The sequence below is a fragment of the Streptomyces sp. NBC_01171 genome, from assembly GCF_045039805.1.
Taxonomy (GTDB): Bacteria; Actinomycetota; Actinomycetes; order Streptomycetales; family Streptomycetaceae; genus Streptomyces.
The window spans coordinates 1248000-1305670 of sequence record NZ_CP108609.1 but is presented as its reverse complement, the minus strand read 5'-3'; the positions used below and the strand labels follow the sequence as shown (position 1 = coordinate 1305670).

Below are 57671 nucleotides of genomic sequence, written 5' to 3'. Positions count from 1 at the left end.
GCAAGGGCCCCTTCGCGCGCCTGGACACCGACCTCATGCGCCGCACCACCCGCGAGGAACTGCTGCGCATGGGCATCGACCTGCGCGACGTCGACCAGCCCATCGGCACCCTCTCCGGCGGCGAGCGCCAGTGCGTGGCCATCGCGCGTGCCGTGCACTTCGGCGCCAAGGTGCTCGTCCTGGACGAGCCCACCGCCGCGCTGGGCGTCAAGCAGTCCGGTGTGGTCCTCAAATATGTGGCCGCGGCACGTGATGCGGGCCTGGGTGTCGTGCTGATCACCCACAACCCGCACCACGCACATCTCGTCGGTGACCGCTTCGTGCTGCTGCGGCGCGGCGCCATGGTGGGCAACCACACACGCGACGAGATCACCCTGGACGAACTGACCAAGCAGATGGCGGGCGGAGCGGACCTGGACGCTCTGCACCACGAGCTGAAGCGCGGCTGACGGGCGTGGAGCCGCGGGGATTCGCGGCTCCGTCCCCGACAGCGCCGCGCTCGGCGTGAGCGTGAGGCACAATCGAGCCCGATGAGCACCTACCGCGACCTCGCCGCCCCCATCGGCTCCCGCCGCGCCCCCGTCCTGCGCACGGTGGGCACCCGGGAACGCCGCTCCCACCTGACCGCGCCCCGGGTGCCCACGGTCGGCATCGACATCGGCGGCACCAAGGTCATGGCGGGCGTCGTGGACGCCGACGGCAACATCCTGGAGAAGCTCCGCGCGGAGACCCCGGACAAGTCCAAGAGCCCCCAGGTCGTCGAGGACACCATCGTCGAGCTGGTGCTCGACCTCTCCGACCGGCACGACGTGCACGCCGTCGGCATCGGGGCCGCCGGCTGGGTCGACGCCGACCGCAACCGCGTCCTGTTCGCCCCCCACCTGTCCTGGCGCAACGAGCCGCTGCGCGACCGGCTCTCCGGCCGGCTGTCCGTGCCCGTCCTGGTGGACAACGACGCCAACACCGCGGCCTGGGCCGAGTGGCGCTTCGGCGCCGGGCGCGGCGAGGACCACCTCGTCATGATCACCCTCGGCACCGGCATCGGGGGCGCCATCCTGGAGGACGGCCAGGTCAAGCGGGGCAAGTTCGGCGTCGCGGGCGAGTTCGGCCATATGCAGGTGGTGCCCGGCGGGCACCGGTGCCCGTGCGGCAACCGCGGCTGCTGGGAGCAGTACAGCTCCGGCAACGCCCTGGTCCGGGAGGCGCGGGAGCTGGCCGCCGCCGACTCCCCGGTCGCCTACGGGATCATCGAGCACGTCAAGGGCAACATCGGCGACATCACCGGCCCGATGATCACCGAGCTGGCGCGCGAGGGCGACGCCATGTGCATCGAGCTGCTCCAGGACATCGGCCAGTGGCTCGGCGTCGGCATCGCCAACCTCGCCGCCGCCCTCGACCCGTCCTGCTTCGTCATCGGTGGCGGCGTCAGCGCGGCCGACGACCTGCTCATCGGCCCCGCGCGGGACGCCTTCAAGCGCCATCTCACCGGCCGCGGCTACCGCCCCGAGGCCCGCATCACCCGCGCCCAGCTCGGCCCCGAGGCCGGCATGGTCGGCGCCGCGGACCTGGCCCGGCTGGTCGCCCGCCGCTTCCGCCGCGCCAAGCGCCGCCGCGTGGAGCGCTACGAACGCTTCGAGCGGTACACCCAGGGCCGCCGGGACCGGGACACCGCATGACCACCTCGCTTCCCCACCAGGCAGCCGCCCCCACCACGCCGCACCCGGCGGGCGAGGACCCGCGCCACCGCGTCAAGCGCCGCGCCCTCACCCTGCTGATCATCGTGCTGCTCATCGGCGTACCGGCCGGCTACCTGGTGATCTCCGCCAACCAGAGCCGGGACAGCGGCAAGGACAAGGAAGCGAAGTACTCCGCCACCGGCCTCACCTCCGGCTGGCCCTCCAAGGTGCAGCGCCGCCTCTACCAGGTGCCCGTACCGCACCCCGCCGACCGGCTCGCCTACTACGAGACCAACAACTGGAAGACCAGCCGCCTGTACGTCCAGTTCCGCACCAACGGCGCGGGTCTGGACAGCTTCCTCGGCACCCTCGGCATCCGCCGCGACCAACTGAAGCAGGGCGCCGACGCCATCGGTGCCCGCGACCGCCAGATCTCCGGCTGGGACCTCACCGGCCCCGGCCCCTGGTCCGGCTACACCCACAAACAGAAGAACCCCGCCCCCACCCAGGACGTGGTCGTGAACATGTCCGACCCGGTGTATCCGACGGTGTACGTGGTCAGCCGCACGGTGCCCTGAGCCCGCCGCGGAACCCGTTGTCAGACCCCACCCGTACAGTCGGACACGGCTCATCCGACAGGGACGGGAGGTGACAGGACACATGAGTGACGGCACGGCCACGGTGACAGCCCGCGCGCGGGCCGAGGACACGGTCCCGGCACGTCTCGCCTGCGTGTTCCTGCCCGCGCCCCTTCCGCGCGAGGCCCGCGTCGCGTTCTGGGACCCCGAGGGCGAGCCCCTCCCGGACGCCACCGACGAGCTGACCGTCGTACGGCCGCACGGCACGGGCGTACGACGCCGTCAGGTGCCCGCGCTCACCCTGCCCCTAGCCGACGCCCTGCCGCTGCTGGTCCGCTCCCGGCACGATCCGGCCGCGCATCCGGCCACCGCCTGCTGGGGGGCCGCCGCGCTGCACGCGCTGCGGCTGACCGCGCGGGGGCGGCTGCTGCCCGGGCTCACCCCGAGCGGGCACGACGCCTGGCGTGCCGGGCCGCTGGAGCCCGGCGACATCGCGCACCTGCGCGCGGTGGCCGCCGCCCTGCCCCCCGAGGGCCACGCCGTGCCGCTGCCCGGCCCCGGACCGCTGACCCTCCCCGAGCCCGAAGCCCTGGTCCGCTCCTTCCTGGACGCCGTCGCGGACACCCTGCCCCGCACCCCCGCCGCCCCGCACACCAGCGGACGCCCCTTCGCCGCCCGCGAGCCCCAGCCGCTGCCCGGCGCCCACGACTGGGCGGCCGAGGTCGCCGCGGGCATGGACGCGGGCGTACGCGTCTCGCTGCGCCTGGACCTGTCCGGGTACAGCGTCTTCGACACCGCTGACGACGAGCGGGCGCGGGCGGCCGGTGCCGCCGTCGTGCAGGTCCACAGCCTGGCCGACCCCACGCTGGTGGCCGACGCGGCGGCCGTGTGGGCCGGGGACGCGGACGCCTTCGGGCCCCGCGCGCACGTGGACGCCGCCCTCGCCGTCCGGCGCGCCGCGCGCGTGTGGGCGCCGCTGGACCGGCTCGCCGAGCAGGACGTGCCCGACGTGCTCGCCCTGTCCGAGGAGGAGGTCACCGACCTGCTCGGCGTCGCCGCGAGCCGGCTCGCCGCCGCCGGGGTCGCCGTGCACTGGCCCCGCGACCTCGCCAGTGACCTCGCCGCCACCGCCGAGGTCCGCACCGCCCCCGGCTCCGCGACCGACGGCACCGGGTTCTTCGAGAGCGAGGAACTGCTCAGCTTCCGCTGGCAACTCGCGCTCGGCGGCGACCCGCTCACCGAGGCCGAGATGGACGCCCTGGCCGAGGCCCACCGCCCGGTCGTCCGGCTCCGCGACCGCTGGGTCCTGGTCGACCCCGCCCTGGTCCGCAAGGCCCGCAAGCGCGAGCTGGGCCTGCTCGACCCCGTCGACGCGCTCGCCGTCGCCCTCACCGGCACCGCCGAGGTCGACGGCGAGACCGTGGAGGCCGTCCCGACCGGCGCCCTCGCGGCCCTGCGTGACCGGCTCACCGCGGGCATCGCCCCGGCCGAGCCGCCCGCCGGGCTCGACGCCACCCTGCGCGACTACCAGTTGCGCGGCCTCGCCTGGCTCGACCTGATGACCTCCCTCGGGCTCGGCGGCTGCCTCGCCGACGACATGGGCCTCGGCAAGACGATCACCCTCATCGCCCTCCACCTCAAGCGCGCCCGCACCGAGCCGACCCTCGTGGTCTGCCCCGCCTCCCTGCTGGGCAACTGGCAGCGCGAGATCAACCGCTTCGCGCCCGGCGTCCCCGTCCGCCGCTTCCACGGCGCCGACCGCACCCTCGACGGCCTCACCGGCGGCTTCGTCCTCACCACCTACGGCACCATGCGCTCCGCCGCCGCCCAGCTCGCCGAGCACCCCTGGGGCATGGTCGTGGCGGACGAGGCCCAGCACGTGAAGAACCCGTACTCCGCCACCGCGAAGGCGCTGCGCACCATCAGGACCCCCGCGCGCGTGGCGCTCACCGGCACCCCGGTGGAGAACAACCTGTCCGAGCTGTGGGCCCTGCTCGACTGGACCACGCCCGGCCTGCTCGGCCCCCTGAAGTCCTTCCGCGCCCGGCACGCGCGGGCCGTGGAGAACGGCGAGGACGCCGAGGCGGTGGAGCGGCTGGCGAGGCTCGTCCGGCCCTTCATGCTGCGCCGCAAGAAGTCCGACCCCGGCATCGTCCCCGAACTCCCGCCCAAGACCGAGACCGACCACCCGGTGCCGCTCAGCCGCGAACAGGCCGCGCTGTACGAGGCCGTGGTGCGCGAGTCGATGCTCGCCATCGAGGACGCGAACGGCATCGCCCGCCGGGGCCTCGTCCTCAAGCTGCTCGGCGCCCTCAAGCAGATCTGCGACCACCCGGCGCTCTACCTCAAGGAGGAGCCCGCCCACCCCGACCGGCTCTCCGCCCGCTCCGGCAAACTCGCCCTGCTGGACGAGCTGCTGGACACGGTGCTCGCCGAGGACGGCTCGGTACTGGTCTTCACCCAGTACGTCGGCATGGCCCGGCTCATCACCGCCCACCTGGCCGACCGCGCGGTCCCCGTCGACCTCCTGCACGGGGGCACCCCGGTGCCCGAGCGGGAGCGGATGGTGGACCGGTTCCAGGCCGGCGAGATCCCGGTCCTGGTGCTCTCCCTCAAGGCGGCGGGCACCGGGCTGAACCTCACCCGCGCGGGACACGTCGTCCACTTCGACCGCTGGTGGAACCCCGCCGTCGAGGAACAGGCCACCGACCGCGCCTACCGCATCGGGCAGACCCAGCCCGTCCAGGTCCACCGCCTCGTCACCGAGGGCACCGTCGAGGACCGCATCGCCGACATGCTCACCGCCAAGCGCGCCCTCGCCGACGCCATCCTCGGCTCCGGCGAGGCGGCCCTCACCGAGCTGACCGACCGCGAACTGACCGACCTCGTGTCCTTGCGGAGGCCGGCGTGAATTCCGAGGAGAGGACCCCGGCGGAGGAGGCCCGCGAGGCGCTGCGCGCGGCTCGGGCGGGTGCCTCCGGGGAGCCCACCGAGGGAGATGCCGGGTCGGCGGACGGCCTGGATCAGGGGGCGGCGCCCGGGACCGAGGCCCGGCCCGGTGAGGTCGCCCGGGCCGCGCTGCGGGCTGCTGTGGCGGCTCGGCGTGAGGGGGCCGAGGGGGAGCCGGTCTCAGAGGCTGGTGACGATTACGGCGAACTGGCCGCGCCCGCCGACCCCCAGCCGAACCCGAGCAGCCCCCGTCCGGGCGACGTTGCCCGTGAGGCACTCCGCGCCGCGCGGCGGGAGGCCGAGCGGCGTCCCCGTCGGGCCACCCCCCGCCCCGCACCCACTGAGGGTTCCGGCCGGTCCGCTCAGGCCCAAGTCGCTCGTGACATGCGGAACTTCCTCAGCACCGCCTTCCGCATGCCCGACTGGGCCGACGATCCCGAGGCCGCCGGACCCCAGCCGCGCGACGACCACCCCGAGGCCGCCGCCCCCCCCGAGCACGGCGGCACGGCCACCCTCCTGAAGGCCCCCACCCCGGAGCCTCCTGCCGAGCACGCCCCGACCCCACCCCCGCCCAGCAGGGCCCCGTCCCGCACGCCGGACCACCCAGCCCCTCCCCACCACCCCACCTCCATGGCCACCCCCCACCGCGACAACGAACTCCGGCGTACCTTCCCCCCGTTCGCCCCCCGCCCCGAGCCGCAGGACTTCGCCACCACCTGGTGGGGACAGGCCTGGGTCGACGCCTCGGAGCACACCGCGCTGGACGTCAACCGGCTGAACCGAGGGCGCGGTTACGCCGACGCCGGCCATGTCGACGCGATCACGGTGACACCGGGACTGGTGCTGGCGTACGTGCGGGGCAGCCGCCCGCGGCCGTACCGGGTGCAGTTGCGGCTCCGGACGCTGAGCGACGAGGACTGGGAGCGCCTCCTGGAGGCGGCGGTGGACAGCCCGGCCGACATCGCGGCGCTGCTCGACAAGGAGCTGCCGCACACCCTGGCCGACCGTGGCGTCCCCCTGCTGCCCGGCCCCGGCGACCTGACCCCGCAGTGCAGTTGCCCCGATTCCGGCCGCCCCTGCAAGCACGCGGCCGCGCTCTGCTACCAGACGGCCCGGCTGCTGGACGCCGACCCGTTCGTCCTGCTCCTGCTGCGGGGCCGGGGCGAGCGGGAGCTGCTGGACGAGCTGTCCCGGCGCAGCGCGGCGAGCGCGGCCCGTGCCGCACGGGAGCGGGGCCCGGCCGCGCTGCCCGGCGTGCGCGCGTCGGAGGCGCTCGACGGGCGTCCGCTGCCCCCGCTCCCGGCCGCACTGCCCGCGCCCGCACACCCCGAGGCGCCCCCTGCGTACCCGGCGGCGCCCGGCGGACCCGACCCGTTCGCGCTGGACCAGTTGGCCACCGACGCCGCCGCCCGCGCGCACGCGCTGCTCACCACCGGCCGCGACCCGGTGGGCGGGCTGACGCTGTGGCAGGACGCGGTACGCCTCGCCGCCGCCCGCCCCGGCTCCGGCCTGACCGCCGCCACCCGCAGCCTGTACGCCACCCTGGCCGCCGCCGTGGACCGCACCCCCGGCGAGCTGGCCCGCGCGGTCGCCGCCTGGCGGCAGGGCGGCCTCGCGGGGCTGACCGTGCTGGAGGAGCCCTGGGACCCGCCGGCGGGCCGCTTCGACCGGGCCCGCCCGTTGCTGCTCGCCGCCGACCTGCCCGCGTTCCGTCCCTGGCGCAACCACCTCACCCACCCGGCGGGCCACGCCCAACTCCGCCTGGGCCGGGAGGGCTTGTGGTACGCGTACGAGTCGGAGCCCGGTCACGACGACTGGTGGCCCCGGGGAGCGCCCGACCTCGACCCGGTATCCGCCCTCACCACCCTGGACATACCGGACGCCCTCTGAGCGCCGTACACCCGCCGTGAAGACCGTGTGAGAGTTCGCCGCGCTTTCCGGGGAGCCCCCCGCCCCGCACCGGGCCCCCCGGCCCGGCGAGGGCGTCCGGGCGGTTAGCGTGGTGCGGTGAGTGAGAAGAAGACCCCCACCCTTCAGTACCGGTTCGACGGCCCGGAAGACGCCCCCGTGCTCATCCTGGGGCCCTCCCTCGGCACGACCTGGCACATGTTCGACCGCCAGGTGCCGGAACTGGTCAAGCAGTGGCGGGTCCTGCGCTTCGATCTGCCGGGCCACGGCGGCGCCCCCGCCCACCCGGCCGGTTCGGTCGCGGAGCTGGCCACGCGCCTGCTGGCCACCCTGGACAGCCTCGGCGTGCAGCGCTTCGGCTACGCCGGCTGCGCCCTCGGCGGCGCCGTCGGCATCGAGCTGGCCCTGCGCCACCCCGAGCGGCTCGCCTCGCTCGCCCTGGTCGCCGCGTCGCCCCGGTTCGGCACGCCGGACGAGTTCCGTCAGCGTGGCGTGATCGTACGCACGAACGGGCTCGACCCGATCGCGCGAAGCGCGCCCGACCGCTGGTTCACCGGGGGCTTCGCCGCCGCGCAGCCCGCGATCACCGAGTGGGCGGTGCAGATGGTCCGCACCACCGACCCCGGCTGCTACATCGCCGCCTGCGAGGCGCTCGCCGCCTTCGACGTGCGCCCGGAGCTGGGCCGTATCGGCGTGCCCACGCTGGTGCTGGTCGGCTCCGAGGACCAGGTCACCGGCCCCGCCGAGGCCCGCACGCTGGTCGCCGGCATCCACGACGCCCGGCTCGCGGTCGTACCCGGCGCCTCCCACCTGGTGCCGGTCGAGCAGCCCGCCGCCGTCACCGACCTCCTGGTCCGGCACTTCTCCACCGCCTGGCAGCAGCCCTTCGACACCGGCCAGACCGCCCTCCCGGCCGCCGCCGCGCCCGTCACCCGGGCCCCGGGCGCCCCGGCGCCGGTGGCCATGCCCACCCCGGCGCCCGTCGCCGCCCCCACGCCACCCCCGCGCACCGCGCCGGTCGCCGAGATCACGGCCGCCGCCGAGCCGCCGCAGCCGGTCGCCCCGCCGGACCGGTACGAGACGGGCCTCAAGATCCGCCGCGAGGTACTCGGCGACGCGCACGTCGAGGGCGTGCTCGCGCGGGCCGACGAGTTCTCCGGCGACTTCGAGGAACTGGTCACCCGCTACGCCTGGGGCGAGGTCTGGGACCGGCCGGGCCTGGACCGCAAGTCCCGTAGCTGCGTCACGCTCACCGCGCTGGTCGCGGGCGGCCACCTGGAGGACCTGGCGGTCCACACCCGAGCCGCGCTCCGGAACGGCCTCACTCCGCAGGAGATCAAGGAGGTGCTGCTCCAGGCCGCCGTCTACTGCGGTGTCCCGGCGGCGAACAGCGCCTTCCGGGTGGCCCAGCAGGTCATCCGCGAGGAGACCACGCCCGCCGAGTGAGGCTCCCGGCCGTCCGAGGCGGCACGATGGAGACGGAAGCGGTCCGACGACCAGGACGGGAAGTCATGAAGTTCATCAAGAAGTCCCACTCCTGCGTCCGCCTGGAGAAGGACGGCCGGACGCTCGTCATCGACCCCGGCAACTTCAGCGAGCCGGACGCGGCGGTCGGCGCCGACGCCGTCCTCGTCACCCACGAGCACCCGGACCACTTCGACGAGGGCCGGCTGCGCACCGCGCTGGAGGCGAACCCGGAAGCCGGGATCTGGACCCTGAAGTCGGTCGCGGACCAGCTCACGGCCGCCTTTCCCGGCCGGGTGCACACCGTCGGCCACGGCGACACCTTCACCGCCGCCGGCTTCGACGTACAGGTCCACGGCGAGCTGCACGCCGTGATCCACCCGGACATCCCGCGCATCACCAACGTCGGCTACCTGATCGACGGCGGCAAGGTCTTCCACCCCGGCGACGCCCTCACCGTCCCCGACCAGGCCGTGGAGACCCTGATGCTCCCGGTGATGGCGCCGTGGAACAAGATCTCCGAGGTGATCGAGTACGTCCGCGAGGTCAAGCCCCGCCGGGCCTACGACATCCACGACGCCCTCCTCACCGACCTGGCCCGCCCGATCTACGACCGCCAGATCGGCGGCCTGGCCGACGCCGAGCACCTGCGCCTGGCACCGGGGACCTCCGCCGAGCTGTGAGCCCGGTTGTCACACCCGGCGGGTAGGTTGAGGGACATGCGTATCGCCACCTGGAACGTGAACTCGATCACCGCCCGTCTCCCGAGGCTGCTGGCCTGGCTGGAGAGCAGCGGCACCGACGTGCTCTGCCTCCAGGAGGCCAAGGTCGCCGAGGAGCAGTTCCCGGTCGAGGCCCTGCGCGAGCTGGGTTACGAGTCGGCGGTCCACGCCACCGGCCGGTGGAACGGCGTGGCGGTGCTCTCCCGCGTCGGCCTGGAGGACGTGGTCAAGGGCCTGCCCGGCGACCCCGGCTACGAGGGCGCCCAGGAGCCCCGCGCCGTGTCGGCCACCTGCGGCCCGGTCCGCGTGTGGTCGGTGTACGTGCCCAACGGCCGCGAGGTCGACCACCCGCACTACGCGTACAAGCTCCAGTGGCTCGAGGCCCTGAGGACCGCCGTCGCCGGGGACGCGGCGGGCGGGCGCCCCTTCGCCGTGCTCGGTGACTACAACATCGCCCCGGCCGACGACGACGTGTACGACCGCGCCGCCTTCGAGGGCGCCACCCATGTCACCCCCGCCGAGCGCGCCGCCCTGGCCGCGCTGCGCGAGACCGGCCTGAGCGACGTGGTGCCCCGCCCGCTGAAGTACGACCACCCCTTCACGTACTGGGACTACCGCCAGCTCTGCTTCCCCAAGAACCGCGGCATGCGCATCGACCTGGTGTACGGCAACGGCCCGTTCGCCGGCGCGGTCAAGGACGCCTACGTCGACCGCGAGGAGCGCAAGGGCAAGGGCGCGTCCGATCACGCGCCGGTGGTGGTCGACCTCGACGTCTGATGCCACGCTGGGGTCCATGAACATCCCGTTCCTGGGCCCCCGGCGCGGCAAGAGCGGTGACGCGGCGCTCCCGGCCGACCCCGAGGCCATCGCCGCGCTGCTCTCCGAGTGCGAACTGCTGCGCTCCCAGGCGGACCGGGCGGGTGTCCGCCTGGACGACACCCCGGCCTCCCTGGAGGCACTGGACCAGCTCGTCCCGCTGTGGCGCGACGACCCCGAGACGCTGCCCTGGCTGGGCAACGACGCCGGGCTCTACCTCGGCACCGTGGTCGTGCGCACCGTACCCGGCGCGGTCTGGCGCATCAGACGGGACGGAGAGCCGGTTCTGCGGCTTGCCTCCGGCCGGGAGTTCGAGGTCACGGAGCCCGGCCGTCAGTGGGCCACCAGCGGCCTTCCCGAACTGTCCCAGTTCTACGCGGAGATCGCCGAACCGTGAGCCCGGCGGCTGTCGGCGTCGCGCAACTGGGGCTTAAATACGGCTAATGCCCCAGGGTGCGTGTCGTCCGCCTGGTCCGGCACGGTCTGGATAGTTTCGGCCACTACGACTCGGCGAGAGTGAGTAGGGCTGCGGATGGCCGTCGATCCGTTGATCGAACTGCGTGACGTCAACAAACACTTCGGGGAGCTGCATGTCCTCCAGGACATCGACCTGACCGTCGGCAAGGGGGAGGTGGTCGTGGTCATCGGCCCCTCCGGATCGGGCAAGTCGACGTTGTGCCGGGCCATCAACCGGCTGGAGACCATCGAGTCCGGCACCATCACGCTCGACGGGCAGCCGTTGCCGGAGGAGGGCCGGGCGCTGGCCCGGCTCCGGGCCGAAGTGGGCATGGTCTTCCAGTCGTTCAACCTCTTCGCCCACAAGACGGTCCTGGAGAACGTCTCCCTCGCGCAGACCAAGGTGCGCGGCCGCAAGAAGGCCGACGCCGACCGCCGCTCCCGTGAACTCCTCGACCGGGTCGGGCTGTCGGCCCAGGCGGACAAGTACCCGGCCCAGCTCTCCGGCGGCCAGCAGCAGCGCGTGGCCATCGCCCGCGCCCTCGCCATGGACCCCAAGGCCCTCCTCTTCGACGAGCCCACCTCCGCGCTCGACCCCGAGATGATCAACGAGGTGCTGGAGGTCATGCAGCAGCTCGCCCGCGAGGGCATGACCATGATCGTCGTCACCCATGAGATGGGCTTCGCCCGCTCCGCCGCCAACCGCGTCGTCTTCATGGCCGACGGCCGGATCGTGGAGGACCGCAGCCCCGAGGAGTTCTTCACCGCCCCGCGCAGCGAGCGCGCCAAGGACTTCCTCTCCAAGATCCTCAAGCACTGACCGGGGGAGTGCGACCCATGTCCCGCCACACCCGCGCGCCCCGCGCCATCGCCCTGCTCCTCGCCCCGCTCGCCCTGCTGGCCGCCTGCGGCAAGGACGGCAGCCCGCCCGCCAAGGGCCCCGCCCCCGACCAGCTCCCGCACTACTCGGTGGCCCGCGACTACAGCCTGCCCGGCTCCCCGACCTGGGCCCGCGCCAAGAAGCGCGGCCACTTCGTCGTCGGCGCGAAGGAGGACCAGCCCTACCTCGGCGAGAAGGACCCGGCGACCGGCCGGTACTCCGGCTTCGACATCGAGATCGCCAAGATGCTCTCCGCCTCCCTCGGCTTCCCCGGCGACAGCGTCCGCTTCCGCACCATCGCCTCCGCCAACCGCGAGACCGCCCTGCAGAACGGCCAGATCGACTACTACGTCGGCACCTACACCATCAACGCCAACCGCAAGAAGCTCGTCGGCTTCGCCGGCCCCTACTACATGGCCGGCCAGTCCCTGCTGGTCCGCAAGGACACCGACGACATCCACGGGCCTGAGGACCTCGCCGGCAAGCGCGTCTGCTCGGCGGCCGGTTCGACCCCGTACCAGCGCATCAAGGACGACTACCCGAAGGCGATCCTGGTCGCCTACGACACCTACTCGGTCTGCGTCGACAACCTGCTCACCTACCAGGTCGACGCGGTCACCACCGACGACGCCATCCTGATCGGCTACGCGGCCAAGGCCCCCGACGAACTCAAGGTCGTCGGCAAGCCGTTCTCCGAGGAGCCGTACGGCATCGGCGTCCCGCGCAGCGACAACACCCTGCGCTTCGCCCTGGACGACGCCCTGGCCGCCCGCGAGAAGGACGGCGACTGGAAGAAGGCGTACGACGCCACGCTCGGCCTGTCCGGCGTGCCCGCGCCGAAGCCGCCGCCCATCGACCGCTACCCGGCGAGCTGACCGAGGACGCCATGAACGTACTGACAGACAACTTCGCCGTCTACGCCGAGGGATTCCTCGGCACGGTCCAACTGACCGTGTACGCCTCGCTGCTGGCCCTGGCGCTCGGCTTCCTGATGGCGTCCTTCCGGGTCGCGCCGGTGGCCTCGCTGCGGGTGTTCGGCACGGTGTGGGTGACCGTGCTGCGCAACACCCCGCTCACCCTGCTGTTCTTCGCGGTGCTGCTCGGGCTGCCCCGGTTCGGACTCGTCCTGCCCTTCCAGGCGTTCGCGGTCCTGGCGCTCGGCTGCTACACCTCCGCGTTCATCTGCGAGGCGCTGCGCTCCGGCATCAACACCGTACCCAGGGGCCAGGGCGAGGCCGCCCGCAGTCTCGGCATGACCTTCTCGCAGACGCTCGGCGTGATCGTGCTCCCGCAGGCGTTCCGCTCGGTGATCCCGCCCGTCGGCTCCACCCTGATCGCGCTGGCCAAGAACTCCGCCATCGCCGGTGCCTTCAGCGTCACCGAACTGCTGGGCACCTACAAGACGTTGAGCGAGCTGGGCTACAACATCATCTGGACCTTCGTCTGGATCGCCGTCGGATACCTGATCATCACGCTCGCCATCAGCGCCCTGTTCAACCTGCTGGAACGCAAGTGGGGAGTGGCCCGATGACGACCGAGACCACCGCGCTCTACGACGTCCCCGGCCCCACCACCCGGCGGCGGCACGCGCTGTACGCGGCGCTGTCCACAGCCGTCCTGCTGGGCCTGGTCGCCTGGCTCCTCTATCTCCTGTTCTCCACCGGCCAGTTCACCGCCACCAAGTGGATGCCCTTCGAGTACAAGGGCATCCAGGAACTGCTGCTGCGCGGTCTTGGCAACACCCTCAAGGCGTTCGCCATGGCCGCCGTGCTCTCCCTCGCCCTCGGTGGGGTGCTCGCCGCCGGGCGCCTCTCCGACCACGCGCCGGTGCGCTGGCTGGCCACGCTCCTCGTGGAGTTCTTCCGCGCGATGCCCGTGCTGGTGATGATCTTCTTCATCTTCGTGGCGCTCAAGGTGCAGCCGCTGCCCGCCCTGGTCGCCGGGCTGACCCTCTACAACGGCTCGGTGCTCGCCGAGGTCTTCCGCTCCGGTGTCAACGCGGTCGAACGCGGCCAGCGCGAGGCCGCGTTCGCTCTCGGCATGAGAAAAACCCAGGTCATGTCCTATGTGCTCGTGCCGCAGGCGGTGCGCGCCATGTTGCCTGCGATCATCAGCCAGTTGGTGGTCGCGCTGAAGGACACCTCGCTCGGCTTCCTCATCACCTACGAGGAGTTCCTCCACGCCGGGAAGCTCATCGCCTCGAACCTCGACTACGATTTGCCGTTCATCCCCGTGGTGATGGTGATCTCGCCGATCTACATCGGGATGTGCATGCTGCTCTCGTGGTTCGCCGTCTGGGTGTCCCGCCGGGAGCAGCGCAGTCCCAAGACCGAGGCCGTGGCTGTCGCCGCGCCCGGCCCTGGGGCGCTGCTGCCGGGTGGGGAGCCACCCACGGCTCCGAAGCCGTGACGAGGGCGGCGGTTCACACGGGCCATGCTCGTCCGGCGGCGGCCGGAGATCACTGCTCGCGCAGGGGGACCGACACGTACGACGGGTCGTCCTCCGGCGAGGAGAAGGTCAGCCGCGCGCCGGACGGGTTGTGCTCGATGTAGAGCGGATCGACCGTGTCGGCCACCAGGGCCAGCCGGTGCCCGGCCTGGACGTCGTAGGCCGTGGAGAACAGGTCCAGGTCCACCCCGAACGGCTTGCCCGGAGTACGGCCGTGCCAGGTCAGGGGGGCGTGGGTGACCAGCTTGCCGATGCCGAGCGGGCCCACGTCGTACAGGTAGGCCACGAAGGTGCCGCTCTCGGCGGTCGGGGTGAGCGTGGTGTGCAGCCTGGCGGTGCCGCGCACCCGCTGGGGCGCCGCGTACCGCTCCGACTGCCAGACGGCCGCCCAGCGGCGCGGGAGCAGCGGGACGGAGGCCATCGGGGGCAGCTTGGTGACCTGGTCCATGAGGCCGGAGAGCAGGACGATCCCGCCGTCCGCGCCGGAGTCGACGTTGGTGTGGATGGTGGTGCTGCCCGCCAGCGCGATCTTGCGGTCGGTGGCGGCGACCGACTTCCAGTCCGGGTAGCCCTCGTAGCCGCCGCCGCTGCGGGACTCCAACTGGACGGGCTGCTCGCGGTCGACGCCGTTGTCCACGCCCCTGAGGTAGTGGTCGAACCAGCGGCCGGTGTCCTTCCACACGTCGTTGGGCAGCCCGAACAGGCCGGTCAGCTCCGGGGTCGCGTGGTCGCCGGGGCGCAACTGGAGGCGTTTGGGGCCGGTCAGCTTCTCGTAGAAGCTCGCGTACTGGTTGGCCGGGAAGACCGAGTCGCTCCAGGCGTTGGCGAGCATGACGGCGGGTTTGCCGGCGTTGAGCCGGTCCAGGTACGTCACGGCGGAGCGGCGCTCGCCCCAGTCGATGAGGTTCTGCTCCTGGGAGAGGTCGGAGGCGTAGAAGCGGTCGAAGATCTGCCGCAGCTCCGGGCTCCGCCGCCCGGTGATCGCACCCGCGCCGTCCAGCAGGGCCGCCGCCTGGACGTGCTGGGTGCGCCCCGAGTAGATCGAGCCGATCAGGTCCGCCCAGCCGCTGAGGGCCGCCACGGCCCTGATCCGCTTGTCGTGGGCGGCGGCGAGCAGGCTGATGCCGGCGCCGTAGGAGACGCCCGCCATGCCGACGCGCGCCGCGTCGGCGGGGGTGTTCGCCAGCGCCCAGTCGATCACCTTGGAGGCGTCCGCCAGGTCGGGAGCTCCGGCCACCTCGATCTCGCCGCCGGACTGCCAGAAGCCGCGCACGTTGTAGGAGAGGACCACATAGCCGGAGTCGGCGAGCTTCTGGGCCTGGGCGAGGTACTCGGCCTGCGGGAAGCCCCAGCTCGTGGGCAGCACGAGCAGCGGATGGCTGCCGGAGCCCGCCGGGGTGACGACGTTCGCCTTCAGTACGGTGCCCCCGTCACCGGGAATGTCGACGAACCGTACGGCGGGGGCCGCCTGGGCCGCGGGCGCCAGTCCGACGACCGCGCCGGCGACCAGCGCCGCGGAGACGGTGCCGACGGCGCAGGTGCGCAGGGGGTTACGAGCGGGTGCCATGGTCACTCCTGACGCGTGCCAGTGCGAAAGTGACCCGACAGTAGTGGGTGGTTCTTACCTCAAGTAACCCGTCGGTAAGTTACGTACGGGTAACAATAATTGAAGACGGTTGCACGCTACGAGGCGGGCGTCGCCTGAGCCGGCGTCTCCTCGGTCTCCGGGAACGGGGCCTGCGCCGCCCGCGTGACATCGGCGACCACCTCGACCAGATCGGGGCCGTACGCCTGGGAGTTGACCACCTTCAGCAGCAGCACGAACGAGTGGGAGCCGTGCTTGCGGGCCAACCGCTCGTGATTGCGGGCCAGATAACGCGTCGCCGCCTGATTGGTGATAGCCCGCTGCCCGCAGAACAGGAACACCGGCCGCGTCTGCCGCCCCGCCGCGACCTTGGCCAGCAGCACGTACTCCGTCGTGCCGGGCTCCATCCGGTAGGTCTCCGTACCGATCCGGAACGCGCCCCGGTTCGGCCCCTTCTCCTTCTCGGTGTTCATCCGCACCCCCGGCAGCATCGCCGACATGTGCGCCAGCATCCGCCGGTTGGACGCCGGACCGCCCACACAGAACTCGGTCCGCTCACCGAAACCCTGGTGCGCCACGTCCTGCGTCATCAACTGCATGTTCGCGCCACAGTCCTTGATGAGCGCGGACAGCTCCAGCAACGCGAACACGTCGAACCGGTGCACCGCCGGCTCCGTCGCCCCCGGGTCCCGGTTGACGACGAACAGCGTCTCCGAGTTGTCCGGCAGCCCGAAGAACACCTGCTTCCGCCGCAGCTTCCGCCGCCACAGGTAGGTACGGGCCACCCACCCGATCGCGGCACTGATGCCTGCGGCTATGACGCCCAGGACGATGTTGCGCACGTCGTCGTTCATGCCGCGGGATGCTAGCGGGTCCGGTGTCGAAGGGCGCGGCCCCGCCGGGCGGTGGTGGCCTCACCACCCCCCTCCGCGCCCCGGTCGGCCCCGCCGCCGTGGTGGCCGCGGCGGCCGTGGTGGTGCGGGCACCGCCTGCCGCCGAACCCGGGTGACGGGCTTCCCTCGTGCGGCCGGGCCGGGGCGGGGAGAGTCGGGAGGCATGACGGACATGACCGAGCTGTACGCGTCCCTGTTCGCCGGGTTCAGCGGCGCGACCCACAGGGTCCGGGCCCGCCAGTACGTGGACGGCCTGCTGGGCGTCGACGGGCGCAAGACCGTGGCGAACATCGCCGCGGCCGTGGGCGGCCCCGAGGACGAGCAGCGGCTGCGGAGGTTCGTGTCCTGCGGGGCCTGGCGCTGGGGCCCGACACGGCGGGCGCTGGCCCAGGCCCTCACCAAGCGGACTGGAGAGGGGGCCGGGGCCTGGGTGGTGGGGCCCGTGTCCATCCCCAAGACCGGTGACCGCAGCGTGGGGGTGACCCGGCACTACTCCCGCGAGCGGGAACGGGTCCTGGTCGGGCAACTGGCCTTCGGGGCCTGGTTCGCCACCGCAGGGTCCCTCGTGCCGGTCAGTTGGCGGCTGGTGCCGGGCGGTGGCGAGGCCGGACGGGTGGCCGCGGTCTCCGAACTGGTCACCGAGGTCGCCGACTGGACCGGGGGCCGGCGGCCCGTGGTCGTCGACCCGGGGGTGCTGCCGGTGGCCGACCCCGCCCGGCAGCCCTGGGCGCGGTGTCCCCTGACGGTCCGCGTCGACCACGAGGTGCGGCTGGCCGTGAAACGGCGGCCGGTCCCGGGCCCCGCGGAGGTCGCTCCGGCGGGCGAGGTGTTCAGGTCGGCCGGCCTCCGTTCCGCGTCGGACGGGGGAGTGGCGACGGTGCCCGCCGCCCTGGCGACGGGCGACCTGGGACCGTCGACCGCGGTGGGGGTGTGGCCGGGCGGGCACGTCGGCGGCCGGCCGGAGGAGGTATGGCTCAGTGACCTGCCCGCGGAGCGGCCCGCCGTGCTGGGCGCCCTGGTCCGGCTTCCGGGGCGCGTGGCCGGCGGCTGGCGCACGCGCGGCGCGGCCGTGGGACTGGCGGACTACGAGGGACGGTCACTCGCGGGCTGGCACCGGCACATGACGCTGGCTTCGTGCGCGTACGCGGTCCAGGAGCTGGCGGGGGACCGGGCCGGGGTGCGGCGGCCCGCCATGTGCGCCGCCTGAGGGGTTCCGGGCGGCTTCAGCGCTCGCCGGCCGAGTGCTGGGCGGCCGTCCGGACCACCGGGCCCAGGACGTCCGGCGCGGGAATCTCGGGGCCGGACCGCAGGGCCCCGCGGGTGCGGTGCAGCCGCAGGGCCAGTTGGAGGTCGAGCGCCCGGTCGGGGTCCGACCAGCCGGGACCGAGAACCTCGGCTACGCGGTCGAGGCGCCGGTACACCGTGTTGGCGTGCACGTGCAGGGCCTCCGCCGCGACGCTCGGACTGCCGCCCGCGGCGAAGTACTCCTCGAGGGTCCGGGTCAGCTCCGTCAGACGCAGCCTGTCGTACTCCAGGAGCGGGCCGATCGTCGCGGTGACGAACGAGGTCGCGTCCGGGGCGTCGGAGAGCAGCAGCCCGAGAAAGCCCAGGTCCCCGGCGGCGGCCGCGCTGCCCGCCCGGTCCAGGGCGAGCAGCGCGTCCAGGCACCGCGTCGCCTCCCGGTGCGCGTCGCGCACGTCGCCGAGACCGGTGATGCGACCGCTCGCGCCCACCGTGACGGGATGGCCGAGCGCGCCCGTCATCTCGTCCTTGACGCGTCGGGCGCACCAGCCGTCGTCGCCGTCGCCGAGTTGCCCGGTGAGCGGCAGCAGCAGGGAGACGCACCCGTCCCTGATGCTGCGCAGGCCGCCCGTCCGGCGGGCGTACGCCGCGGCCCAACTGGCCGCCCGGCCCAGGTTGCCACCCTCCGGCCGGCCGACCAGCACCATCATGGGCCGCGGGGTGGCGAGCCCTAATCGGGCCGCCCGATGAGCGAGTTGCTCCACAGGACGCCCGGTCGCCGCCAGCAGTTCCTCGAACAGCTCGTCGCGGAAGGGGCTGGCGATGGCCTCCTCCCCGCGCTGCATCTGCAACAGCACCGCCAGCGGCTGCGCCACCAACTGCCCCTTCCAGCGGGCGGCGTCGTCCAGCGGCCACCTCGCGTGCATCAGCAGTACGGCCAGTTCCTCGTCCCCGGCGGTCAGCGGGATGACCCAGAGCTCCGGGTACGCGGAGCCGTCCGGCGCCGCCGACCGCACCGGCACGGGCCCGTCCTGCCCGCCGCGGTAGGACTCGCCCAGCGCACGCCGTACCTGCTCCTCGGCCACCTCCGGGGGGTCCCCGGCGGCGCCGATCCGGCGCTGGTCCGCGTCGCGCACCTCCAGTGCGCAGTCGAGGGCCGACGCCGCCGCGGCGAGGACCTCCTGGAGCCCGGCGCCGCGCAGTGCCAGGTCGGTGAGCCGGGTGTGCAGCCGCCCGAAGCGGCGGAACTCGCCCAGTTCGGCGAGGTAGGAGCCGCGCTGTTCCAGCGTGCGGGCCTTCTCGATCGCGACGGCCGCGAGGTCGCTGAGCGAGGTCATGAGCGAGACGTCGCTGATGCTGAAGTGGCGCACATTGCGGTCGGCGGCGTACAGCGTGCCGAAGGTCTCGCTGCCGTGGGTGAGCGGTGAGGCGATGATGCCGCGCAGCCCCTCGGAACGCACGATGTCGTCCAGCACGGGGGAGTGCCGCATACGGTCGTCCGCCAGGTAGTCCGACGACCAGATCGGCACGCCGCCCACGTTGGACTCCCAGCCGAGCCCGGCGTCGCCCGGCACCCGGTACCCGAGGGTGAGCGCGGAGGCGTGGCCGTCGGAGGTGCGCACATAGCCCTCGCCGCTGTCCCGGTCGCGGAAGCTGATGTAGGACATGTCGACGCCGAAGAGCATGCGGGTGCGCCGGACGATCATCTTGAGCAGGGTGTCCAGCTCGTGCGGGGCGGTGAGATCACGTGCGGTGTCGATCAGTGCCGCCAGCTCGGCCTCCCGCTGCTGACGACGGGCGAACAACGAGTGGACGTGCAGGGCGAGTTCGTGCGCGCGGTCCAGCTCCGCGGCCGCCGAGGGGTCCGCGTCGGCCGCCGCGCGCCGCACGAGATCGCTCATCCGGTCCGGCGAAGCCTCCGCCGCGAGGAGTTCGAGCAGGTCCAGTGCCACGCCCGAGGCGCTCCCTGCCGCTGTCTGGCGCCGCTCGCCGTCGACCATCCGTATGCCTCTCCCCCGGTTCCCGGCGCCGTGTGACGCAACCCGGCTCGGTCCCTTTGCGCCTGCCCCTCGGGTACGGGAAAGCCACTCGATGTGGCGCAGGTCACTTCCGGGGGGTGGTGGTCCGGCCACCGGTCACGGCCCCGGAAGTGTCGTCGGACTCCCTTCCGGACGCCTCGCCCCGGCGGTGAGGGTGGAACGGTGGGGCACCACGAGGTCTCCGCACCACGCACCTCCGACATGAGTGCCCGCTCCAGGAAGGACGAGGATGCCGATGGGCAGCACCGCTCACGACGACACCGCCCGGTTACCCGCCACGGCCCTGACCGATGCTTGCCGCGGCGACATGCCGAGGGACCCGCGGGAGATACGCAGCTACGAGAAGTCGCTGGAACGCAGCCGGCTCTCCCTGAACCGCCCGGACCGGCCCCGCGAGTTCACCATGCTCGGACGCCGCTGGGACCTGCTCGACCACGTCTTCGCGCCGCCCTACTCGCCGTCCACCCGTACCGCGGTCGAACTGCTCGGCCTGGACTCCGCCGCGCCGCCGGGTACGGCCGCGCCGTTCGCCGCCGACGCGCCCGCCTTCCTCGAAGTCGGGTCGGGCGCCGGGGTCATCGCCGTCCTGGCGGCGCTGGCCGGACACCGCGTGTCCGCCGTCGACGTCAACGAGCACGCCGTGCGCAACACCGTACTCAACGCGGCCAGGCACGGCGTCGCGGACCGTGTCGACGCGGTGCACGGAGACCTCCTCGCCCCCTTCGCGGGCCGCCGCTTCGACCGGATCTTCTGGAGCTCGAACTACGTCCTGGCACCCGAGGAGTACGTCTTCGACAGCGACCACGAGCGCGCCTACGTCGACCCCGGCTACCGCGCCCACCGCCGCTACCTCACGGAGGCCGTGCACCACCTCACCCCGGCCGGCCGGGCGCTGCTGCACTTCTGCGACCGCGGCCAGCTCGATGTGCTGACCCGCATCGCCGCGGAAGAGGGCCGCGCCCTGCGGACCCTGGCCGGACGGGTGGTCCTGGAGGGCGAGTGCGCCGTACGGCACGTCCTCCTCGAGATCAGCGCCGTGGAGTGACGGAAGGAAGCGCCCGGCGCCGGGGCATCCTGTCCCGGACGGCCTCCAGGAAGGCGGCCCGTTCACGGTCGTGCGCCCGCTGCGCGTGCCGGGTCAGGGTCTCCGCCAGGCAGCCGAGGTGGACGCCATGACGGCGCAGCGCGTTGAGGTCACGCCGGGCGTCCGGCGTGCGGGACGCGAGGCTGTCGCCGAGGGGCACCGGCCCGAGGGCGAGCCCGACGGCGGTTTCCGGAGAGACGACATGGGCGGTCCGCCAGCCCACGATCTCCCTCACCTGCGCGGGTGTCGAAGTGTGCCAGGCGAGGCGGTGGGGCAGCGCACCTGCGGAGCGCAGGGCGCGCCAACGCTCGCCGCCCAACCGCCGGTCGAGATGGCCGTGGACGGCACGGGCGAGCGTGAGGCCCGCGAGACCCGGTGCCGGGTGTCTCTCTGCCGTGCGAGCCAGCGCGTCCTCCACGGCCGCGTCGACCTCGCCCACCGCCACACACGGCACGCAGACCGAGCGGGCCGGATCGCGGCCTTCGCGCACCGCGTCCTCCAGCCCGTTCAAGTGGGCGTCCAGCACCTCCGCGAACCGCTCCTCGGAGCAGACCCGGGTCGCGGAGGTCCCCACGCCTTCCCGGGCGCAGACACGCAGGACGTCGAGCCCGCTCCGGGTCGCCGCCACGTCGACGAGGAGGTTGCGCCGGCCCACGTCCGCGGCGAGCCCCAGGGCCTCCGACGCGGAGCCGTCCGCGCCGTCGGTGCGCACCCAGCCGTCCAGACCGCCCGCCCTGGCGTGCACGGGGGCCAGCACCCGGCACGCCCACCGGGCGTCGGTGCGCAGCAGTTCCCGCCCGATGCGCTCCGGCGTCCAGCCGGCCCGCGCCAGGGCGTCCACCTGCGGTTGGTACGAGGTGCCTGCCCGGCGCAGTTCGTCCGTCATCGCGGCCAGCGAGAGCACCGCGCCGCTGACCAGGCCACCGCGCACCCAGGCCCGCAGGGTGCCGTCGAGGAGGTGACGCCGGCTCACCCGGTCGAGCCAGAGCGCCACGCCCTCCGCGGACAGAGCCCGCAGCGCCCCGCTGTCGTGCGGGACACGCGGGAGGGTCCGGCCGGAATCGCGTGGCTTCGACGACATCGTTCCCCCCGCTCTCATCCGGCGCGGACCCGGGTCAGATGGGGTGCGAGCGACAGCGCCACGGGCTCGCCGTAGGTGTCGGTGACCCGGCCGAGGAGGCCGGCGGTGTCGATCTCGTACTCCTGCGGCCCCTTGGCCTCCAGCGCGAGAGTCGCGAGGCCGCAGCCCAGCGCGGCGGCGGCTTCCGGGCTCACGCCCCAGCCGGTGGCGGCGAGGAAACCCGCCCGGAAGGCGTCCCCGACGCCGGTGGGGTCGACGGCGTGACGGGCCGGCACGGCGGGGTGACGGGCCGGACGCTCTCCGGTTCGTTCGACGCGGACGCCTTCGGCGCCGAGGGTGGTGAGCCAGGTGCCCACCCGTGTCAGCACCTCGTGGTGCGACCAGCCGGTGCGTTCCACGAGCAGGGCGGCCTCGTACTCGTTGGTGAACAAGTACGCTGCGCCGTCCACGAGTTCGCGTGCCTCGCCGTCGGTGAGCCGGGCCAGTTGCTGCGAGGGGTCCGCGGCGAACGGGACGCCGCCCGCGCGGCACTCGCGGGTGTGGCGCAGCATGGCCTCGGGTGCGTCGGGGCCGATGAGCACGAGCCCGAAGGGGCCGTGCCGGCGGGCGGTCGCGAGGAGGTCGATGTCGGCGGCCTCCGCCATCGCTCCGGCGTAGAAGACGGCGATCTGGTTCTGGTCGGTGTCCGTGGTGCACATGAAGCGGGCCGTGTGCCGGGTGGCGGAGACGTGTACGGCGGCGGTGTCGACGCCGTGTTCCCCGAGCTGGACCTCGTAGTCGGCGAAGTCGGCGCCGACCGCCCCCACCAGCAGCGGGGTCTCGCCCAGCCGCCCAAGGCCCAGCGCGATGTTGGCCGCCACACCCCCGCGCCGCACCTCCAGGTCGTCCACCAGGAAGGACAGCGAGACGTGATCGACCTGCTGGGCGAGGATCTGGTCCCGGAACCGGCCGGGGAACACGGCGAGGTGATCGGTGGCGATGGAACCGGATACGGCGATGCGCACGGTGTGACTCCCGGGTCGGGGGCGGCGGGCGGCTGGGCGGCTCGGTGCGGCGGGGTGTCAGACGCCCGCCGCGGCGCGCAGGGCATCGACGCGGTCGGTGCGCTCCCAGGTGAAGTCGGGCAGTTCACGGCCGAAGTGCCCGTAGGCCGCGGTCTGGGCGTAGATGGGCCGCAACAGGTCCAGGTCCCGGATGACGGCGGCCGGGCGCAGGTCGAAGACCTCCCTGATCGCCTTCTCGATGGCGGCCTGCGCAACGGTGGCGGTACCGAAGGTCTCCACGAACAGGCCGACGGGCTCGGCCTTGCCGATGGCGTAGGCGACCTGGACCTCGCACCGCCGGGCGAGCCGCGCCGCGACGACGTTCTTGGCGACCCAGCGCATGGCGTAGGCGGCGGAGCGGTCGACCTTGGAGGGGTCCTTGCCGGAGAAGGCGCCCCCGCCGTGGCGGGCGTATCCGCCGTAGGTGTCGATGATGATCTTCCGGCCGGTCAGTCCGGCGTCGCCCATCGGCCCGCCGACCTCGAAGCGGCCGGTCGGGTTGACCAGCAGCCGGTACCCGTCCGTCGCCAGGGCGGGACCGGACTCGGCGAGCTCCTTGAGGACGTGGTCCACCACGTGGGTGCGGACGTCGGGGGTCAGCAGCGCGTCGAGGTCCACGTCGGCGGCGTGCTGGGAGGAGACGACCACGGTGTCCAGCCGGGCCGGGCGGCTTCCCTCGTACTCGATGGTGACCTGGGTCTTGCCGTCGGGGCGCAGGTAGGGGAGGGTGCCGTTCTTGCGGACCTCGGTGAGGCGGCGGGAGAGCCGGTGGGCGAGGTGGATGGGCAGCGGCATCAGCTCGGGCGTCTCGTCGGAGGCGTAACCGAACATCAGGCCCTGGTCGCCGGCGCCCTGCCGGTCCAGTTCCTGGTCGCCGCCCTCGATGCGTGACTCGTAGGCGGTGTCGACGCCCTGGGCGATGTCGGGGGACTGGGCGCCGATCGCGACCGACACCCCGCAGGACGCGCCGTCGAAGCCTTTGGTCGAGGAGTCGTAGCCGATCTCCAGCACCTTGTCCCGGACCAGTTGGGCGATCGGCGCGTAGGCGCTGGTGCTGACCTCGCCGGCCACGTGCACCAGGCCGGTGGTGAGCATCGTCTCCACGGCCACGCGTGCGGTGGGGTCCTGGGCGATGAGGGCGTCGAGGATGGTGTCGCTGATCTGGTCGGCGATCTTGTCGGGGTGTCCCTCCGTGACCGACTCGGAGGTGAAGAGGCGACGGGACATGGGTTCCTGCCTTTCGCTCGTGCGGGGAATCGGAAGGGGCGGGTGGGATCAGGGCGGGGCGGGATCAGGGGCGCGGCCCTCCGGGGGCGCCGGTCCGGGCCAGTGCGAGGCCCTTGGTCTCGGGAGCGGCACGCAGCGAGACCGCCGCGCCGAACAGCGAGACCGCCGCGCCGCACAGCATCACCGCGCCCACGCCCCACGACGTCAGAGCGGTCGGCACCAGGAAGGTGCCGACGGCACCGCCGACGCGGCTGCACGCGGCGGCGAAACCGATACCGGTGGCGCGGATCTCCGTCGGGAAGACCTCGCTGGGGTAGACCGCCTGAAGCGTGCTGCCGGCGGCATGGCTCAGCGCGAAGGCGGCGAAGCAGACGGCGGTGAGGAGCCCCGGGCCGCCGGGGGCCACGCCCAGGACCAGCAGGGCGGCGGTGGCCACGAAGAACGGGACGACGAGCAGCGGGCGGCGGCCGACGCGGTCCATCAGCAGGACACCGCAGAGACAGCCCAGCAGGAGGAAGGTGTTGAGAACCACCTCCGTCGCGCCGCCGGTCGTCCCCAGCGAGGACAGCACCTGCGGCGCGAACGTGGAGATGGCGAAGAACGGGGTGACCTGGCACAGCCAGAAGGTGCTGGTGAAGAGGGCACGCCCGCGGTAGGCGGCGGAGAACAGGCTGGGCCGGCCGAGGCCGGGCCGGGTGTCGTCCCCGAGTTCCGCGAGGGTGCAGCCGAGCCACCGGCGGCACACGGCGTCCGCCTCCCGGTGACGCCCCCGGGCGGCGAGCCAGCGGGGCGACTCGGGGGTGCCGAGCCGGGCCAGCAGCACCACCACGGACGGGATCGCGCTCGTGGCGAGGATCCACCGCCAGACGTACGGCCCCTCCAGGCCGGCCGCCATGGCCAGGCCGGTCAGGGTGGCCAGCACGTAGCCGACGTACCAGTAGGCGATGAGCGAGCCGAGCAGGCGCCCCCGACGGGCGGGCGGCGCGAACTCCGCGACCAGAGCGCCGGCGATGGCGTAGTCGGCGCCGACCGCCATGCCCATCACCAACCGGACCAGGAAGAGCTCGGTGCCCGAGCCGACGGTCAGTTGCAGGAGCGAGCCGGCGACGAAGACCAGGAGGTCGACGAGGTACATGCGCTGGCGGCCGACACGGTCGGTGAGCCGGCCGAAGGCGAGGCCGCCGAGGAAGATGCCGAGCAGGGAGGACGCGCCGATCAGGCCGGTGGCGGTGGTGCCGAGTGCCAGGTCGTCACGGGCCAGGGGCAGCGCGGCGCCCACGACGCCCAGCACCCAGCCGTCGCAGACCTCGCCGCCGCCGGCGCACACCGCGATGCGGGTCTGGAAGCGGCGCACGGTCCGTGCGTCTGGGCGTGCGGCCGCGGGAGCCGCGGTCGTGGACGTGGTCACCGTCCCGCCACCAGGTCCAGCGAGAGCCGCAGGTTGCGCGGCGCGACGACGTCCAGCGTGCGGTCCTCCGCGAGCACCGCGGTCTGCAGGCTGCGTAACTTGTGGGACGGCTCGATGCCGAGGTCCTCGACCAGCCGGCGGTTGAGCCCCTGGTACACGTCGAGGGCCTGGGCGGTGCGGCCGGACCGGTAGAGGGCCAGCATGTACTGGGCGTGCAGGTTCTCCTGTGTGGGGAAACGGGAGACCAGGTCCCCGAGTTCGGAGATGAGCTGGTGGTGCATGCCCAGGCGCAGTTCCGCGTCCAGGCACTGTTCCAGGGCCGTCATCCGGATGCCCTCCAGGCGGGTGACGTGGGCCTGGAGATGCATCCCGGTCTCGACGTCGGCCAGGGTGGCGCCGCGCCACAGCCGCAGGGCGCCGCGCAGCGCGTGCGAGATCTCCCGTGCGTCGTCACCGGCCCGCGCGCCCCGCGCCTGGGCGAGCTGCTCGTCCAGGGTGTGCACGTCGAGGGAGCCGGTGGACAGGTTGAGGACGTAGCCCTGGTGGTGGGTCTCAAGGACCCGCTTGGCGGCGTCGGTGGTCCCGATGCCCGGCAGCGCGGCCAGCGCCTGGCGGATGCGGAACACCCGCGTGTGCAGGCTCTGTACGGCGCTGCGCGGGGCGTCCTCGCCCCACAGTTCCTGCACGCAGGTGTTCAACGTCACCAGGGAGCCCTCGTTCAGCACCAGCAGGGCGAGAAGTTGCCGTGTCTTGGGGGCTGATGGCAGTCGGTCCGTGCCCTGCTCGGAGGCCGCCGAGGTCGTCGCGGTGTCGAGGTCGGCGGTGAGCGGGCCGAGAACTCCGAACTTCATGCACGTTCCTCTCGTATGAAGGACGGGGGAGCCGCGGGAGGTCCCGCCTTCTCCACCGTAGGAACGTGTCGCGCCAACCGCGTACTGTGCGCGGCCGGTTGACCGGGACTCCGTCATTGCTGGCCGCTTTGTGACGGTACGAGGCGATATCGGCGCCCGGGTGCGGGCCGGGTAGCGGAGCGTCAGCCGATCGTAAGGACCGGCTGCTGTGCTGAAGTCATGGAACAGCGACTGGTCATTTTCGACTGCGACGGAGTGCTGGTCGACAGCGAGACGCTCAGCGCCGAAGTCCTGCGCACCATGACGGCACCCGAACTGGCACTCACCTCCGCCGAGGCGCTCGCCCTGCTGCGCGGACGCAAGGTGGCCCTCTGGGTCCAGGAGCTCGGCGAACGCCTCGGGCGCCCGCTGGGCGAGGAGTTCATCGCCGCGTTCCGGCGACGGACCCTCGCCGCCTTCACGGACGGACTGCTGCCGGTGCCCGGCGTGCACGATCTGCTGGCCGGCCTGTCTCTGCCCTACTGCACCGCCTCCAGTGCCCCCCGGGAAAAGATCACCCACACCCTGTCCGTCACGGGCCTCCTGCCCTACTTCGAGGGCCGCATCTTCAGCGCCTACGAGGTGGGCTCCTGGAAACCGGAGCCGGACCTGTTCCTGCACGCCGCGCACCACCTCGGCACCCCGGCACACCGCTGCGCCGTGGTGGAGGACTCCTTGGTCGGCGTGCAGGCGGCGGTCGCCGCCCGGATGACCGTCTTCGGCTACGCCCCGCCCGGCAGCGGCACCGCCGCCGAGCTGGCCGAGGCCGGCGCGAGCGTCTTCACCTCGATGGCGGAGCTGCCCGCCCTCCTCGGACACCGGCTCGCCACGACACCGCCGGCCCCCGCCGCCTAGGGCCCGGCCCGGACCCGCTCACCGTGCCCGTCAGCTTCCCCGCGGGGAAGCGGATCGGAAGGTACTGCTCACGATGTCGATCGTCCTCGAAGAGATACAGCGTCTCAGTCCGGCCGCCGAGATCTGGTGGGACTCCTCACCGCTGGACTTCACCGGCTGGCGCGACCGGTTCCTGGCCGGCGCCCCGGACCGGGCGTCCCGCGAACGCTGGGAAAGCCAACTGCGCACCTTCCTGTGTCCCGACGACCCCGACGTCTCGCTCGTGCGCGGCGTCACCACCAACCCCTCGCTCGTCGCCCGGAGCGTGCTGGCCACCCCGCGGCCGTGGGAGGAGTGGATCGACCGGACGGTGCGCGAGCAGCCGTTGCCCGACCTCGACCACACCTTCCACCTGGTCTACGAGGAGGCGCTGCGCCGCGCGGCCCGCGCCATGCGCCCCATGTGGGAGGCGACCGGCGGCCGCTACGGATGGGTCTCCGGACAGCTCGACCCGCGGCTGATGTTCAACGCCGCGGCCATGACCGAACAGGGCCTGAGGATCGCGCGGATAGCGCCCAACCTGATGGTGAAGGTGCCCGGCTCGGCCGCCGGCTACCAGACCATCCGGACCCTGGTCGGCCACGGCATCTCCGTCAACAACACGCTCTCCTACACCGTCCCTCAGTTCCTCGCCTGCGTGGACGCCGTGAACGGCGGACTGCGGGACGCCAAGCGCCGCGGCGCGGACACCACCCGCTGGCGCGCGGTCTTCACGCACATGATCGGCCGGTTCGGCGCCAACACCGACCTGCTCCACGAGGCGGCGGCCCGCGACGTCGAACTGACGGCAACGGACCTGCGCTGGGGCGAGATGGCCGTCCTCAAACGCATCCACCAGCTCATCGCCGAGCACGGCCACCCGGTCAAGCCGCTGCTCTCCAGCCTGGAGGCCGACGACCCGGCCCAGGGCTTCGGCGGCCTCAGCATGCACCTGGAGCACAGCGCCGGCGGCTCCGTCGCCTACACCTGCAAGCCGCAGTTCGTCGCGGACGTCGTGCGGCGCGAGGCGGAGCTGCCCCGGCTGGACGCCGAGGCGATCCACTCCGGCATCCCCGAGCAGGTCATGGACAAGCTGATGTGGCTGCCCTCCTTCCAGCGCGGCTACCTCGCCGACGGCATGTCCAGCGACCAGTTCGCGCACTACGGCGCGTTCACCGCCACCTATGCCGAGGTCCTCGGCAACACCCGGCGCCTGCTGGACTTCGTCGCCCGCCGCTTCCAGGCCCTCTCCAGCCGGGCCCGTCCGCTCAGCCTGTCCGGCCACCCCCGGTGACCGCCCGCCCGGCGCCGTCCCGTCCACGTCTGTCCAGGAGGCAGGAGCCCGTGCACCCGTCGATCGCACTGTGGAGCCACCCGCGCTCCCTGTCCACGGCCGTCGAACGCTCCTTCATCGAGCGCGGTGACTTCACCGTCTTCCACGAGGAGTTCGCCTACGTCTTCTTCATGCACGAACAGCGGGCCGCCATCCCGCACAAGAACCCGCAGGACGGCCACCCGCTCACCTACCCGGACGTGCGGCGGATGATGGAGGAGGCACGGGCCGAACGCCCGGTGTTCCACAAGGACTTCCCCTACCACTGCCTCGACCACCTGCTCGCCGACCCCGGGTACCTTCGCGGCCAGACGCACACCTTCCTGGTGCGCGACCCGGAGGAGGCCGTGCTCTCGCACGCCACCGTCCACCCCGGAGTCACCCGTGAGGTCCTCGGCTACGAGCCGCTGGCCCGGCTCTTCGACGCGGTGCGCGAACTGACCGGGGAGACCCCGGTCGTGATCAACGCCGCGGACCTCGCCGCCGACCCCGAGCGGACCCTGGCCGCCTACTGCGCGGCCATCGGCGTGCCCTTCCGGCCCGAGGCCCTGCGCTGGTCCAGCGGCGAACGCGGCGAGTGGGCCACCTGGAGCGGCTGGCACACCGACGTCGCGGCCAGCACCGGCATCGGCGCCCCCGCCCGCAAGTACCGCGTGAGCTACGAGGACGCGCCCCACCTGCGCGAGTTCGTCCAGTACTGCAAGCCGTTCTACGACCACATCGACCAGTACCGGCTCCAGCCGGAGAAGGAGACCGTGGCATGACGACCGACGCCCTGACCCCCGAAACCCGCACGATCATCGTCACCGGCGGCGCCAGCGGCGTGGGCAAGGCGCTCGTGGCCCGCCTGCTCGACGCCGGGCACACCGTGGTGACCTGCGACATCGACGAGGCCGGCCTGAAGGAACTGGCCGCGGAGCACGCCGGCCGCCCCCTGGAGACGCACGTGCGCGACGTGGCCTCGCACGAGGACTGCGACGCCTTCATGGACGACGTCATCGCCGCCCACCCCGAGGTGGACGGCCTGGTCAACAACGCCGGTCTCTACCTCGGACAGCCGGTGTGGGAGTACGACGACGCCACCATCGAGCGGGTCATCGCCGTCAACGTCAAGGGACCCGTCTGGCTCTCCCGCCGCTTCGCCGGCCATCTGCTGCCCGCCGAGCGACGCGGCTCCATCGTCAACCTGGCCTCCGTCGCGGGCGAGGTCGGCAGCTCCGACGCCCTGTACGGCACCGTCAAGGCCGGGGTCATCGGCCTGACCAAGTCCAACGCCATGAACTTCGCCCCGTACATCCGGGTCAACGTGGTCTCGCCCGGCCTCATCGTCGACACGGCCATCGCGGACCGCATACCCGACTACCGCTACGCCGAGTACAAGCGCCAGGAGCAGCTCGACGGCGACATCCGCCCCGAGTACGTCGCCGATGTCTGCGTCTACCTGCTGTCCGACGCGTCGCGCACGCTCACCGGCGCGCTCCTGCGGTCCGACAACGGCTGCTACCCCCGCTGACCGGCCCACCGCCTCCGCACCCGAACGGCGCCGGAGGAAGGAGACACCGTGACGACCAAGCCCCTCATCATGCTCGTCGGCGTGGGCGACCTGTCGGCGAGGGTCCTGAACATGCTGCTGGCCGACCCCGCCACCGACCGCGTGGTGCTCGCCGGCCGCGACCCCGAGGCCCTGCGCCGCCGGGCCAACCTCGCCCGCTTCACCGCCACCAACATCAGCCGGCCGCCCACGCCCCCTCAGGCCGTCGCCATGGACCTGTGGGACGTGGACGCGACGAGCGCCACGCTCGCCGAGGTACGCCCCGACATCATCGTCATGGGCGCCTCCCTCCAGTCCTGGCGGGTGATCACCCAACTGCCCAAGCCGGTCTTCGAGGAGCTGGACGAGGCCCAGTTCGGCCCTTGGCTGCCGATGCACCTCACCCTCAACCACCTCCTGATGCGCGCGGTACACGCCTCGGGCACCGGTGCCAAGGTCGTCAACGCGGCCTTCCCCGACGCCGTGGGACCCGTGCTCCAGCGGGTGGGGCTCGCCCCGACGGTGGGCGCCGGCAACGTGGCCAACATCGTGCCGGCCCTCACCCACGGCGCCGCCATGCTGCTCGACGCCGACCCCGGCCAGGTGGAGGTGCGGCTCACCAGCCAGCACTACTTCAGCCACTACGTGCCCCGCTTCGGCGACGCCGGCCGCGGCGCCTACGACCTGGACGTCCGGCTGACCGGCGGCGAGGCACAGCGCATCGACCACGGCGAGCTGTTCCGTCTGCTGGACGGCCCGCTCAAGCGGATCGGCGGCATCGAGGGCCAGCTCCTCACCGCCTCCTCGGTGGTGCGCGTGGTGCACGGCCTGGCCACCGACAGCGGAGTACGCGCCCACGCCCCGGCCCCCGACGGCCTCCCCGGCGGCTACCCGGTGCGTGTGTACCGGCACGGCGCCGTCCTCGACCTGCCCTCCCACCTCGACGAGGCCACCGCCGTCGCCCTCAACGAGGACTGCCAGCGCGCCGACGGCATCGACCGCATCGACGACGACGGGACGGTGCACTTCGCCGAGCGCGAGATGGCCGTCATGCGACGCCTGCTCGGCTACGACTGCCCCAGCATGAAGCTCGACGAGTCCGCCGAGTGGGCGCGTGAACTCGGCGCGAAGTACAGCGCGTTCGCCGCCCGGCACGGCGCCTGACGCCCCCGTCCCGAGCCCGGACCCGACCCTGCCCCTGGAGATCCCATGACCACAGCACGGACGATCCACCCGGTTCAGGAAGGCGCCGCGCAGTACGGCGCGTCCCTCGTCGACCGCTGGGACGACCTCATCGACTGGAACCGGCGCCGCGACGGCGAACAGGGCTTCTTCGTCGAGATCCTCGGCGGCGCCGAGGCCCACCGCGTCCTCGACACGGCCGCCGGCACCGGCTACCACTCCGTGATGCTCGCCGCCCACGGCTTCGACGTGACGGCCGTCGACGGCAGCGAGGCGATGGTCGAGCGGACCCGGCAGAACGCGGCCGCCCACGGCCACGACTTCCCCGTGCTGTGCTCCGACTGGCGCGAGCTGTCCGGACGCCTGGAGGGGACCTACGACGCGGTGGTCTGCCTGGGCAGTTCCTTCCCGCACCTGTTCGACGAGGCCGACCGCCGGGCCGTCCTCGCCCAGTTCTACGCGGCCCTGAAACCCGGCGGGATCTTCATCGTCGACCACCGCAACTTCGACGCCGTGCGCCGGCAGCGCTACCGGAGCAGCGGCAACTACTACTACTGCGGCAGCGGCGTGAGCGTCTCGGTCGACCACGCCGACGACCGGCTGTGCCGCTTCCGCTACGACTTCCCCGACGGTGACGTGCACCACCTGGAGGTCTACCCGATCCTGTCGGCCGAACTGGACGGCCTGCTGCGCGACACGGGCTTCGAATCGGTCCAGGACTTCGGCGACTTCAGGCAGGACTTCGACCTCGACGAGGCCGACTTCCTGATCCACGTCGCCCGCAAGGCGTAAGGAGAAACCACGTGACGAGCACCGTCACCGAACCACGGCAGCGGCCGGACCGGAACCGCACCGTCGCCGCGTTCGTCATCACCATCCTGCTCACCAGCTTCGTGGCCGCGACCTACGGCTTCGGGTTCTACCTGTTCGCGCAGATCGTCACCGACATGCGCGAGGACCTGGGCTTCGGCTACACCGTGGTCGGCACGGTCACCGCCGCCGGCCAGTTGGGCTTCCTCGCGTTCGCGCTGCTGGGCACCTGGGTGTCGACCCGGCTCGGCGGAGGCACCGTCACCATCGGCTCGGCCGTGCTGTGCGGACTCTGCCTCGTCCTGATCCCGATGACGGACAGCATCGTGCTCATCGGCGTCCTGCTGACCATCCTGGGCGGCACCGCCGCCTCCGTGTACGTCCCCCTGGTGGAGATCGTCGGCCGGGTCGTCGACTACCGGCACCGCGGCAAGGTACTGGGGCTGATCTCCAGCGGCACCAGCTACGGCGTCTTCGTCAACAGCCTCCTCGTGCCGTCCTTCGTCGGCTCCGGCAACTGGCGCGGCCTGTGGTACTGCGTGGGCCTGGGCACCCTGGCCGTCACCGCGGTCGCCGCCTACGCGTTCAAGCGCTACGGCCTGTTCTACAGCCCCGCGGAGAACCGGCCCGAGGAACACGAGGACGCCGGCCAGGAGGCCGCCCCCGACACCACCAGCGCGCGGGCCGGCTGGCGCATGGTGCTCGTCCGCTGGGTGGTCATCGTCTGGATCATCAAGTTCCTCAACGGGTTCGCCTGCATGCCGTTCCAGAACTACCTCTCGCCCTACCTGCGCGAAGGGCTCGGCTTCGACATCCACTTCGCCGCCCAGGTCTGGGGCACCATCGCCGTCATCGGCATGGGCGCCGGCTTCGCCGTCGGCTGGCTCTCCGACCGCATCGGCGTACGCCGTTCGATGCTGCTCTGCTACGCCATGTTCTTCACCTCGGCGCTGCTGCTGGTCCTGGCCCCCGTGGGGTACGTGCCCATGGTCTCCGGCGTCCTCTTCGCGCTGGCCTTCTACCCGATCTACGGACTGGTGCCGGCCTACGTGTCCAAGTCCGCCTCCGGGGCGGCCGCCACCGTGATCTTCGGGGTCACCAACGTCACCCAGGGCCTGGGCGGCATCGTCGGCAACTACACCGCCGGATTCCTGAAGAACGTCACGGGCGACTTCATGTGGTACTACGCCGTGATCGCCGCGGCCACCGTCGTGCTGGGCGCCCTGGTGCTGCAACTGCCCCGCGAGGGCTCCGCCGCGAGCTTCGTCGGCCCTCGCGCCCCGCGGTCCGTATCCGACAAGGAAACCAGCCATGTCTGACACCCTGTCCGCGTCCCCCGACACCCCACCCGCCCCGGACCACCACACCAGCCACGGATACTGCGCCTGCTGGCCCGGCGCGACCGTGTGGCTGACCGGCCTGCCCAGCGCGGGCAAGACCACCATCGCCCACGAGCTGGCCGGCCGGCTGCGCGGCACCGGACGCCGGGTGGAGGTGCTCGACGGGGACGAGATCCGCTCCTTCCTCTCCGCCGGCCTCGGCTTCTCCCGCGCCGACCGCGACACCAACGTCCAGCGCATCGGACTGGTCGCCGAGACCCTGGCACGCAACGGCATCGTCGCCCTGGTCCCCGTCATCGCCCCCTACGCCGACAGCCGGGACCGGGTCCGCGAACGCCATGACCGCTCCGGCACCGCCTATCTGGAGGTCCATGTGGCGACCCCGGTCGAGGTGTGCGCGGAGCGGGATGTGAAGGGGCTGTACGCCCGGCAGGCCGCGGGCGAGATCTCCGGCCTGACCGGGGTGGACGACCCCTACGAGACACCGCGGAGCCCCGACCTGCGCATCGAGTCGCACACCCAGACCGTGCGGGAATCGGCGACCTCCCTCCACACGCTGCTCAAGGAAAGGGGACTGGCATGACACAGGCCGCGACCCGCAGCACGGCCCACGAGACCCCGTACGCCCTCTCCCACCTGGATGCGCTGGAGTCGGAGGCGGTGCACATCTTCCGTGAGGTGGCGGGTGAGTTCGAGAACCCGGTGATCCTGTTCTCCGGGGGCAAGGACTCGATCGTGATGCTGCATCTGGCGCTGAAGGCGTTCGCGCCGGCCGCGGTGCCGTTCGCGCTGCTTCATGTGGACACCGGGCACAATTTCCCCGAGGTGCTGGAGTACCGGGACCGTGTGGTGGCCGCACATGGGCTGCGCCTCCATGTGGCCTCCGTACAGGACTACATCGACCGTGGTGTGCTCAGGGAACGTCCCGACGGCACCCGTAACCCGCTGCAGACGCTGCCGCTGACGGAGAAGATCCAGAGCGAGCGGTTCGACGCGGTGTTCGGCGGCGGCCGGCGCGACGAGGAGAAGGCCCGCGCCAAGGAGCGGGTGTTCTCGCTGCGTGACGAGTTCTCCCAGTGGGACCCGCGCCGCCAGCGCCCGGAACTGTGGAACCTGTACAACGGCCGCCACGCCCCCGGTGAACACGTCCGGGTGTTCCCGCTGTCCAACTGGACCGAGCTGGACGTGTGGCAGTACATCGCCCGTGAGGGCATCGAGCTGCCGGAGATCTACTTCGCGCACGAACGCGAGGTCTTCTCCCGCAGCGGCATGTGGCTGACGGCCGGCGAGTGGGGCGGCCCGAAGGAGACCGAGCCGGTCCAGACCCGGCTGGTGCGCTACCGCACGGTCGGCGACATGTCCTGCACCGGCGCCGTCGACTCCGACGCGACCACGCTGGAGGCGGTCATCACCGAGATCGCCGCATCCCGGCTCACCGAACGCGGCGCCACCCGAGCCGACGACAAACTCTCCGAAGCAGCCATGGAAGACCGCAAGCGTGAAGGGTACTTCTGACCATGACCCCGATCACCGGTACGGGCACGAGCCTGAGCACGACCGCGACCGACACACTGCGCTTCGCCACGGCCGGCTCCGTCGACGACGGCAAGTCCACTCTCGTCGGACGCCTCCTGCACGACTCCAAGTCCGTCCTCGCCGACCAGTTGGAGGCCGTCGAACACGCCTCCCGCGCCCGTGGACAGCAGAGCACCGACCTGGCGCTGCTCACCGACGGCCTGCGCGCCGAGCGCGAACAGGGCATCACCATCGACGTCGCCCACCGCTACTTCGCCACACCCCGGCGCCGCTTCATCCTGGCCGACACCCCTGGCCACGAGCAGTACACCCGGAACATGGTCACCGGCGCCTCCACCGCCGAGCTGACCGTGATCCTGGTCGACGCCCGCAACGGCGTGGTCGAGCAGACCCGACGCCACGCGGCCATCGCGGCCCTGCTCCGCGTCCCGCACGTCGTGCTCGCCGTGAACAAGATGGACCTGGTCGGCTACTCCGAGGAGGTGTTCGCCGCCATCACCGACGAGTTCGCCCGGTACGCCGCGAAACTCGGCGTCGCCGAACTCACCGCCATCCCGGTCTCCGCGCTCACCGGGGACAACGTGGTCGAACCCTCCGCGCACATGGACTGGTACGGCGGCCCCACCGTCCTGGACCACCTGGAGAACGTCCCCACGGCCGACAGCCCCGACGGCGCCCCGAGCCGGTTCCCGGTCCAGTACGTCACCCGCCCCCAGACGCCCGAACTCCCCGACTACCGCGGCTACGCCGGCCAGATGGCCTCCGGCACGCTGTACGTCGGCCAGCCCGTGTCGGTGCTCCCCTCGGGACGCACCTCCACCATCACCGGGATCGACGTGCTGGGGCGGCGCGCGGACAGGGCGTTCGCGCCGCAGTCCGTGACCGTGTCCCTCGCCGACGACGTCGATGTCTCCCGCGGCGACCTCATCGCGCCCACGGCCGACCTGCCGCCGCTGACCCGCGAGGTGACCGCGACCGTGTGCCATGTCGCGGACCAGCCCCTGGTGCCGGGCCGGCGTGTCCTGCTCAAGCACGCGACCCGCACCGTCACGGCGATCGTGCGGGACATCCCCTCCCGGCTCACCCTCGACGACCTCTCCCCTCACGCCGACCCCGGCCGGCTGGCCGCCAACGACATCGGCCGGGTCGTCGTCCGTACCGCCGAACCCATCGCCCTCGACGGCTACGCGGCCTCCCGGCGCACCGGCTCGTTCCTGCTGATCGACCCCGCGGACGGCACCACGCTCAGTGCCGGCATGGCGGACTGAAGGCTCCGGGCCGGCCGGGGTGTTCCGGCCGGCCCGCAGTGGGCCGGGTCAGCGGAGCTGGGCGAGGAAGCCGAGCAGGGCACCGGTGAGTTCGGCGGGTGCGTCCTCCTGGACCAGGTGGCCGGCCCCCGCGATGGGCTCCAGCCGGGCGCCGGGGATGCGTGCGACGAGTTCGCGCCCCTTGACCGGCGGGATCCAGGTGTCCTCCTGTCCCCAGCACACGAGGGCCGGGACGGTGATCTCGCCGTACCGCTCCTGGATCTCGTCGGTGTAGCGCTGGTCGGCCTGGGCGATCTGCCGGTAGAACGCCGCCTGCCCCTCGGCGTCCAGCCACGGTCGCACGAGCCGGTCCAGCACCGCGGGGTGCAGTCCCGGGCCGCTGGCCGAGCTGACGTACTCCCGTACCAACGCGCGGTGCAGGGCGGGCGGCAGCTCCTCGAAGACCTCGGCGTTGCCGCCGACGAGCCGGAAGAAGGGGGAGCCCCACGGAGCCAGCGCCACGGGGTCGACCAGCGCCAGCGCCCGGTAGCGGGCGTCGTGCAGCAGGTGGGCCCGCAGGGCGACGCAGCCGCCGAAGTCGTGGGCGATCACCGTCGGTTCGGTAAGGCCCCACATCGACAGGAGTTCGGTGAAGACCTCGCTCTGGGCGGCCAGGGACACGTCCTGGCCCTTGAACTTCTCCGACTCGCCGTAGCCGGGCATGTCCCAGACGAACACCTGGTGGTGACGGGCGAGCGTCCGGGCGATGTCACGCCACACATAGGAGGAGAAGGGGGTGCCGTGCAGCAGCACGACGGGGTCCTGTCCGGGCTGCCCGAGGCTGTTCCAGCGCACGGTCCCCGCCGTGCTGCGATACGTCTCGTCGAGCTGCCATTCACGCATGTGTTTCGTCCCTGTCGTCGCTGTCTGCCCGATGGATGATCAAGCCGTCTTCCCGAGCCTGCAACACGGGCGTCCACTTATGAGCCAGCCCGCCACAGCGAGTCGGAGCCGACATGCGGGGCACCGGGCCGCGAGGCATACTGTCGGGGGCCTTGGGGATCTGGTTACGCTGCGCGGACGGTGTTCTCGGGAGGTTCGGATGGGTCGTCCTGGTACGCGGAAGCTGGCGGTGCTGGTGGTCTCGGCCGCCGTCGCCTCGATGGGGGCCGCCGCCCCACCGGCCCCACCGGCCGCGCCGGGCGGGCCCGGCGGGAAGGTGCCCGTGGCGGTCGGCTACGGGGGCGCGGTCTCCAGTGTCGACGCCGACGCCAGCGCGGCCGGAATCGAGGTGCTGCGCAACGGCGGCAACGCGGTCGACGCGGCCGTGGCCACCGCCGCCGCGCTGGGCGTCACCGAGCCGTACTCGGCGGGGGTCGGTGGAGGCGGCTACTTCGTCTACTACGACGCCAAGTCCCGCACCGTGCACACCATCGACGGCCGCGAGACCGCCCCGCTCAGCGCCCGCTCCGACCTGTTCCAGGAGAACGGCAAGCCGCTGGCCTTCGCGGACGCCGTCACCAGCGGGCTGAGCGTCGGCACACCGGGCACCCCCGCCACCTGGCAGACGGCGCTGCGCAGTTGGGGCACCGACAGCCTCGCCCGGGTGCTGCGGCCGGCCGAGCGGATCGCCCGCGACGGCTTCACCGTGGACGACACCTTCCGCTCCCAGACCGCCGCCAACGAGACCCGGTTCCGCTACTTCCCGGACACCGCGCGGCTGTTCCTGCCCGGCGGCAAGCTGCCCGTCGTCGGCTCCACCCTCAAGAATCCCGACCTGGCAAGGACCTACCAGGAGCTGGGCCGCAAAGGTGCCGATGCCATCTACCGGGGCGACCTCGGCCGGGACATCGCCGCCACCGTCAACAAGCCCCCGGTCGACCCCGCTTCGGGCTGGAACGCCCGCCCCGGCAAGCTGACCGCCAAGGACCTGTCGAGCTACCGCGCGAAACTCCAGCGGCCCACCGACACCTCCTACCGCGGCCTGAAGGTGTACTCCATCGCGCCCTCCTCCTCCGGTGGGACCACCGTGGGCGAGGCCCTCAACATTCTGGAGAAGAGCGACCTCGCCAAGGCGAGCGAGACCCAGTACCTGCACCGGTACATCGAGGCGAGCCGGATCGCGTTCGCCGACCGGGGCCGCTGGGTCGGGGACCCCGCCTTCGAGGACGTACCCACGAAGCAACTGCTCTCGCAGCGGTTCGCCGACTCGCGGGCCTGCCTGATCAAGGACGACGCCGTCCTGACCAGCCCGCTCGCCCCCGGCGACCCCCGCCACCCGGCCGCCTGCGCCACCAAGGGCAAGGCCGCGCCGACCACGTACGAGGGTGAGAACACCACCCACCTCACCGTCTCCGACAAGTGGGGCAACGTCGTCTCCTACACGCTCACCATCGAGCAGACCGGCGGCAGCGGCATCACCGTGCCCGGCCGGGGCTTCCTGCTCAACAACGAGCTGACCGACTTCTCCTTCGCCCCGGCGAGCCCCGGCGTCCCCGACCCCAACCTGCCCGGACCCGGCAAGCGCCCGCGCTCCTCGATCTCGCCGACCATCGTCCTGGACCGGCACGACCGGCCCGTGGTGGCGCTCGGTTCGCCCGGCGGCGCCACCATCATCACCACCGTGCTCCAGACCCTCACCGAGTTCCTCGACCGGGGACTCCCGCTGGTCGACGCCATCGCGGCGCCCCGCGCCAGCCAGCGCAACGCCGCCCAGACCGAAGTCGAACCCGCCCTGTACGACAGCGCGTTGCGGGACCGGCTGGAACAGCTCGGGCACAGCTTCAAGCTCAACCCCGAGATCGGCGCCGCGACCGGCGTCCAACGGCTGCCGGACGGGAAGTGGCTGGCCGCCGCCGAGACGACCCGGCGCGGCGGCGGCTCCGCCATGGTGGTGAACCCGACGGGCTGATCCCGAGGGCCCCTGAAGCCGCCAACGAGCCTCAGGTGCCCTCGCGCTGCGCCTCGGCCGGCTGGGCCTCCTGGCCCTGGACCCGGAAGTCCAGCCGTCCGTCGGTCACATCGACCGTCACCTCGCCGCCCTCGGTCACCGTGCCCTTGAGCAGCAGCCGCGACAACTGGTTGTCCACCTCGCGCTGGATCGTGCGGCGCAGCGGACGGGCACCGTACTCCGGCTGATGGCCGCGCTCGGCGAGCCAGTCCACGGCCGCGTCGGTGAACTCCACCGTCACGCCGCGCGCGCTGGACAGTTCCCGCGTGCCGTTCAGCATCAGGTCGGTGATCCGGCGCAGTTGCTCGGGCGTGAGCTGGCGGAACACCACGATCTCGTCGATCCGGTTGAGGAACTCCGGTCGGAAGTGCTCCCGCAGCGGCCGCAGGACCTGCTCTCGCCGGGCCTCCTCGTCCGCGTCCGCGCCGCCGGGTCCGAACCCGATCCCGGCACCGCGCCGGGTGATGACGTCCGAGCCCAGGTTGCTGGTCATCACGATCACCGTGTTGGTGAAGTCCACCGTCCGCCCCTGGGCGTCGGTCAGCCGGCCGTCGTCCAGTACCTGGAGCAGGATGTTGAACACGTCCGGGTGCGCCTTCTCCACCTCGTCCAGGAGCAGCAGCGAGTACGGGTTCCGGCGCACCACCTCGGTGAGCTGGCCCGCCTCCTCGTGGCCGACGTAACCGGGCGGCGCCCCGACCAGCCGGGAGACGGTGTGCCGCTCCTGGTACTCGCTCATGTCGAGCCGCACCATGCGGTCCTCGCTGCCGAACAGCGACTCCGCGAGCGCGCGGGCCAGTTCCGTCTTGCCGACCCCGGTCGGACCGAGGAACAGGAAGCTGCCGATGGGCCGGTCCGGGCTGGACAGCCCCGCGCGGGAGCGCAGTACGGCGTCCGCGACCACGTTGACCGCCTCGTCCTGGCCGACCACCCGCTCGTGCAGATGCTCCTCCAGGCCGAGCAGGCGCTCCTTCTCCTCCTGGGTCAGCCGGCTCACCGGCACCCCGGTCTGCCGGGACACCACCTCGGCGATGGCCTCCGCCGTCACCTCGAGGTTCTGCCCCTCGACGACCTCCCCGTCGTCGGCCGCCTCCGAGATCCGCCGCTGGATGTCGGCGATACGGTCCCGCAACTGGGTGGCCTGCTCGTACTGTTCGTCCGCCACCGCCTGGTCCTTGTCCCGGACCAGTTGCTCGGCCTCGCGCTCCAGCGCGCGCACGTCCGCGCCCTTGGTCCGGGCACCGAGCCGTACCCGCGCGCCCGCCTGGTCGATCAGGTCGATCGCCTTGTCGGGCAGCCGCCGGTCGGTGAGATAGCGGTCGGACAGCTCCACGGCCGCCGCCAGCGCCTCGTCCGTGTAGCGGACCTGGTGGTGGGCCTCGTAGCGGTCGCGCAACCCGCGCAGGATCTCCAGCGCGTCCTCGACGGACGGCTCCGGCACCTGGATCGGCTGGAACCGGCGGGCCAGCGCCGCGTCCTTCTCGATCCGCCGGAACTCCTCCAGCGTGGTCGCGCCGACGATGTGCAGCTCGCCGCGGGCCAGGGCGGGCTTGAGAATGTTGCCCGCGTCCATCGCGCCGCCCTCGCCGCCGGTGCCCGCGCCCACGACGGTGTGCAGCTCGTCGATGAAGACGACCAGCTTGTCCGAGTGGGCGCGGATCTCCTGCACGATGTTGTTCAGGCGCTCCTCGAAGTCGCCCCGGTAGCGGGTGCCGGCCACCACCGCTGTCAGGTCCAGCGCCACCACCCGGCGCCCCTCCAGACCCTCGGGCACGTCCCCGTCCGCGATGCGCTGCGCCAGCCCCTCGACCACGGCGGTCTTGCCGACGCCCGCGTCACCGATCAGCACCGGGTTGTTCTTCCCGCGCCGGGACAGCACCTCGATGGTCTGCTCGATCTCCCTCTCCCGGCCGATCACCGGGTCGATGCGGTTCTCGCGGGCCAGCTCGGTCAGATCGCGCCCGTACTTGTCCAGCGTCGGCGTGGTCGTGGGCCGGGGGCGGTCCTGGCGGCCCTGCGCGGTTTCCGGCGCCTCGGGCGGAGCCGCTTCCGCCTTGAACCGGGCCGCGTGCAGGATGTGCCCGGCGGCCGAGTCCGGGTTCATGGCGAGGGCACTCAGCACGTGCTCGGGGCCGATGTACCCGGCGCCGCTGGCCCGTGCCATCTCGTGCGCCTCCATCAGCGCCCGCTTCACGGCCGGGGTCAGGGACAGCGCGGTCGGCGGCACGTTGCCCGGCTGGTGCTGCACGGGTCCGGCGCGGCCGTCGATCTCGGTGGCCATCGAGTCCGGGTTCGCCCCGGACCGGCTGAGCAGGCTGCGGGTGGGCTCGGTGGACAGGGCGGCGCGCAGCAGGTGCTGGGTGTCCAGATCCCGGCTGCCGTGCTCCGCGGCGTACTGTGCGGCCCCCTTGACCAGCTCGCGCGCGGGCTGGCTCAGCAGGCGGCCGATGTCGACCTGGCGGGGGCCGCCGGGCTGGCCCGGATTCCCGGAGCCGCCGAAGAAGCGGGAGAAGAACTCCCCGAAGGGGTCGCCCTCGGGGCCGGTGTAGCCGCTGGTCATCGTTTCCGTCCTTCGCAGACGATGTGCGGAGCGGCCGGGTACCCCGGATCGGCCGCTCTTGAAACGATGGCACGCCGACGAGGGAAGGGCACCCGCAGGCTTCCCGGCTCCGGAGCCGGGAAGAGACGCGGTGCCCTGCCTGGGCGCAGGGCGTCCGCAGGCTTCCCCGGCCCCCTGGGCCGCGCTACGAAGCCGTACTCTGCCTCGCCGGCTCGCGTGCCGTCAGGATGCGCGGGCCCGCGTCCGTGATGGCCACCGTGTGCTCGGCGTGGGCCGCGCGGGAGCCGTCGTCGCTGCGCAGGGTCCAGCCGTCGGGGTCGGGGTGGTAGCCGTCCTTGCCGCCCGCGATCAGCATCGGCTCGATCGCCAGGACCATCCCGTGGCGCAGCGGCATGCCCCGGCCGGGGCGGCCCTCGTTGGGCACACCGGGATCCTCGTGCATCTTGCGCCCGATGCCGTGGCCGCCGAAGTCGGCGGGGATGCCGTACCCGGCGGCGCGGCACACCGTGCCGATGGCGTGGGCGATGTCACCGATGCGGTTGCCGACGACCGCCGCCTCGATCCCGGCCGCCAGCGCCCGCTCGGCGGTGTCGATCAGGGTCAGGTCCTCGGCGCGCGGGCGTCCGACCACGAAGCTGATCGCCGAGTCGCCGGCCCAGCCGTCCAGCAGGGCGCCGCAGTCCACGGAGAGGAGGTCGCCGTCGCGCAGGCGGTAGCCGGTGGGGATGCCGTGCACGATCGCGTCGTTCACCGAGGCGCAGATCACCGCCGGGAAGGGGGTCGGGGCGAAGGAGGGCCGGTAGCCGAGGAAGGGCGAGGTCGCGCCCGCCTCGCGCAGGACGGCGCGGGCGACCTCGTCCAGTTCCCGCAGGCTCACGCCCACGTCAGCGGCTTCCCGTACCGCCGTCAGGGCGCGCCCGACGACCTGGCCGGCCGTGTACATGGCCTCGATGGAGGCGTCCGTCTTGAGTTCAACCATGCCAATTACTATACCGGTATTAGAATGGGTGCCATGGTGCGCACCCCCCTGACCCCCGAAGAGCGCGAGCGCGGCGAACAGCTCGGCCGGCTGCTGCGCGAGGCGCGCGGCCCCCGGAGCATGACCGAGGTCGCAGCGGTCGCCGGCATCTCCGCCGAGACCCTCCGTAAGATCGAGACCGGCCGGGCGCCTACCCCCGCCTTCTTCACCGTGGCGGCGCTTGCGCGCGCGCTCGGGCTCTCCATGGACGAGCTGGTCGTTCGCTGCGCGCTGGTCCCCGTCTGAGCCGTTCCGCAAACCGTGCGTAGCAGGCCCGTAACACGACTGGTGTTGCCTGGCTCCCGCAGTGCTGGCGAACGGGCGGGAGCCGGTCGATGGCGGAACAACTCACGGCGGTGGCGGGGGAGTTCGGGTCCTACCTGGACGGCCTGCTGGCTCGCCTCGATCAGGGCGCGGGCTGGTGCGGGGTCTTCTGGCACCGCGACCCGGACGGCATGCACGCCTGCCGCGAGGGGCGCGAGGTGCCCCCGTGGGACGTGGTCGACGCCCTGCTACGGGACCTCGCGGCGACGTACGGCACCGCACCGGCCCTCGCCGAGCGCGAGCGCGCCCGCACCCTGCACGCGGCCGCCCTTGCCGCGTGCGACGCCCGTCCCGGCGCCCACGACACCCTGACCCGCCGCCTCCACGCCACCCTCCGCGAGCGCCACGACGCCGACGAACGCGAGGCCGCGCTGAACCGGCGCCTCACCGAGGCGAGGACGGAGGCGGAGGCGGAGGCCCTCCGCGTCGACCTGGCCTGGGCCCGGGACGCCCGGCACCGTGCGACGGCCCGCTGCGCGGAGCTGCGGGACCGGTTGTCCCGGATGGCCCGCCCGGAACCGTGGCGGGCCGCGTCGTCCGGCGTCGCGCCAGGCGGCCCGGCCGACGCCCACCCCGCCGCATCCGGCCGTCATCCGGCCGAAGCCGCCCCCGCCAAGCCCCGCAAACGCCGCCGGGGCAGTGCCCGTTTCGCCGGGCTGGACGACGAAACCCCCGCCCCGCCGGTCCTCCCCGGCGCCCCGCAGGCCGGCCCCGACCTCCGGGGCGCCCGCTTCGCCGGAGCCGAGACGGAGACCGAGGCTCAGGAGGCGGTCGGCCCCGTACCCCACCCCGACGATCACCGTGCCGTAGCCCACGCCGTCGCCCAGCTCGCCGCCCTCCGCGCCGCAGGCCGCAGCGGTGAGGCGCACATGCTCCTGGCGGAAGCCGCCCGCGGGCCCGCCGTACGCTTCCCGCTCCTCGCGGACGCCCTGACCCACGCCGACTGGACCACCCTCCGCTGGGAGGCCGCCGCACTGCCCCCGGAGCAACTGGTCACCGTGGCGCAGGCATTGGCGGCGGCCGGCCACCCCGAGGAAGCCCACCGCCTGCTCCGTGAGGGCGCCGCCCGCCCACCGGAGGAAACCGGCGCCGCCGTGGCGCGACTCGACGCGGAGGGCCGTACCCGCGACGCCCGCACCCTCCTCGACGCCTGCGTCCGCACCCGCACCCCCGAGGACGCGGCCCGCCTCGCCACCCCGGACCCCGACCACCTCACCCCTCTCCTCCTGGCAGCGGCCCGGCACGTCTCCGAGGAGCACCACCGGGCCCTCCTCCACGCACTCCGCGCCGCCGGGATCACCCCCTGACCGGCACCCCGCTCACCCGCAGGAGTGTGAAACGGGATCGAATCAGCGGGTTGGCGACGATGGTCTTGGCAAGGGCGTCCAAGAGGCTTACTTTCGTCCCTCTACGGCCCGTTTCTACGGGCGTAGAGGCTCGGACGCCGCGTCGAAGGAGCAGCTCATGGCCAACGTCGTACGTGCCGCACTGGTTCAGGCCACCTGGACCGGCGACACCGAGTCCATGATCGAGAAGCACGAGGAGTACGCCCGCGAGGCCGCGCGCCGGGGCGCGAAGATCATCGGGTTCCAGGAAGTCTTCAACGCCCCCTACTTCTGCCAGGTGCAGGAGCCGGAGCACTACCGCTGGGCGGAACCGGTGCCGGACGGCCCGACCGTGCGCCGGATGCGGGAGCTGGCCCGCGAGACCGGCATGGTGATCGTCGTCCCGGTCTTCGAGGTCGAGGGCTCCGGGTTCTACTACAACACCGCCGCCGTGATCGACGCGGACGGCAGCTACCTCGGCAAGTACCGCAAGCACCACATCCCGCAGGTCAAGGGCTTCTGGGAGAAGTACTACTTCAAACCCGGCAACCTCGGCTGGCCCGTCTTCGACACGGCGGTCGGCAAGGTCGGCGTCTACATCTGCTACGACCGCCACTTCCCCGAGGGCTGGCGCCAACTGGGACTCAACGGCGCCCAGTTGGTCTACAACCCGTCCGCCACCCACCGCGGACTCTCCTCCCACCTCTGGCAGTTGGAGCAGCCCGCCGCGGCCGTCGCCAACGAGTACTTCGTCGCCGCCATCAACCGGGTCGGCCAGGAGGAGTACGGCGACAACGACTTCTACGGCACGTCGTACTTCGTGGACCCGCGCGGCCAGTTCGTCGGCGAGGTCGGGGACGACAAGACCGAGGAACTCCTCGTCCGGGACCTGGACTTCGACCTCATCGACGAGGTCCGCCGGCAGTGGGCGTTCTACCGCGACCGCCGCCCCGACGCCTACGAGGGGCTGGTGAACCCGTGAACGACCTGTACGCCCGTCACCGGGGCGTCCTGCCCGACTGGCTCGCGCTCTACTACGACGACCCGCTGGAGATCACCCACGGCGAGGGCCGGCACGTCTGGGACGCCCAGGGCAACCGCTACCTGGACTTCTTCGGCGGCATCCTCACCACCATGACCGCGCACGCGCTGCCCGAGGTCACCAAGGCGGTGACCGAGCAGGCCGGGCGGATCATCCACTCCTCGACCCTCTACCTCAACCGCCCGATGGTCGAACTGGCCGAGCGCGTCGCCATGGTGAGCGGCATCCCGGACGCGCGGGTCTTCTTCACCACCTCCGGCACCGAGGCCAACGACACGGCGATGCTGCTCGCCACCACCTACCGCCAGGGCAACACCGTGCTGGCGATGCGCAACAGCTACCACGGCCGGTCCTTCGGCGCGGTCGGCATCACCGGCAACAGCACCTGGTCCCCGACCTCCCTCTCCCCGCTCCAGACCTTGTACGTGCACGGCGGCGTCCGCACCCGGGGCCCCTACGCCGGCCTGGACGACCGCGCCTTCATCGACGCCTGCGTGGCCGATCTGCGCGACCTCCTCGGCCAGACCCGGCCCCCGGTCGCGCTGATCGCCGAACCCATCCAGGGCGTCGGCGGCTTCACCTCCCCGCCGGACGGGCTGTACGCGGCGTTCCGTGAAGTGCTCGACGAGCACGGCATCCTGTGGATCTCCGACGAGGTCCAGACCGGCTGGGGCCGCACCGGCGAGCACTTCTGGGGCTGGCAGGCGCACGACCGCAATGGCCCGCCGGACATCGTCACCTTCGCCAAGGGCATCGGCAACGGCATGTCCATCGGCGGGGTGATCGCCCGCGCCGAGATCATGAACTGCATCGACGCCAACAGCATCTCCACCTTCGGCGGCACGCAGATCACCATGGCCGCCGGGCTCGCCAACCTCGGCTACCACCTCGAACACGACCTCCAGGGCAACGCCCGCCGGGTCGGCGGCCTGCTCATCGAGCTCCTGCGCGGCGTCACCGCCGGACTGCCCGGTGTCCGCGAGGTGCGCGGCCGGGGGCTGATGATCGGCATCGAGCTGGTGAAGCCGGGCACCGACGAGGCCGACCCGGCCGCGGCCGCAGCCGTCCTGGAGACGGCCCGCCGCAACGGCCTGCTCATCGGCAAGGGCGGCGGCCACAACACCAGCGCCCTGCGCATCGCCCCGCCGCTGACGCTCACCGTCGCGGAGGCCGAGGAAGGCGCGGCGATCCTCGAGAACGCGCTGAGGAGCACGTACTAGGGGGTGTCGTCTGGATCGGATCGGCGGATGGACGCGGCACCCCCTACAGAACGAGGTACAGCGGATGACCACCACCTCGGAGTTCCGGCACACCTCCTGGCGGCCGGAGGAACCGGCCCTGTCCGTCCGGCAGGTGCTCACGCTGGAGCGGGTGCTCGCCGGGGACCCCGAGGTGGTGGCCGGGGCCGACGGGCTCGACCGGGCGGTGCGCTGGGTGCACGTGGCCGAGGCCGCCGACGTGGGCGTGATGCTCACCGGCGGCGAGATGGTGCTCACCACCGGGGTGCTGCTCGCCGGGGACGAGGCCAAGCAGGCCGCGTACATCCAGTCGCTGCACCGGGCGGAGGCCGCGGCCGTCGTCCTCGGGCTCGGCCGGGCCTTTCCCACACCGCCCGAGGTGATGCGCCGGGCCGCCGAGCGGTGCGGGCTGCCGCTGGTCGTGCTGCACCGGCCCTTCCCGTTCGCCGAACTCACCGAAGAGGTCCAATCGCGTCTGGTGCGGCGGAAGTTCGCCGCCGTCAGCCTCTCCGAGGCCGTCCGTACGAGCCTCACCGCGCTGATCACCTCCGGCGCCCCGCTGCAACGGCTGCTGGACGAGGTCGCACAGCACTCCGGGTGTCCGGTCGTCCTCACCAACCTCGCGCACCGGGTCCTCGCCACGGCGGGGGAGCGGCCTGCCGTGGACGACGTGCTGCGCGACTGGGAGCGCATCGCCCGGCAGGCATGGGGGCACCACCCAGGCCTTTCAGGCACTGGGGGAGGCAGCGAGGGCGACGGCTGGGTCCGCGCCGAGCTGGGCGGGCGCGGGGAGCGCTGGGGCAGGCTGCTGCTGTGCGGCTACCGGGGCGACACCGCCACCGGACGCCTGCTCGCGGACCGGGCCGCCGAGGCGCTGGTGCTGCACCGGATGCTCGGCGGCGCCTCGGGCCGCACCTGGGAGGAGCAGTCCGCGCACGGCCTGCTGACCGACCTCGCCTCCGGGACCGTACCCGCTCGCCACCTGCTGCCCAGGGCGCGCGCGGCCGGACTCCCCGTCAACCGGCGGACTTTCGTGCCGCTCGTGGTGCCCGGTGCCGACCCCGAGCGGCTCGCCCGGGTGCTGCGCACGCTGGGCCTGACCGGGCTCGTCGCGGAGCTGGCGGACGGCGCCACCGCCGTACTGCTCAGCCTCGCCCGCGACCAGGACGCCGAGGCGCTCACCGGCCGTCTCGCCGCCCGGCTGCGCACCCCCGACCTGCCGGACGCGGTGGTCGCCGCCGCCGACCCGCGCACCTGCTGGGAGGACGTGCCCGCCGGGCTGCGCGAGGCCCGGCACGTCGCCGACGCGGTCGCCGGAGCCGCTCTCGACCGGCCGGTCGTGGTCCGGCTGCGGGACGTCCACCTGCGCGGGCTGATCCGGCTGCTGCGCGACGACCCCCAGGTGCAGTCCTTCGCCGAACGCGAGCTGGACGGCCTGCTGTGCGGCGGCGAGGCGGAGCTGCTGGACGTGCTGCGCACCTACCTGGCGACCGGCCGCAACAAGTCCCGCACCGCCCAGCTCCACCACGTCTCCCGGCCCGCGCTGTACCGCCGGCTGGAGGCCATACAGGCGCGGCTCGGGATCGACCTGGACGACTTCGAACAGGCGGCCTCCGTGCACATCGCGCTCCTCGCGCACGACGCGCAACAGGGTTGAAACATGCCACGACCTGCGAAAACGGCGGTGAAACATGGCCACGGCAAGACGTGACACGGTGGCACGCCCACACCCCGCAGACGTGACACGCTGCCACTCAAACCGGCCGCCCAGCCTTCTTAGTGTTCTGGCACACCGAGTGACCCGGAGGTCCCGATGAGCCGAGTGATCCGCGCCGCCCTCTTCCAGACGGCCTGGACGGGCGACAAGGAATCCATGATCCAGGTGCACGAGCAGGCGGCCCGTGACGCCGCCGCCCAGGGCGCCCAGGTCCTCTGCTTCCAGGAGCTGTTCTACGGCCCCTACTTCTGCCAGGTGCAGGACAAGGCGTTCTACGAGTACGCCGAGCAGATCCCCGAGGGCCCCACCGTCCGCCGCTTCCAGGCGCTGGCGAAGGAACTGGGCATCGTCCTGGTGCTGCCCATGTACGAGGAGGAGCAGCCCGGCGTCCTCTACAACACCGCCGCCGTGATCGACGCGGACGGCTCCTACCTCGGCAAGTACCGCAAGACCCACATCCCCCAGGTCCAGGGTTTCTGGGAGAAGTTCTACTTCCGCCCCGGCAACAGCGGCTGGCCCGTCTTCGACACCGCCGTCGGCCGGATCGGCGTCTACATCTGCTACGACCGCCACTTCCCGGAAGGCTGGCGGGCGTTGGGCCTGGCCGGAGCCGAGATCGTCTTCAACCCCTCGGCCACTTCGCGTGGACTCTCCCGCTACCTCTGGCAGTTGGAGCAGCCGGCGGCGGCCGTCGCCAACGAGTACTTCGTCGGCGCCATCAACCGGGTCGGGGTGGAGGACCTGGGCGACAACGACTTCTACGGCACCACGTACTTCGTGGACCCGGAGGCCCAGTTCGTCGGCGAGGTGGCGAGCGACAAGGAGACCGAACTGGTCGTCCGCGACCTCGACATGGCCAAGCTGCGCGAGGTCCGCGACCGCTGGCAGTTCTACCGCGACCGCGAGCCGGGCACGTACGAGCCGCTGACGGCGCCGTAGCCGACAGGTCCATCCAGTAGGCCGTCCGATCCAGGAGCAGGAGCATGGGCACCCGTACCCTCATCCGCAACGGACTCGTCATCACCGCCTCCGACGAGATCCACGCCGACGTACTGATCGAGGACGGCCGTATCGCCGCCCTCGCCGCCTCCGGAACCCCCGCCGCCGAGGCGTTCACCGCGGACCGGACCATCGACGCGACCGGGAAGTACGTCATCCCCGGCGGCGTCGACGGCCACACCCACATGGAGATGCCGTTCGGCGGCACCTACGCCGCCGACACCTTCGAGACCGGCACCCGCGCCGCCGCCTGGGGCGGCACCACCACCATCGTGGACTTCGCCATCCAGAACGTCGGCGGCACCCTGCGCGAGGGTCTGGACGCCTGGCACCAGAAGGCCGAGGGCAACTGCGCCGTCGACTACGGCTTCCACATGATCGTCTCCGATGTGAACCAGGAGACGCTCAAGGAGATGGACCTGCTGGTCGAGGAGGGCGTGACCTCGTTCAAGCAGTTCATGGCCTACCCCGGTGTCTTCTACTCCGACGACGGCCAGATCCTCCGCGCCATGCAGCGCGCCGCCGAGAACGGCGGACTGATCATGATGCACGCCGAGAACGGCATCGCCATCGACGTCCTGGTCGAGCAGGCCCTCGCCCGCGGCGAGACCGACCCCCGCTACCACGGCGAGGTCCGCAAGGCCCTGCTGGAGGCCGAGGCCACCCACCGCGCCATCAAGCTCGCCCAGGTGGCCGGTGCCCCCCTGTACGTGGTGCACGTCTCGGCGCAGGAGGCGGTGGCAGAGCTGACGCGGGCCCGCGACGAGGGGCTGAACGTCTTCGGCGAGACCTGCCCGCAGTACCTGTTCCTGTCCACCGACAACCTCGCCGAGCCGGACTTCGAGGGCGCCAAGTACGTGTGCAGCACCCCGCTGCGGCCCCGGGACCACCAGGCCGCCCTCTGGCGGGGCCTGCGCACCAACGACCTCCAGGTGGTCTCCACCGACCACTGCCCGTTCTGCTTCTCGGGCCAGAAGGAGCTGGGCCGGGGCGACTTCTCCAAGATCCCCAACGGGATGCCGGGCGTGGAGAACCGCATGGACCTCCTCCACCAGGCCGTGGTCGACGGTCACATCTCGCGCCGCCGCTGGATCGAGATCGCCTGCGCCACCCCGGCCCGCATGTTCGGCATGTACCCGAAGAAGGGCACCATCGCGCCCGGCGCCGACGCAGACGTGGTGATCTACGACCCGCACGCCGAGCAGGTCATCTCGGCCGAGACGCACCACATGAACGTCGACTACTCGGCGTACGAGGGCAAGCGGATCACCGGCCGGGTCGAGACGGTCCTCTCGCGCGGCGTCCCCGTCATCACCGAGCGGGAGTACACCGGCCACGCCGGGCACGGCGTCTACACCCCGCGCTCCACCTGTCAGTACCTCAACTAGGAGTGGTGCCCATGGACTTCGGTCTCGTACTCCAGACCGACCCGCCCGCCTCCCGCGTCATCGACCTGATGAAGCGGGCCGAGCGCAACGGGTTCACCCACGGCTGGACCTTCGACTCGGACGTGCTCTGGCAGGAACCGTTCGTCATCTACAGCCAGATCCTGGCGCACACCGAGCGGCTGACCGTCGGTCCGATGGTCACCAACCCGGGCACCCGCACCTGGGAGGTCACCGCCTCCACCTTCGCCACCCTCAACGACATGTACGGCAACCGCACGGTGTGCGGCATCGGGCGCGGCGACTCCGCCATGCGCGTCGCGGGCCGCAAGCCCAACACCCTCGCCCGGATCAGCGAGGCCATGAAGGTCATCCGCGCCCTCGGCCGGGGCGAGGAGACCGACCTCGGCGGCACCCCGATCCGTCTGCCGTGGGTGAAGCCGGGCGCCGAACTCCCCGTCTGGATGGCCGCGTACGGGCCCAAGGCGCTGAAGATGACCGGCGAGGAGGCCGACGGGTTCATCCTCCAGCTCGCCGACCTCTATCTCACCGAGTTCATGGTCAAGACCGTCAAGGACGCCGCTGTCGCCGCCGGCCGTGACCCGTCCGAGGTCACCATCTGCGTGGCCGCCCCCGCCTACGTCACCGACGACGACTCGCCCGAGGCGCTCGCCCACGCCCGCGAACAGTGCCGCTGGTTCGGCGGCATGGTCGGCAACCACGTCGCCGACCTCGTCTCCCGCTACGGCGAGCACTCCGCGCAGATCCCCGACGAACTCACCGAGTACATCAAGGCCCGCGAGGGCTACGACTACGCCCACCACGGCCGCAGCGGCAACCCCGACACCCAGTTCGTGCCCGACGAGATCGTCGACCGCTTCTGCCTGATCGGCCCGGTCGAGGCCCACATCGAGAAGCTGAACGCCCTACGGGCCCTGGGCGTCGATCAGTTCGCGGTGTACGACATGCACGACGCGCAGGAGGCCACCATCGACGCCTACGGCACGAAGGTGATCCCCGCCGTCAACGCCTGAGCACGGCAGGCGAATCGAACTCCCCCTTCCCGCCCCGCGCGCGGAAGGGGGCCAGGACGCCCGTACGGAACCCTTACGGGACGCACCCCCCCCGCACGGCCTGTCCCGACCCTCCCATCCGATTGGCCTGCACCATGACCGAAACCGCACCCACGGCCATACCGCCCTCCGCCCAAGTCACCCTCGCCGACGGCCGGGTGGAGATCGCCCCCGGCGCACCCGCGCCCAGCGGTCCCTACGCCAACGAGGACCTGCTTCCCGTACCGGCCGCCAAACGGACCTGGACGACGTACAACTTCTCCGCGCTGTGGGTCGGCATGGCCCACAACACCGCCTCCTGGACACTGGCTTCGGGCCTGATCGCGGTCGGCATGGACTGGAAACAGGCCGTGTTCACCATCGCCCTGGCCAACCTGATCGTGCTGGTGCCGATGCTGCTCACCGGGCACGCCGGACCCAAGTACGGCATCCCCTTCCCGGTGTTCGCCCGCGCCTCCTTCGGGGTGCGCGGCGCCAACCTGCCCGCCGTAGTGAGGGCGTTGGTGGCTTGCGGCTGGTTCGGCATCCAGACCTGGATCGGCGGCGAGGCGATCTTCTTCCTCGCCGGCAAGCTGATCGGCGACCGCTGGTCCGGCGCCTCGCACATCGGCGGCTACCCCTGGACCATGTGGCTCTCCTTCGCCATCTTCTGGGCGATCCAGGTGGCCATCATCCTGCGGGGCATGGAGACCATCCGCCGCTTCGAGAACTGGGCCGCCCCCTTCGTGCTGGTCGGGGCGTTCGTGATGCTGTGGTGGATGAGCGACCAGGCCGGGGGAGTCGGCCCGCTCTTCGACCAGCCGTCCAAGCTGGGCTGGGGCGGCGACTTCTGGAAGCTCTTCTGGCCCTCCCTGATGGGCATGATCGGCTTCTGGTCCACCCTCTCCCTGAACATCCCCGACTTCACCCGCTACGGCCGCAGCCAGCGCGCCCAGACCCTCGGGCAGGCTTTCGGTCTGCCCACGACCATGACCCTGTTCGCGTTCCTGTCGGTGCTGGTCACCTCGGGTTCGCAGGCGGTGTACGGCGAGCCGGTCTGGGACCCGGTCCAGCTCGCCGCCAAGACCGACAACGTGGTGGGCCTGATCTACGCCCTGGTCACCGTGCTGGTGGCGACCCTCTCCGTGAACATCGCGGCCAACCTGGTCTCCCCGGCCTTCGACTTCTCCAACGTCGCGCCCCGCAAGGTCAGTTTCCGCACCGGCGCCCTGATCACCGCCGTCCTCGCGGTGCTGATCTTCCCGTGGCGGCTGTACTCCGACCCGCAGGGCTACATCTTCACCTGGCTCGGTCTGGTCGGCGGTCTGCTCGGCACGGTCGCGGGCATCCTGATCGCCGACTACTGGTTCCTGCGCCGCACCCGCCTCGACCTGGCCGACCTGTACCGCGCGGGCGGACGGTACTGGTACGCGGGCGGCTGGAACTGGCGGGCGGTGGTCGCCTTCGTGGTGGGCGGCGTCCTCGCCGTCGGAGGCGCCGACTTCCACCCGCTGATCGACGGCCGCCCGATCCCGGCCCTCCGCCCGCTGGCCGACTACGGCTGGGCGGTCGGCCTGGGGACCTCGCTGGTGCTGTACGTGGTGCTGACCTTGGCCGGCGGCAGGAAGACAGCGGCCAGTTGAGCACAGGAGCCCCGGCGGTCGTGGACCGACTGCCGGGGCTCTGCCGTTACTTGGCCCCGCTCCGCAGGGACGCCACCGCGTCCTTGGCCGCCTTGATGGCGCCCTTGTTGATCTCGGAGGTCTCCGGGGCCTTCTTGCTCTCGAAGTCGCTGCCGCTGTACGTGACGACCACCAGCGCGTTGGCGGCACGGGCCAGCACCACGCCCTCGCGCGTCTGCTGCTTGTCCTCCGTGTTCAAGTTCACGACGGAGTAGCCGCCGTCACCGAGCCCCGGCACCGCACCGCCGCCGCTCTTCTCGGTGACCCGCTGCTGGTACTCCTTCTCCGCCGCGTCGTCGGAGGCGGTCACCTCGTAGGACACGTCCAGCCAGCGGTAGTCGTAGCCCTCGAGCGCGTTCCACGAGCAGGTGCGGCGCAGCCTGGAGTCGGTGGACGGTATCTCCTTGCCGGCCGTCTTCGCGCCGGGCACCAGGGACTTGACGGTGGCCACGGGCACGCCGGTGCAGGGCGCGGGCGCGGCGTCGTACGTCTTCACGGCGGGCGCGGCGGAGGACGCGGCCGGGGCGGCGGAGGCACCGGTGGACGCCTGACTCGTGGGAGCCGGACCGGAGTTGGCGGTGGCGGCGGGACCCGAGCTGAGGGCCCATCCGGCGACGGCCAGCACGACGACCGGGGACAGACGAGCGGTGAGGGCGAGCGGCAGAGGCAGAGAACTCACGGCGCACTTCTCGTGGGAGAGGGGGTGACGGAAGGGGTCCGCAGGGACGGGGGACGCCAGTCTCACACGAGGGGTCCGCGCCACGGAAGCCCGAACTCGCTGCGTACTTGAGCGGTGACCCGTCCAGGTGCCGAGGAGCCGCATATCGCCCACGTCTCCTCCGTCTCCACGGCTGGAACAGAGGACGTGTGATTGGCATGGACCTGTTGTGGAGGTGCCGCTAGGCTCTGCCCCGCACTGATGAGAGCGCTCTCATACATCGGCTGTTCCACCCCCACCTCGTTGGAACGACGAAGGGCAACTCCCCATGAGACGCAAGAAAGTCATGCGCGCCGCCGCGGCCGCACTGCTCATGCTCGGCGGCCTCTCCGCGGCGGGCACCCTCCCCGCCGCCGCGCAGAACGCCGGCGAAGCCCCCGCCTCCAAGAGCCTGCTGACCGCGATGCAGCACGACTTCGGGCTCACCAAGTCCCAGGCCGAGGCCCGCCTCAAGGCCGAACGCACGGCCACCAACCTGGACCCGAAAGCCCGCGCGACCGCCGGTGCGGCCTACGGCGGCTCCTGGTTCGACGCCAAGAGCGGCCGCCTGACCGTGGCCGTGACCGACGACGCCTCCGCGGGCGTCCGCCAGAAGCTCCGTGACGCCGGGGCCACCGTACGCACGGTGGAGCACAGCGCCCGTGAGCTGAACGCGGCCAAGGCGCGCGTCGACCGCCTCAAGGCGCCCAAGTCCGTGACCAGTTGGCACGTCGACCCCAGCGCCGGGTCCGTCGTGATCGACGTGGTCCGCTCCAAGGCCGCCGACAACGATGTCCAGCGCTTCCTGGCGAGCGCCCGCCAGGCGGGTCCCGTCACCGTCCACAAGGTCGCCGAGTCCGCGAGCACCCTGGCGGCCGGCACGGTCGGCGGCGACCCGTACTACACGGGCAACGTCCGCTGTTCCATCGGCTTCTCGGTGTACGGCGGCTTCGTCACCGCCGGGCACTGCGGCCAGCCGTCCGCCGCCGTCTACGGCTGGGACCGGTCCTACGTCGGCAACTTCCAGGGCTCGTCGTTCCCCGACAACGACTACGCCTGGGTCAACGTGGGCAGCGGCTGGTGGACCGTACCGGTCGTGCTCGGCTGGGGCACCACCTCCGACCAGTTGGTGCGCGGCTCCAACGTGGCGCCTCCCGGCACCTCCATCTGCCGCTCCGGCTCGACCAGCCACTGGCACTGCGGCAGCGTCCTCGCGCTGAACGAGACCGTCAACTACAGCCAGGGCGCGGTGTACCAGCTCACCAAGACCAACGTGTGCGCCGAACCCGGTGACTCCGGCGGCTCGTTCATCAGCGGCGACCAGGCCCAGGGCGTCACCTCCGGCGGCTGGGGCAACTGCTCCAGCGGCGGCGAGACCTGGTTCCAGCCGATCAACGAGATTCTGAGCCGGTACGGGCTGACGCTGCACACCGCCTGATCACCGCTCTCGCACGACGGCCCCGCGGGCAAGTTGCTCGCGGGGCCTTCTCGTGGCCTCTCGCTCCGGTCCCTCTTCCGTCGGCCCCTCTTGCGCCGGCCTCGGCGGAACACGTTTCATCCTGCATGAATCACCGGGCGGGGAAGAGCCGGTGCGCAGAGGAGTTCGCGCAGAGAAGAGGCCGTATGTTCACCACCCGTCCCACCCTCCAGGGCACCTTCGGCATGGTGTCCAGCACCCACTGGCTGGCCTCCCAGTCGGCCATGGCGGTGCTGGAGGACGGCGGCAACGCCTTCGACGCGGCCGTGGCGGGCGCGTTCGTGCTGCACGTCGTGGAACCCCATCTGAACGGCCCGGCGGGCGAGGTGCCCATCCTGCTCGCTCCCGCCGACGGCGAGGTCCAGGTGCTGTGCGGGCAGGGCGTCGCTCCGGCGGGCGCCACCGTCGCGCACTACCGGGGTCTCGGACTCGATCTCGTCCCCGGCACCGGCCCCCTCGCGGCCGCCGTTCCCGGCGCCTTCGACGCCTGGCTGCTGCTTCTGCGCGACCACGGGACCAAACCTCTGGACGAGGTGCTGAAATACGCCATCGGGTACGCCGAGCACGGCCACCCGCCCGTGGAGAACGTCACCGCGACCGTGGAGAGCGTGCGGGAGCTGTTCGAGACCGAGTGGACCAGCTCGGCCGAGGTGTACCTGCCCGGCGGCCGCGCACCCCGCCCCGGTGAGCCGCTGCGCAACCCCGCCCTCGCCGCGACCTGGAAGCGCCTGCTGGCCGAGACCGAGGGCGCGGGCGACCGGGAGGCCCGTATCGACGCCGCCCGCGCGGTGTGGCGTACGGGCTTCATCGCCGAGGCGCTGCTCCGCCAGTCCCGCCGCCCCACCCTCGACTCCAGCGGCGCCCACCACACCGGCACCCTCACCGAGACCGACCTCGCGGACTGGACGGCGACCTATGAGGCTCCGGCCACGTACGACTGGAACGGCTGGACCCTCTGCAAGGCGGGCCCCTGGAGCCAGGGCCCGTCCCTCCTCCAGCAGCTCGCCCTCCTCCCGGCCGACCTCCCGCCGTACGGCGGCGCGGACTACGTCCACCTGCTGATCGAGGGCTGCAAGCTCGCCATGGCCGACCGCGAGGCGTGGTACGGAGACGCGGACGAGGTACCGCTCACCGAGCTGCTGTCGGCGGAGTACAACACCGGCCGGCGGGACCTGGTCGGCGCCGACGCCTCCTGGGAGCTGCGGCCGGGGAGCCCCGGCGGACGTACGCCCCGGCTGCCGGAGCTGGCCCACGCGCGCGTGCCGGGCGGTGCCGCGGGCGTGGGCGAGCCCACCGTGGCCACGGCGGCGGTGGGAGAGCCCACCGTGGTCGCCGAACCACGCGTGAGCGCCGACGGCACGACGCGCGGGGACACCTGCCACCTCGACGTGGTCGACCGGTGGGGCAACATGATCGCCGCCACGCCCAGCGGTGGCTGGCTCCAGTCCAACCCGGTCGTGCCCGAGCTGGGCTTCCCGCTCGGCACCCGGCTCCAGATGACCTGGCTGGAGGAGGGCCTGCCGAACACGCTGACGCCGGGCCGCCGCCCCCGTACGACCCTGTCCCCGTCGCTCGCCCTGCGGGACGGCGTGCCGGTGCTCGCCTTCGGCACGCCCGGCGGTGACCAGCAGGACCAGTGGCAGACGCACTTCTTCCTGGCGGCGGCCCTGCGCGCACCGGTGCGGGGCGGGCTCGACCTCCAGGGCGCCATCGACGCCCCGAACTGGCACAACGACGGTTTTCCCAGCTCGTTCTACCCGCGCGGCTGGCGGGCCGGCAGCGTGACGGTCGAGTCCCGCATGCCCGAGGAGGTCGTCGCCGGGCTGCGCCGCCGGGGGCACGACGTGACCGTGGGCTCCGCCTGGTCGGAGGGCCGGCTGTGCGCGGTCGCCCGCGACCCCGCCACCGGTGTGCTGTCCGCCGCGGCCAATCCGCGGGGGATGCAGGGGTACGCGGTGGGCCGC

49 protein-coding genes (2 of these 49 cut by a window edge) are annotated in these 57671 nt (G+C 72.4%); 37 read left to right on the top strand and 12 right to left on the bottom strand.

Features of this window, described 5'->3' with window-relative positions; all coding sequences use genetic code 11:
• The 13 genes from OG448_RS06045 to OG448_RS05985 all read left to right on the top strand — a co-directional run.
• Positions 1 to 449, top strand: the 3' portion of a protein-coding gene (locus tag OG448_RS06045; protein ID WP_391292857.1) for an ATP-binding cassette domain-containing protein. It extends 343 nt beyond the left edge of the window; the window shows 449 of its 792 coding nt (coding positions 344-792); its start codon lies off the left edge, out of view; the stop codon is at positions 447 to 449.
• An 81-nt stretch (positions 450 to 530) separates the two neighbouring features.
• A complete protein-coding gene (locus tag OG448_RS06040) occupies positions 531 to 1676 on the top strand; it encodes an ROK family glucokinase (RefSeq protein WP_030816532.1) in 1146 nt (381 codons plus the stop codon).
• Positions 1673 to 2254: a sugar kinase gene (locus OG448_RS06035; protein WP_405551881.1), complete on the top strand. Its 582-nt coding sequence runs from the start codon at positions 1673 to 1675 to the stop codon at positions 2252 to 2254. Before OG448_RS06040 ends, OG448_RS06035 begins: the two co-directional genes overlap by 4 nt.
• 82 nt (positions 2255 to 2336) lie before the next feature.
• Positions 2337 to 5165: an SNF2-related protein gene (locus tag OG448_RS06030; RefSeq protein ID WP_405551880.1), complete on the top strand. Its 2829-nt coding sequence runs from the start codon at positions 2337 to 2339 to the stop codon at positions 5163 to 5165.
• 41 nt (positions 5166 to 5206) lie between these two features.
• Positions 5207 to 7093: an SWIM zinc finger family protein gene (locus OG448_RS06025; protein ID WP_405558702.1), complete on the top strand. Its 1887-nt coding sequence runs from the start codon at positions 5207 to 5209 to the stop codon at positions 7091 to 7093.
• A 117-nt stretch (positions 7094 to 7210) separates the two neighbouring features.
• Positions 7211 to 8557: an alpha/beta fold hydrolase gene (locus OG448_RS06020; RefSeq protein ID WP_405551879.1), complete on the top strand. Its 1347-nt coding sequence runs from the start codon at positions 7211 to 7213 to the stop codon at positions 8555 to 8557.
• Between the two features lie 65 nt (positions 8558 to 8622).
• On the top strand, positions 8623 to 9258 hold the full coding sequence (locus tag OG448_RS06015) for an MBL fold metallo-hydrolase (protein WP_405551878.1): 636 nt from the start codon (positions 8623 to 8625) through the stop codon (positions 9256 to 9258).
• A 36-nt stretch (positions 9259 to 9294) separates the two neighbouring features.
• A complete protein-coding gene (locus OG448_RS06010) occupies positions 9295 to 10074 on the top strand; it encodes an exodeoxyribonuclease III (protein ID WP_086695278.1) in 780 nt (259 codons plus the stop codon).
• A 16-nt stretch (positions 10075 to 10090) separates the two neighbouring features.
• The gene (locus tag OG448_RS06005) at positions 10091 to 10510 is read left to right on the top strand and encodes a DUF6278 family protein (RefSeq protein WP_405551877.1); all 420 of its coding nucleotides are present in this window, start codon (positions 10091 to 10093) and stop codon (positions 10508 to 10510) included.
• 135 nt (positions 10511 to 10645) lie between these two features.
• On the top strand, positions 10646 to 11389 hold the full coding sequence (locus tag OG448_RS06000) for an amino acid ABC transporter ATP-binding protein (protein ID WP_405551876.1): 744 nt from the start codon (positions 10646 to 10648) through the stop codon (positions 11387 to 11389).
• 17 nt (positions 11390 to 11406) lie between these two features.
• On the top strand, positions 11407 to 12324 hold the full coding sequence (locus OG448_RS05995; protein ID WP_405551875.1) for a glutamate ABC transporter substrate-binding protein: 918 nt from the start codon (positions 11407 to 11409) through the stop codon (positions 12322 to 12324).
• A gap of 11 nt (positions 12325 to 12335) precedes the next feature.
• A complete protein-coding gene (locus OG448_RS05990) occupies positions 12336 to 12980 on the top strand; it encodes an amino acid ABC transporter permease (protein ID WP_405551874.1) in 645 nt (214 codons plus the stop codon).
• Positions 12977 to 13858 (top strand): amino acid ABC transporter permease, encoded by an 882-nt coding sequence (locus OG448_RS05985; RefSeq protein WP_405551873.1) that lies wholly within the window; start codon positions 12977 to 12979, stop codon positions 13856 to 13858. Before OG448_RS05990 ends, OG448_RS05985 begins: the two co-directional genes overlap by 4 nt.
• Positions 13859 to 13907: 49 nt before the next feature.
• Here the strand turns inward: OG448_RS05985 and OG448_RS05980 are convergent, their stop codons facing one another.
• Both OG448_RS05980 and OG448_RS05975 read right to left on the bottom strand, forming a co-directional pair.
• Entirely contained in the window at positions 13908 to 15464 is a 1557-nt protein-coding gene (locus OG448_RS05980) for an alpha/beta fold hydrolase (RefSeq protein ID WP_405551872.1), read from the bottom strand.
• 116 nt (positions 15465 to 15580) lie between these two features.
• The gene (locus tag OG448_RS05975; protein ID WP_405551871.1) at positions 15581 to 16336 is read right to left on the bottom strand and encodes a hypothetical protein; all 756 of its coding nucleotides are present in this window, start codon (positions 16334 to 16336) and stop codon (positions 15581 to 15583) included.
• A 202-nt stretch (positions 16337 to 16538) separates the two neighbouring features.
• Between OG448_RS05975 and OG448_RS05970 the strand changes: the two genes are divergently transcribed.
• Complete coding sequence (locus OG448_RS05970; protein ID WP_405551870.1) at positions 16539 to 17582, top strand: transposase; 1044 nt, start codon at positions 16539 to 16541, stop codon at positions 17580 to 17582.
• Between the two features lie 16 nt (positions 17583 to 17598).
• Here the strand turns inward: OG448_RS05970 and OG448_RS05965 are convergent, their stop codons facing one another.
• Entirely contained in the window at positions 17599 to 19569 is a 1971-nt protein-coding gene (locus tag OG448_RS05965; RefSeq protein ID WP_405551869.1) for a helix-turn-helix domain-containing protein, read from the bottom strand.
• Positions 19570 to 19891: 322 nt separating this feature from the next.
• Here OG448_RS05965 and OG448_RS05960 point away from each other — a divergent pair, with 322 nt between their 5' ends.
• Positions 19892 to 20701, top strand: a complete 810-nt coding sequence (locus OG448_RS05960; protein ID WP_405551868.1) for a methyltransferase domain-containing protein — start codon at positions 19892 to 19894, stop codon at positions 20699 to 20701.
• Here the strand turns inward: OG448_RS05960 and OG448_RS05955 are convergent.
• From OG448_RS05955 to OG448_RS05935, 5 genes are all read right to left on the bottom strand, one after another.
• On the bottom strand, positions 20685 to 21821 hold the full coding sequence (locus tag OG448_RS05955) for a transaldolase family protein (RefSeq protein ID WP_405551867.1): 1137 nt from the start codon (positions 21819 to 21821) through the stop codon (positions 20685 to 20687). The two genes, OG448_RS05960 and OG448_RS05955, sit on opposite strands and share 17 nt — an antisense overlap.
• A 14-nt stretch (positions 21822 to 21835) precedes the next feature.
• A complete protein-coding gene (locus tag OG448_RS05950) occupies positions 21836 to 22825 on the bottom strand; it encodes a carbohydrate kinase family protein (RefSeq protein WP_405551866.1) in 990 nt (329 codons plus the stop codon).
• 57 nt (positions 22826 to 22882) lie between these two features.
• Positions 22883 to 24091, bottom strand: coding sequence for a methionine adenosyltransferase (gene metK, locus OG448_RS05945; RefSeq protein ID WP_405551865.1), 1209 nt, complete (start codon positions 24089 to 24091; stop codon positions 22883 to 22885).
• 64 nt (positions 24092 to 24155) lie between these two features.
• Positions 24156 to 25445, bottom strand: a complete 1290-nt coding sequence (locus tag OG448_RS05940; protein WP_405551864.1) for an MFS transporter — start codon at positions 25443 to 25445, stop codon at positions 24156 to 24158.
• A gap of 50 nt (positions 25446 to 25495) precedes the next feature.
• Positions 25496 to 26350 carry a BTAD domain-containing putative transcriptional regulator gene (locus OG448_RS05935; RefSeq protein WP_405551863.1) on the bottom strand — a complete coding sequence of 285 codons (855 nt, stop codon included), beginning with the start codon at positions 26348 to 26350 and terminating at the stop codon, positions 25496 to 25498.
• A gap of 219 nt (positions 26351 to 26569) precedes the next feature.
• Between OG448_RS05935 and OG448_RS05930 the strand changes: the two genes are divergently transcribed.
• The 10 genes from OG448_RS05930 to OG448_RS05885 all read left to right on the top strand — a co-directional run bounded on the left by OG448_RS05930 (position 26570) and on the right by OG448_RS05885 (position 36262).
• Positions 26570 to 27244 (top strand): HAD family hydrolase, encoded by a 675-nt coding sequence (locus OG448_RS05930; protein ID WP_405551862.1) that lies wholly within the window; start codon positions 26570 to 26572, stop codon positions 27242 to 27244.
• Positions 27245 to 27317: 73 nt separating this feature from the next.
• Positions 27318 to 28556, top strand: coding sequence for a transaldolase family protein (locus OG448_RS05925; protein WP_405551861.1), 1239 nt, complete (start codon positions 27318 to 27320; stop codon positions 28554 to 28556).
• A gap of 50 nt (positions 28557 to 28606) precedes the next feature.
• A complete protein-coding gene (locus OG448_RS05920; RefSeq protein ID WP_405551860.1) occupies positions 28607 to 29359 on the top strand; it encodes a hypothetical protein in 753 nt (250 codons plus the stop codon).
• A complete protein-coding gene (locus tag OG448_RS05915) occupies positions 29356 to 30108 on the top strand; it encodes an SDR family NAD(P)-dependent oxidoreductase (protein WP_405551859.1) in 753 nt (250 codons plus the stop codon). The genes OG448_RS05920 and OG448_RS05915 overlap by 4 nt, the downstream gene beginning before the upstream one ends.
• Before the next feature lie 48 nt (positions 30109 to 30156).
• On the top strand, positions 30157 to 31290 hold the full coding sequence (locus OG448_RS05910; RefSeq protein WP_405551858.1) for a hypothetical protein: 1134 nt from the start codon (positions 30157 to 30159) through the stop codon (positions 31288 to 31290).
• A 45-nt stretch (positions 31291 to 31335) separates the two neighbouring features.
• Positions 31336 to 32100, top strand: coding sequence for a class I SAM-dependent methyltransferase (locus OG448_RS05905; protein WP_405551857.1), 765 nt, complete (start codon positions 31336 to 31338; stop codon positions 32098 to 32100).
• 11 nt (positions 32101 to 32111) lie between these two features.
• Positions 32112 to 33437 carry a nitrate/nitrite transporter gene (locus OG448_RS05900; protein WP_405551856.1) on the top strand — a complete coding sequence of 442 codons (1326 nt, stop codon included), beginning with the start codon at positions 32112 to 32114 and terminating at the stop codon, positions 33435 to 33437.
• On the top strand, positions 33430 to 34041 hold the full coding sequence (gene cysC, locus OG448_RS05895; protein WP_405551855.1) for an adenylyl-sulfate kinase: 612 nt from the start codon (positions 33430 to 33432) through the stop codon (positions 34039 to 34041). The genes OG448_RS05900 and cysC overlap by 8 nt, the downstream gene beginning before the upstream one ends.
• Positions 34038 to 34973, top strand: a complete 936-nt coding sequence (gene cysD, locus OG448_RS05890) for a sulfate adenylyltransferase subunit CysD (protein WP_391292964.1) — start codon at positions 34038 to 34040, stop codon at positions 34971 to 34973. Before cysC ends, cysD begins: the two co-directional genes overlap by 4 nt.
• Positions 34974 to 34975: 2 nt before the next feature.
• Entirely contained in the window at positions 34976 to 36262 is a 1287-nt protein-coding gene (locus OG448_RS05885; protein WP_405551854.1) for a sulfate adenylyltransferase subunit 1, read from the top strand.
• Positions 36263 to 36310: 48 nt separating this feature from the next.
• Here the strand turns inward: OG448_RS05885 and OG448_RS05880 are convergent, their stop codons facing one another.
• Positions 36311 to 37144 (bottom strand): alpha/beta fold hydrolase, encoded by an 834-nt coding sequence (locus tag OG448_RS05880; protein ID WP_405551853.1) that lies wholly within the window; start codon positions 37142 to 37144, stop codon positions 36311 to 36313.
• Positions 37145 to 37343: 199 nt separating this feature from the next.
• Here OG448_RS05880 and ggt point away from each other — a divergent pair, with 199 nt between their 5' ends.
• Positions 37344 to 39152, top strand: coding sequence for a gamma-glutamyltransferase (gene ggt, locus OG448_RS05875; RefSeq protein ID WP_405551852.1), 1809 nt, complete (start codon positions 37344 to 37346; stop codon positions 39150 to 39152).
• A gap of 31 nt (positions 39153 to 39183) precedes the next feature.
• On the opposite strand, the gene OG448_RS05870 is transcribed toward ggt, so the two are convergent.
• Both OG448_RS05870 and map read right to left on the bottom strand, forming a co-directional pair.
• Positions 39184 to 41751, bottom strand: coding sequence for an ATP-dependent Clp protease ATP-binding subunit (locus OG448_RS05870; RefSeq protein WP_405551851.1), 2568 nt, complete (start codon positions 41749 to 41751; stop codon positions 39184 to 39186).
• 184 nt (positions 41752 to 41935) lie between these two features.
• A complete protein-coding gene (map, locus tag OG448_RS05865; protein ID WP_405551850.1) occupies positions 41936 to 42730 on the bottom strand; it encodes a type I methionyl aminopeptidase in 795 nt (264 codons plus the stop codon).
• A 33-nt stretch (positions 42731 to 42763) separates the two neighbouring features.
• On the opposite strand from map, the gene OG448_RS05860 reads away from it, so the two are divergent.
• The 9 genes from OG448_RS05860 (at position 42764) to OG448_RS05820 (ending at position 53494) form a co-directional block, all read left to right on the top strand.
• A complete protein-coding gene (locus tag OG448_RS05860) occupies positions 42764 to 43015 on the top strand; it encodes a helix-turn-helix domain-containing protein (protein ID WP_030809674.1) in 252 nt (83 codons plus the stop codon).
• Between the two features lie 89 nt (positions 43016 to 43104).
• Positions 43105 to 44400, top strand: coding sequence for a hypothetical protein (locus OG448_RS05855; RefSeq protein ID WP_405551849.1), 1296 nt, complete (start codon positions 43105 to 43107; stop codon positions 44398 to 44400).
• A gap of 157 nt (positions 44401 to 44557) precedes the next feature.
• Positions 44558 to 45400 carry a nitrilase-related carbon-nitrogen hydrolase gene (locus tag OG448_RS05850; RefSeq protein WP_405551848.1) on the top strand — a complete coding sequence of 281 codons (843 nt, stop codon included), beginning with the start codon at positions 44558 to 44560 and terminating at the stop codon, positions 45398 to 45400.
• Positions 45397 to 46680, top strand: a complete 1284-nt coding sequence (locus OG448_RS05845; protein ID WP_405551847.1) for an aspartate aminotransferase family protein — start codon at positions 45397 to 45399, stop codon at positions 46678 to 46680. Before OG448_RS05850 ends, OG448_RS05845 begins: the two co-directional genes overlap by 4 nt.
• A 64-nt stretch (positions 46681 to 46744) precedes the next feature.
• Positions 46745 to 48355, top strand: coding sequence for a PucR family transcriptional regulator (locus OG448_RS05840; RefSeq protein ID WP_405551846.1), 1611 nt, complete (start codon positions 46745 to 46747; stop codon positions 48353 to 48355).
• 156 nt (positions 48356 to 48511) lie between these two features.
• On the top strand, positions 48512 to 49354 hold the full coding sequence (locus tag OG448_RS05835) for a nitrilase-related carbon-nitrogen hydrolase (RefSeq protein ID WP_329016774.1): 843 nt from the start codon (positions 48512 to 48514) through the stop codon (positions 49352 to 49354).
• Positions 49355 to 49398: 44 nt separating this feature from the next.
• On the top strand, positions 49399 to 50802 hold the full coding sequence (gene hydA / locus OG448_RS05830) for a dihydropyrimidinase (RefSeq protein ID WP_405551845.1): 1404 nt from the start codon (positions 49399 to 49401) through the stop codon (positions 50800 to 50802).
• An 11-nt stretch (positions 50803 to 50813) separates the two neighbouring features.
• Positions 50814 to 51833, top strand: a complete 1020-nt coding sequence (locus tag OG448_RS05825) for a TIGR03842 family LLM class F420-dependent oxidoreductase (RefSeq protein WP_405551844.1) — start codon at positions 50814 to 50816, stop codon at positions 51831 to 51833.
• Positions 51834 to 51967: 134 nt separating this feature from the next.
• Positions 51968 to 53494, top strand: a complete 1527-nt coding sequence (locus tag OG448_RS05820; protein WP_405551843.1) for an NCS1 family nucleobase:cation symporter-1 — start codon at positions 51968 to 51970, stop codon at positions 53492 to 53494.
• A 46-nt stretch (positions 53495 to 53540) separates the two neighbouring features.
• On the opposite strand, the gene OG448_RS05815 is transcribed toward OG448_RS05820, so the two are convergent.
• Positions 53541 to 54212 carry a hypothetical protein gene (locus OG448_RS05815; protein WP_405551842.1) on the bottom strand — a complete coding sequence of 224 codons (672 nt, stop codon included), beginning with the start codon at positions 54210 to 54212 and terminating at the stop codon, positions 53541 to 53543.
• A 307-nt stretch (positions 54213 to 54519) separates the two neighbouring features.
• Here OG448_RS05815 and OG448_RS05810 point away from each other — a divergent pair, with 307 nt between their 5' ends.
• Together OG448_RS05810 and OG448_RS05805 are read left to right on the top strand one after the other, a co-directional pair.
• Positions 54520 to 55668 (top strand): S1 family peptidase, encoded by a 1149-nt coding sequence (locus OG448_RS05810; RefSeq protein ID WP_405551841.1) that lies wholly within the window; start codon positions 54520 to 54522, stop codon positions 55666 to 55668.
• A gap of 185 nt (positions 55669 to 55853) precedes the next feature.
• Positions 55854 to 57671 carry the 5' portion of a gamma-glutamyltransferase family protein gene (locus OG448_RS05805; RefSeq protein WP_405551840.1) on the top strand. It continues 3 nt past the right edge of the window, so 1818 of the gene's 1821 nt are visible here — the first part of the coding sequence; its start codon is at positions 55854 to 55856; the stop codon falls past the right edge of the window.

Excerpts from the sequence above, each read along its gene's own strand:
- OG448_RS06040 (WP_030816532.1), top strand. The coding sequence starts at position 531 with ATGAGCACCTACCGCGACCTCGCCGCCCCCATCGGCTCCCGCCGCGCC.
- OG448_RS06035 (WP_405551881.1), top strand. The coding sequence starts at position 1,673 with ATGACCACCTCGCTTCCCCACCAGGCAGCCGCCCCCACCACGCCGCAC.
- OG448_RS06030 (WP_405551880.1), top strand. The coding sequence starts at position 2,337 with ATGAGTGACGGCACGGCCACGGTGACAGCCCGCGCGCGGGCCGAGGAC.
- OG448_RS06015 (WP_405551878.1), top strand. The coding sequence starts at position 8,623 with ATGAAGTTCATCAAGAAGTCCCACTCCTGCGTCCGCCTGGAGAAGGAC.
- OG448_RS06010 (WP_086695278.1), top strand. The coding sequence starts at position 9,295 with ATGCGTATCGCCACCTGGAACGTGAACTCGATCACCGCCCGTCTCCCG.
- OG448_RS06005 (WP_405551877.1), top strand. The coding sequence starts at position 10,091 with ATGAACATCCCGTTCCTGGGCCCCCGGCGCGGCAAGAGCGGTGACGCG.
- OG448_RS06000 (WP_405551876.1), top strand. The coding sequence starts at position 10,646 with ATGGCCGTCGATCCGTTGATCGAACTGCGTGACGTCAACAAACACTTC.
- OG448_RS05995 (WP_405551875.1), top strand. The coding sequence starts at position 11,407 with ATGTCCCGCCACACCCGCGCGCCCCGCGCCATCGCCCTGCTCCTCGCC.
- OG448_RS05990 (WP_405551874.1), top strand. The coding sequence starts at position 12,336 with ATGAACGTACTGACAGACAACTTCGCCGTCTACGCCGAGGGATTCCTC.
- OG448_RS05985 (WP_405551873.1), top strand. The coding sequence starts at position 12,977 with ATGACGACCGAGACCACCGCGCTCTACGACGTCCCCGGCCCCACCACC.
- OG448_RS05980 (WP_405551872.1), bottom strand. The coding sequence starts at position 15,464 with ATGGCACCCGCTCGTAACCCCCTGCGCACCTGCGCCGTCGGCACCGTC.
- OG448_RS05975 (WP_405551871.1), bottom strand. The coding sequence starts at position 16,336 with ATGAACGACGACGTGCGCAACATCGTCCTGGGCGTCATAGCCGCAGGC.
- OG448_RS05970 (WP_405551870.1), top strand. The coding sequence starts at position 16,539 with ATGACGGACATGACCGAGCTGTACGCGTCCCTGTTCGCCGGGTTCAGC.
- OG448_RS05960 (WP_405551868.1), top strand. The coding sequence starts at position 19,892 with ATGGGCAGCACCGCTCACGACGACACCGCCCGGTTACCCGCCACGGCC.
- OG448_RS05955 (WP_405551867.1), bottom strand. The coding sequence starts at position 21,821 with ATGTCGTCGAAGCCACGCGATTCCGGCCGGACCCTCCCGCGTGTCCCG.
- metK (WP_405551865.1), bottom strand. The coding sequence starts at position 24,091 with ATGTCCCGTCGCCTCTTCACCTCCGAGTCGGTCACGGAGGGACACCCC.
- OG448_RS05935 (WP_405551863.1), bottom strand. The coding sequence starts at position 26,350 with ATGAAGTTCGGAGTTCTCGGCCCGCTCACCGCCGACCTCGACACCGCG.
- OG448_RS05930 (WP_405551862.1), top strand. The coding sequence starts at position 26,570 with ATGGAACAGCGACTGGTCATTTTCGACTGCGACGGAGTGCTGGTCGAC.
- OG448_RS05925 (WP_405551861.1), top strand. The coding sequence starts at position 27,318 with ATGTCGATCGTCCTCGAAGAGATACAGCGTCTCAGTCCGGCCGCCGAG.
- OG448_RS05915 (WP_405551859.1), top strand. The coding sequence starts at position 29,356 with ATGACGACCGACGCCCTGACCCCCGAAACCCGCACGATCATCGTCACC.
- OG448_RS05905 (WP_405551857.1), top strand. The coding sequence starts at position 31,336 with ATGACCACAGCACGGACGATCCACCCGGTTCAGGAAGGCGCCGCGCAG.
- cysC (WP_405551855.1), top strand. The coding sequence starts at position 33,430 with ATGTCTGACACCCTGTCCGCGTCCCCCGACACCCCACCCGCCCCGGAC.
- cysD (WP_391292964.1), top strand. The coding sequence starts at position 34,038 with ATGACACAGGCCGCGACCCGCAGCACGGCCCACGAGACCCCGTACGCC.
- OG448_RS05885 (WP_405551854.1), top strand. The coding sequence starts at position 34,976 with ATGACCCCGATCACCGGTACGGGCACGAGCCTGAGCACGACCGCGACC.
- OG448_RS05880 (WP_405551853.1), bottom strand. The coding sequence starts at position 37,144 with ATGCGTGAATGGCAGCTCGACGAGACGTATCGCAGCACGGCGGGGACC.
- ggt (WP_405551852.1), top strand. The coding sequence starts at position 37,344 with ATGGGTCGTCCTGGTACGCGGAAGCTGGCGGTGCTGGTGGTCTCGGCC.
- OG448_RS05870 (WP_405551851.1), bottom strand. The coding sequence starts at position 41,751 with ATGACCAGCGGCTACACCGGCCCCGAGGGCGACCCCTTCGGGGAGTTC.
- map (WP_405551850.1), bottom strand. The coding sequence starts at position 42,730 with ATGGTTGAACTCAAGACGGACGCCTCCATCGAGGCCATGTACACGGCC.
- OG448_RS05860 (WP_030809674.1), top strand. The coding sequence starts at position 42,764 with ATGGTGCGCACCCCCCTGACCCCCGAAGAGCGCGAGCGCGGCGAACAG.
- OG448_RS05855 (WP_405551849.1), top strand. The coding sequence starts at position 43,105 with ATGGCGGAACAACTCACGGCGGTGGCGGGGGAGTTCGGGTCCTACCTG.
- OG448_RS05850 (WP_405551848.1), top strand. The coding sequence starts at position 44,558 with ATGGCCAACGTCGTACGTGCCGCACTGGTTCAGGCCACCTGGACCGGC.
- OG448_RS05840 (WP_405551846.1), top strand. The coding sequence starts at position 46,745 with ATGACCACCACCTCGGAGTTCCGGCACACCTCCTGGCGGCCGGAGGAA.
- OG448_RS05835 (WP_329016774.1), top strand. The coding sequence starts at position 48,512 with ATGAGCCGAGTGATCCGCGCCGCCCTCTTCCAGACGGCCTGGACGGGC.
- hydA (WP_405551845.1), top strand. The coding sequence starts at position 49,399 with ATGGGCACCCGTACCCTCATCCGCAACGGACTCGTCATCACCGCCTCC.
- OG448_RS05825 (WP_405551844.1), top strand. The coding sequence starts at position 50,814 with ATGGACTTCGGTCTCGTACTCCAGACCGACCCGCCCGCCTCCCGCGTC.
- OG448_RS05820 (WP_405551843.1), top strand. The coding sequence starts at position 51,968 with ATGACCGAAACCGCACCCACGGCCATACCGCCCTCCGCCCAAGTCACC.
- OG448_RS05810 (WP_405551841.1), top strand. The coding sequence starts at position 54,520 with ATGAGACGCAAGAAAGTCATGCGCGCCGCCGCGGCCGCACTGCTCATG.